The sequence below is a fragment of the Clostridium sp. D53t1_180928_C8 genome (genome assembly GCF_015667795.1).
Classification (GTDB): Bacteria; Bacillota; Clostridia; order Clostridiales; family Clostridiaceae; genus Clostridium.
Genome location: NZ_JADPEL010000011.1, coordinates 57672 through 115342, shown reverse-complemented (window position 1 = coordinate 115342; position 57671 = coordinate 57672). Strand labels below are relative to the sequence as shown.

At 27.4% G+C, this 57671-nt stretch carries 55 protein-coding genes and 2 riboswitches (2 of these 57 cut by a window edge); of the genes, 44 read left to right on the top strand and 11 right to left on the bottom strand.

All coding sequences use genetic code 11. The annotated features are described in order from the left end of the window. The 4 genes from rpe to I4V51_RS09745 all read left to right on the top strand — a co-directional run. Positions 1-244: the end of a ribulose-phosphate 3-epimerase gene (rpe, locus tag I4V51_RS09760; protein WP_195988250.1), read on the top strand. It extends 398 nt beyond the left edge of the window; only the last 244 of its 642 coding nucleotides appear in the window; the start codon falls outside the window, past its left edge; its stop codon occupies positions 242-244. Between the two features lie 183 nt (positions 245-427). After that, positions 428-1192 (top strand): MerR family transcriptional regulator, encoded by a 765-nt coding sequence (locus I4V51_RS09755; protein ID WP_195988249.1) that lies wholly within the window; start codon positions 428-430, stop codon positions 1190-1192. A 769-nt stretch (positions 1193-1961) separates the two neighbouring features. Next, the gene (locus I4V51_RS09750; protein WP_195988248.1) at positions 1962-2630 is read left to right on the top strand and encodes a response regulator transcription factor; all 669 of its coding nucleotides are present in this window, start codon (positions 1962-1964) and stop codon (positions 2628-2630) included. Next, the gene (locus tag I4V51_RS09745; RefSeq protein WP_195988247.1) at positions 2620-4134 is read left to right on the top strand and encodes a HAMP domain-containing sensor histidine kinase; all 1515 of its coding nucleotides are present in this window, start codon (positions 2620-2622) and stop codon (positions 4132-4134) included. Before I4V51_RS09750 ends, I4V51_RS09745 begins: the two co-directional genes overlap by 11 nt. A gap of 113 nt (positions 4135-4247) precedes the next feature. Here the strand turns inward: I4V51_RS09745 and I4V51_RS09740 are convergent, their stop codons facing one another. Next, entirely contained in the window at positions 4248-5393 is a 1146-nt protein-coding gene (locus tag I4V51_RS09740; RefSeq protein WP_195988246.1) for a DEAD/DEAH box helicase, read from the bottom strand. Between the two features lie 367 nt (positions 5394-5760). Between I4V51_RS09740 and I4V51_RS09735 the strand changes: the two genes are divergently transcribed. The 8 genes from I4V51_RS09735 (at position 5761) to I4V51_RS09700 (ending at position 15727) form a co-directional block, all read left to right on the top strand. Continuing rightward, positions 5761-7908, top strand: coding sequence for a YhgE/Pip domain-containing protein (locus I4V51_RS09735; protein ID WP_195988245.1), 2148 nt, complete (start codon positions 5761-5763; stop codon positions 7906-7908). 173 nt (positions 7909-8081) lie between these two features. Then, positions 8082-9173 carry an acyltransferase family protein gene (locus I4V51_RS09730; protein WP_195988244.1) on the top strand — a complete coding sequence of 364 codons (1092 nt, stop codon included), beginning with the start codon at positions 8082-8084 and terminating at the stop codon, positions 9171-9173. Between the two features lie 140 nt (positions 9174-9313). Next, complete coding sequence (locus I4V51_RS09725) at positions 9314-10213, top strand: 3'-5' exoribonuclease YhaM family protein (RefSeq protein WP_195988243.1); 900 nt, start codon at positions 9314-9316, stop codon at positions 10211-10213. Between the two features lie 529 nt (positions 10214-10742). Next, on the top strand, positions 10743-11000 hold the full coding sequence (locus I4V51_RS09720; protein WP_195988242.1) for a hypothetical protein: 258 nt from the start codon (positions 10743-10745) through the stop codon (positions 10998-11000). Positions 11001-11221: 221 nt separating this feature from the next. Beyond that, positions 11222-11359, top strand: coding sequence for a six-cysteine ranthipeptide SCIFF (gene scfA / locus I4V51_RS09715; protein WP_003371542.1), 138 nt, complete (start codon positions 11222-11224; stop codon positions 11357-11359). Between the two features lie 343 nt (positions 11360-11702). Next, positions 11703-13055 carry a thioether cross-link-forming SCIFF peptide maturase gene (scfB, locus tag I4V51_RS09710; protein ID WP_195988241.1) on the top strand — a complete coding sequence of 451 codons (1353 nt, stop codon included), beginning with the start codon at positions 11703-11705 and terminating at the stop codon, positions 13053-13055. Between the two features lie 213 nt (positions 13056-13268). Further along, positions 13269-14189 carry an IS1 family transposase gene (locus I4V51_RS09705; RefSeq protein WP_195988240.1) on the top strand — a complete coding sequence of 307 codons (921 nt, stop codon included), beginning with the start codon at positions 13269-13271 and terminating at the stop codon, positions 14187-14189. A gap of 323 nt (positions 14190-14512) precedes the next feature. Then, positions 14513-15727 (top strand): pitrilysin family protein, encoded by a 1215-nt coding sequence (locus I4V51_RS09700; RefSeq protein WP_195988239.1) that lies wholly within the window; start codon positions 14513-14515, stop codon positions 15725-15727. 68 nt (positions 15728-15795) lie between these two features. On the opposite strand, the gene I4V51_RS09695 is transcribed toward I4V51_RS09700, so the two are convergent. Beyond that, positions 15796-16026, bottom strand: a complete 231-nt coding sequence (locus tag I4V51_RS09695; protein ID WP_195988238.1) for a hypothetical protein — start codon at positions 16024-16026, stop codon at positions 15796-15798. Continuing rightward, positions 16013-16174, bottom strand: a complete 162-nt coding sequence (locus I4V51_RS09690) for a hypothetical protein (protein WP_195988237.1) — start codon at positions 16172-16174, stop codon at positions 16013-16015. Before I4V51_RS09690 ends, I4V51_RS09695 begins: the two co-directional genes overlap by 14 nt. Before the next feature lie 127 nt (positions 16175-16301). Between I4V51_RS09690 and I4V51_RS09685 the strand changes: the two genes are divergently transcribed. From I4V51_RS09685 to I4V51_RS09635, 12 genes are all read left to right on the top strand, one after another. Further along, a complete protein-coding gene (locus I4V51_RS09685; RefSeq protein ID WP_195988236.1) occupies positions 16302-17711 on the top strand; it encodes an aminotransferase class I/II-fold pyridoxal phosphate-dependent enzyme in 1410 nt (469 codons plus the stop codon). 81 nt (positions 17712-17792) lie between these two features. Next, complete coding sequence (locus I4V51_RS21395) at positions 17793-17915, top strand: hypothetical protein (RefSeq protein ID WP_260458183.1); 123 nt, start codon at positions 17793-17795, stop codon at positions 17913-17915. Positions 17916-18090: 175 nt separating this feature from the next. Next, positions 18091-19743 (top strand): N-acetylmuramoyl-L-alanine amidase, encoded by a 1653-nt coding sequence (locus tag I4V51_RS21390; RefSeq protein WP_195988235.1) that lies wholly within the window; start codon positions 18091-18093, stop codon positions 19741-19743. A 182-nt stretch (positions 19744-19925) separates the two neighbouring features. Beyond that, a complete protein-coding gene (locus tag I4V51_RS09675) occupies positions 19926-20750 on the top strand; it encodes an HAD family hydrolase (RefSeq protein WP_195988234.1) in 825 nt (274 codons plus the stop codon). A gap of 383 nt (positions 20751-21133) precedes the next feature. Further along, complete coding sequence (locus tag I4V51_RS09670; protein ID WP_195988233.1) at positions 21134-22651, top strand: sodium-dependent transporter; 1518 nt, start codon at positions 21134-21136, stop codon at positions 22649-22651. A 1-nt stretch (position 22652) separates the two neighbouring features. Beyond that, entirely contained in the window at positions 22653-22760 is a 108-nt protein-coding gene (locus I4V51_RS09665; RefSeq protein WP_195988232.1) for a MetS family NSS transporter small subunit, read from the top strand. 160 nt (positions 22761-22920) lie between these two features. Next, on the top strand, positions 22921-24762 hold the full coding sequence (asnB, locus tag I4V51_RS09660; RefSeq protein ID WP_195988231.1) for an asparagine synthase (glutamine-hydrolyzing): 1842 nt from the start codon (positions 22921-22923) through the stop codon (positions 24760-24762). 166 nt (positions 24763-24928) lie between these two features. Beyond that, positions 24929-26080: a BMP family ABC transporter substrate-binding protein gene (locus I4V51_RS09655; RefSeq protein WP_195988230.1), complete on the top strand. Its 1152-nt coding sequence runs from the start codon at positions 24929-24931 to the stop codon at positions 26078-26080. Between the two features lie 261 nt (positions 26081-26341). After that, a riboswitch (purine riboswitch) is annotated at positions 26342-26439 on the top strand. A gap of 109 nt (positions 26440-26548) precedes the next feature. Next, a complete protein-coding gene (locus I4V51_RS09650; protein WP_195988229.1) occupies positions 26549-27652 on the top strand; it encodes a BMP family protein in 1104 nt (367 codons plus the stop codon). Between the two features lie 385 nt (positions 27653-28037). After that, positions 28038-29558: an ABC transporter ATP-binding protein gene (locus tag I4V51_RS09645; RefSeq protein WP_195988228.1), complete on the top strand. Its 1521-nt coding sequence runs from the start codon at positions 28038-28040 to the stop codon at positions 29556-29558. Further along, positions 29558-30640 (top strand): ABC transporter permease, encoded by a 1083-nt coding sequence (locus I4V51_RS09640; RefSeq protein WP_195988227.1) that lies wholly within the window; start codon positions 29558-29560, stop codon positions 30638-30640. The genes I4V51_RS09645 and I4V51_RS09640 overlap by 1 nt, the downstream gene beginning before the upstream one ends. Further along, positions 30640-31590, top strand: coding sequence for an ABC transporter permease (locus tag I4V51_RS09635; protein WP_195988226.1), 951 nt, complete (start codon positions 30640-30642; stop codon positions 31588-31590). The genes I4V51_RS09640 and I4V51_RS09635 overlap by 1 nt, the downstream gene beginning before the upstream one ends. 350 nt (positions 31591-31940) lie before the next feature. Here the strand turns inward: I4V51_RS09635 and I4V51_RS09630 are convergent, their stop codons facing one another. After that, entirely contained in the window at positions 31941-32453 is a 513-nt protein-coding gene (locus tag I4V51_RS09630) for a YcxB family protein (RefSeq protein WP_195988225.1), read from the bottom strand. Positions 32454-32936: 483 nt separating this feature from the next. Between I4V51_RS09630 and I4V51_RS09625 the strand changes: the two genes are divergently transcribed. Then, positions 32937-33362: a hypothetical protein gene (locus I4V51_RS09625; protein ID WP_195988224.1), complete on the top strand. Its 426-nt coding sequence runs from the start codon at positions 32937-32939 to the stop codon at positions 33360-33362. A gap of 184 nt (positions 33363-33546) precedes the next feature. On the opposite strand, the gene I4V51_RS09620 is transcribed toward I4V51_RS09625, so the two are convergent. Continuing rightward, positions 33547-34407 carry a DegV family protein gene (locus tag I4V51_RS09620; RefSeq protein WP_195988223.1) on the bottom strand — a complete coding sequence of 287 codons (861 nt, stop codon included), beginning with the start codon at positions 34405-34407 and terminating at the stop codon, positions 33547-33549. 216 nt (positions 34408-34623) lie between these two features. Here I4V51_RS09620 and I4V51_RS09615 point away from each other — a divergent pair, with 216 nt between their 5' ends. Then, the gene (locus tag I4V51_RS09615) at positions 34624-35925 is read left to right on the top strand and encodes a homoserine dehydrogenase (RefSeq protein WP_195988222.1); all 1302 of its coding nucleotides are present in this window, start codon (positions 34624-34626) and stop codon (positions 35923-35925) included. A 262-nt stretch (positions 35926-36187) separates the two neighbouring features. Here I4V51_RS09615 and I4V51_RS09610 read toward each other — a convergent pair whose 3' ends face one another. Further along, positions 36188-36685 (bottom strand): ferritin family protein, encoded by a 498-nt coding sequence (locus I4V51_RS09610; RefSeq protein WP_195988221.1) that lies wholly within the window; start codon positions 36683-36685, stop codon positions 36188-36190. Positions 36686-36807: 122 nt separating this feature from the next. On the opposite strand from I4V51_RS09610, the gene I4V51_RS09605 reads away from it, so the two are divergent. After that, on the top strand, positions 36808-37902 hold the full coding sequence (locus I4V51_RS09605) for an iron-containing alcohol dehydrogenase family protein (protein ID WP_195988220.1): 1095 nt from the start codon (positions 36808-36810) through the stop codon (positions 37900-37902). A 41-nt stretch (positions 37903-37943) separates the two neighbouring features. Here the strand turns inward: I4V51_RS09605 and I4V51_RS09600 are convergent, their stop codons facing one another. Continuing rightward, the gene (locus I4V51_RS09600; RefSeq protein WP_207745937.1) at positions 37944-38543 is read right to left on the bottom strand and encodes a hypothetical protein; all 600 of its coding nucleotides are present in this window, start codon (positions 38541-38543) and stop codon (positions 37944-37946) included. Between the two features lie 187 nt (positions 38544-38730). Between I4V51_RS09600 and I4V51_RS09595 the strand changes: the two genes are divergently transcribed. Next, positions 38731-39147, top strand: coding sequence for a DUF3785 family protein (locus I4V51_RS09595; RefSeq protein ID WP_195988219.1), 417 nt, complete (start codon positions 38731-38733; stop codon positions 39145-39147). A 69-nt stretch (positions 39148-39216) separates the two neighbouring features. On the opposite strand, the gene I4V51_RS09590 is transcribed toward I4V51_RS09595, so the two are convergent. Further along, positions 39217-40581, bottom strand: coding sequence for an MATE family efflux transporter (locus I4V51_RS09590; protein ID WP_195988218.1), 1365 nt, complete (start codon positions 40579-40581; stop codon positions 39217-39219). A 123-nt stretch (positions 40582-40704) separates the two neighbouring features. Between I4V51_RS09590 and I4V51_RS21385 the strand changes: the two genes are divergently transcribed. Beyond that, positions 40705-40839, top strand: a complete 135-nt coding sequence (locus I4V51_RS21385) for a clostri-philic family protein (RefSeq protein ID WP_260458116.1) — start codon at positions 40705-40707, stop codon at positions 40837-40839. A gap of 111 nt (positions 40840-40950) precedes the next feature. Continuing rightward, positions 40951-41610, top strand: a complete 660-nt coding sequence (locus I4V51_RS09585) for a peptidylprolyl isomerase (protein ID WP_195988217.1) — start codon at positions 40951-40953, stop codon at positions 41608-41610. Positions 41611-41902: 292 nt separating this feature from the next. Here I4V51_RS09585 and I4V51_RS09580 read toward each other — a convergent pair whose 3' ends face one another. Then, entirely contained in the window at positions 41903-42415 is a 513-nt protein-coding gene (locus I4V51_RS09580) for a L,D-transpeptidase (protein WP_195988216.1), read from the bottom strand. Between the two features lie 97 nt (positions 42416-42512). Here I4V51_RS09580 and I4V51_RS09575 point away from each other — a divergent pair, with 97 nt between their 5' ends. The 4 genes from I4V51_RS09575 to yidA all read left to right on the top strand — a co-directional run bounded on the left by I4V51_RS09575 (position 42513) and on the right by yidA (position 44560). Then, positions 42513-42938 (top strand): hypothetical protein, encoded by a 426-nt coding sequence (locus I4V51_RS09575; protein ID WP_195988215.1) that lies wholly within the window; start codon positions 42513-42515, stop codon positions 42936-42938. Between the two features lie 56 nt (positions 42939-42994). After that, entirely contained in the window at positions 42995-43276 is a 282-nt protein-coding gene (locus tag I4V51_RS09570) for an ATP cone domain-containing protein (RefSeq protein ID WP_195988214.1), read from the top strand. 91 nt (positions 43277-43367) lie between these two features. Next, positions 43368-43637, top strand: a complete 270-nt coding sequence (locus tag I4V51_RS09565) for an ATP cone domain-containing protein (protein WP_195988213.1) — start codon at positions 43368-43370, stop codon at positions 43635-43637. A gap of 116 nt (positions 43638-43753) precedes the next feature. Then, positions 43754-44560: a sugar-phosphatase gene (gene yidA / locus I4V51_RS09560; RefSeq protein ID WP_195988212.1), complete on the top strand. Its 807-nt coding sequence runs from the start codon at positions 43754-43756 to the stop codon at positions 44558-44560. A gap of 52 nt (positions 44561-44612) precedes the next feature. Here yidA and I4V51_RS09555 read toward each other — a convergent pair whose 3' ends face one another. Further along, the gene (locus I4V51_RS09555; RefSeq protein ID WP_195988211.1) at positions 44613-45107 is read right to left on the bottom strand and encodes a VTT domain-containing protein; all 495 of its coding nucleotides are present in this window, start codon (positions 45105-45107) and stop codon (positions 44613-44615) included. Between the two features lie 45 nt (positions 45108-45152). Further along, the gene (gene ade / locus I4V51_RS09550) at positions 45153-46901 is read right to left on the bottom strand and encodes an adenine deaminase (RefSeq protein WP_195988210.1); all 1749 of its coding nucleotides are present in this window, start codon (positions 46899-46901) and stop codon (positions 45153-45155) included. Between the two features lie 39 nt (positions 46902-46940). Beyond that, positions 46941-47042, bottom strand: a riboswitch (purine riboswitch). 126 nt (positions 47043-47168) lie between these two features. Here ade and metA point away from each other — a divergent pair. From metA to cobA, 10 genes are all read left to right on the top strand, one after another. After that, positions 47169-48083 carry a homoserine O-succinyltransferase gene (metA, locus tag I4V51_RS09545; RefSeq protein WP_195988209.1) on the top strand — a complete coding sequence of 305 codons (915 nt, stop codon included), beginning with the start codon at positions 47169-47171 and terminating at the stop codon, positions 48081-48083. Between the two features lie 647 nt (positions 48084-48730). Then, positions 48731-50854, top strand: a complete 2124-nt coding sequence (nrdD, locus tag I4V51_RS09540; protein WP_195988208.1) for an anaerobic ribonucleoside-triphosphate reductase — start codon at positions 48731-48733, stop codon at positions 50852-50854. Positions 50855-50912: 58 nt separating this feature from the next. Continuing rightward, complete coding sequence (nrdG, locus tag I4V51_RS09535; protein ID WP_195988207.1) at positions 50913-51410, top strand: anaerobic ribonucleoside-triphosphate reductase activating protein; 498 nt, start codon at positions 50913-50915, stop codon at positions 51408-51410. Between the two features lie 199 nt (positions 51411-51609). Then, positions 51610-52371: a hypothetical protein gene (locus I4V51_RS09530; RefSeq protein WP_195988206.1), complete on the top strand. Its 762-nt coding sequence runs from the start codon at positions 51610-51612 to the stop codon at positions 52369-52371. Between the two features lie 117 nt (positions 52372-52488). Further along, entirely contained in the window at positions 52489-53358 is an 870-nt protein-coding gene (locus tag I4V51_RS09525; RefSeq protein ID WP_195988205.1) for a YitT family protein, read from the top strand. 312 nt (positions 53359-53670) lie between these two features. Beyond that, the gene (locus tag I4V51_RS09520; protein ID WP_195988204.1) at positions 53671-53943 is read left to right on the top strand and encodes a hypothetical protein; all 273 of its coding nucleotides are present in this window, start codon (positions 53671-53673) and stop codon (positions 53941-53943) included. Between the two features lie 205 nt (positions 53944-54148). Then, positions 54149-55351 (top strand): glutamyl-tRNA reductase, encoded by a 1203-nt coding sequence (gene hemA / locus I4V51_RS09515; RefSeq protein WP_195988203.1) that lies wholly within the window; start codon positions 54149-54151, stop codon positions 55349-55351. Then, entirely contained in the window at positions 55312-55992 is a 681-nt protein-coding gene (locus I4V51_RS09510) for an NAD(P)-dependent oxidoreductase (protein ID WP_195988202.1), read from the top strand. The genes hemA and I4V51_RS09510 overlap by 40 nt, the downstream gene beginning before the upstream one ends. Before the next feature lie 5 nt (positions 55993-55997). Further along, positions 55998-56870: a hydroxymethylbilane synthase gene (gene hemC, locus I4V51_RS09505; protein WP_195988201.1), complete on the top strand. Its 873-nt coding sequence runs from the start codon at positions 55998-56000 to the stop codon at positions 56868-56870. 44 nt (positions 56871-56914) lie between these two features. Next, positions 56915-57671: the 5' portion of a uroporphyrinogen-III C-methyltransferase gene (gene cobA, locus I4V51_RS09500; protein ID WP_195988200.1), read on the top strand. The gene runs 722 nt beyond the window's last position; 757 of the gene's 1479 nt are visible here — the first part of the coding sequence; the start codon lies at positions 56915-56917; the stop codon falls past the right edge of the window.

Sequence of the window (57671 nt, the reverse complement as noted above, 5' to 3'; positions counted from 1 at the left end):
ATTAGTTATGGGAGTTAATCCAGGGTTTGGTGGACAAGCATTTATTGAAAATACATTAAATAGAATAAAAGAGTTATCAGTAATTAAAAAGGAAAAGTCTTTTAATTTCGATATTAATGTAGATGGAGGAATTAAATCTTCTAATTATATGAGGGTATTAGAATGTGGAGCCAATAATATTATAATAGGTTCAGATTTATTTAAAGATAATGACATAACAAATAACATTAGTAAATTTAGATAAAATATATTTTTTATAAATAAAATATCATCTATTAAAAAATAGATGGTATTTTATTTTTTTTATTATTAAATATATTAACTTGAATAAATTATTTATAAATTTTATGGTAAATTAATAAATAAAAAAGTATTGACCTTCACGTTGCGTAAAGGTATATAGTTTAGATATAAGGAGGTTATTTCTATGGAATATACAGTGCAGAAGCTTAGTGAAATAGCTAAAATAAGTAAAAGAACATTAAGATACTATGATGAATTTGGACTTCTTAAGCCAGCAAGAGTTAATTCATCGGGATATAGAATTTATGGAGAAGAAGAAGTTAATAAATTGCAGCAAATACTTTTTTATAGAGAATTAGGGGTAAGCTTAGAACAAATAAAATTAATTTTAGAAAATCCATTATTTGATGAGATTGAAGCATTAAAAGAGCATAGAATAAAACTTCTTGAAAAGCAAAAACAAATTGATTTGCTTTTGAAAAACGTTAATAAAACAATTCAATTAAAAGAGGGAGAAGTAAAAATGTGTGATAGAGAGAAATTTGAAGGTTTTAAGAAAAAAATAATAGATACTAATGAAAAGAAGTATGGTTATGAGATAAGAGAGAAGTATGGAAGTGAAAGTATAGAAAAAAGCAATAAAAAATTTCAAAATATGACTGAAGAAGAGTATAAGGACTTTGTTAAATTAGGTAATGAAGTTAATGAAAAACTATTAAAAGCTTTTAATACAGGGAATCCAAAGGGAGAATTGGCTCAAGAAGTTGCAGCCATTCATAAAAAATGGCTTTTATATACTTGGTCAAGTTACACAAAGGAAGCCCATGCAGGATTGGCAGAAATGTATGTTTATGATGAGCGTTTTAAAGAGTATTATGATAAAGAACAAGATGGACTTGCAGAATTTTTAAGAGATTCTATACTGTTTTATACAGGTATTAGAAAGTAAAATAGTATATTTTAAATTATTAAGGGTTATGGTTTGATTACATAACCCTTAATAATTTATTTAAAGGAAAAAGCATGTCTTTTTAACATATAATCAAGAAATGAAGAAGTATCTTCAAAAAAATAACTAATCAAAATTTTAATATATAGCTTTAGAAATTTGAGCGATTTTTTCTTATGCATTATCAATATGGTAATTGTAAATTTAATCCTCATTAAAAAGAAACTTTAAACGCTCATCATAACTTAAAGATGAATAGTAATTTAAATTATTGGATGATAGAGTGGGTGTAGTTATTTCATTATATATATTAATTTGATTAATTAGTTTTTATGATACTGTAGAAGTATTTAAATTATTGTTTAAAGATTCAGAAGAAATGTTTCTAGAATTATCAGAAATATTTGATATTGTCTTTTCTGAATTATGAATAATAAGATATAAACTAATAAATAGTATAAATAAGAAAATGAAAGTATAAAATTTTAGTGCTTTAAAAAAAAATTTATCTTTAAATGTAATTTTCATTTTAATTTCTCATTAAGTAATAATATATAATCATTTTATAAATTGAACCTTAAAATAATCTGAAAAAATAAGTTTTAAAGAGAAGTTATTATATGAAATTTAAGCGAAAAGGGTTTAAACTTATATTATAAGTATTGTTAAATGTTATTAGAATAAAAAACTGAAGTTTAAATGAATTTAATCTTCAATAAAAAGTATTATGATAAAATTAAAAGATATAAGAAGAGATTTGGAGGAACATATGAGTTATAAAATTTTGGTAGTAGAAGATGATAATCAAATACAGGAATTAATAGTAGAGTTTCTAGCTTCACAAGATTATATAGTAGAGACAGCTAATGATGGAGTAGAAGGATATGAGAAATTTAAGGAAGGAGAATATGATTTAGTAATTTTAGATGTTATGATGCCGAGGCTTGATGGACATTCATTATGCAAAATGATAAAAAGTGTAGATAAAGAAGTTTCAGTAATATTTTTAACTGCTTTAGGAGATGAAGAGAATGAAATAAAGGGGTTTGACTTGAAGGCTGATGATTATATTAGTAAACCATTTTCATTTAATATATTAATCAAGAGAGTTGAAGCAGTTTTAAGAAGAAAGAGTAAGGAAAAAGTTGAAGAAGAAGTATTAAGGTTTGAGGGGTTAAAGCTTGAATTACAAACATTTAAATCTTATGTTGAGGGAGAAGAGATAGAATTAACTTTAAAGGAGTTTAATATATTGAAGTTAATGATATCAAGTTATCCAACAGTAGTTTCTAGAGAAAAGTTAATTGAAAAAATATGGGGATATGATTACTTTGGGGATACTAGGGTTATAGATGCTCATATGAAAAATATAAGAAAGAAAATAAAGAAGGATTATATTAAAACTATTAAAGGTGTAGGATATGTTCTTGAAAAATAAATGGAAGAACTTAAGTATAAAAAAGAAATTATTTATATGGAGTAGTTTAATAATAATTTTTGCATTTACATTATTATATATATGTATATATTTCTTTATGCCAAGAGTTTATGAAATATATAAGGTTAAAAGTGTGAGGTCAGGAATTGATGAATTAAAAACAAAATTAGAAGAAGAAAAAGATATAGACATAGATGATATATTAGATAATTTTTCTTATAATTATAATTTAGATATTATTTTAGTAAGTAAGGATAAAGATAATTTAATTGATAGTATATTATACTCTTCATTTAGAGAAGGTGCAAATTCTCCTAATAATATACCATTTTTATATAACCATAGAGAGTATCAAAGGTTTCAAAGGTTTCAAAAATATAATTTAAGGCTTGATGTAGATGAAAGTTTAAGTACTGCACAATTTGTATATCAATTAACCAACAAAAATGGTAGCTTAAATATAGATGAGGCTGTTTATATAAAAAGTTTAGATAAAATATATCATATGATAGTACATTTTCCTATAAGTCCTGAAAATGAGGCTGAAGATAGCATTGTTTTATTTTTCCCATTTGCTATTATAGCAATTATAATAATTTCTTTCACTATTTCTAGTTTTTACGCTATTTTGATAAGTAAACCTCTAATAAAGATAAATAAGGTTGCTAAGAAAATGGCTAAATTGGATTTTGATAATATTATAGAGATAAATGGTGAAGATGAAATAGGGGAATTATCGAATAGCTTAAATTTAATGAATAAAAATTTAAAAGAGTCTTTTGAAAAGTTAGAAAAGATGAATTCACAGCTTACAGAAGAAATAGAAATGGAAAGAAAGTTAGAAAAGGAAAGAAGAGAATTTGTTGCCACAATATCTCATGAGTTAAAATCTCCTATTACTATAATTAATGGGCAGTTAGAAGGGATGATTTATAATATAGGAAAATATAAGGACAGAGATAAATATTTAAAGGAATCTTATGATGTTACACAAAAGATGAGTGAATTAGTTCAAGAAATATTACATTTAAGTGAAAGACAAAATGGAGAATTTAAATATAATTTTGTAAATGTTAATATAAGCAAAGTTACTAATAGTGTTATAAGAGAATTAAAGTATTTTATAGATGAAAAGAATTTAGAGTTAAAAACATATGTTGATGAAGATGTTTTTGTGATTTCTGATGAAAAATTGATAAAAAAAGTAATTACTAATATAGTTAAGAATGCAATTACACATTCTCCTTTAAAGGAAAAAATAATTATTAAATTAACTGATAGTGAGTTGAGTGTTGAAAATACAGGAATAACTATTCCAAAGGATCAGGTTGGAGAAATATTTAATGCCTTTTATAGAGTTGATAAATCAAGAAATAGAAAAACAGGAGGAACTGGATTAGGTCTTTATATAGTAAGAACAATATTAGATAAGCATGAAAATATTAATTATAATATACTATCTAAAGAAAATTCAGTAGTGTTTGAAATGAGGTTTAGAAAATAAAAGTTAAGTACCTAGCAGTTAATTAAGGTGGCTAGTATAGCTTGTGCTAATTAGCCACCTTAATTGTGCGTAAGGCCCTTAACTATAAAATGTTTTGTAATTAAGTAATAATATTATTTAGAAGGTATTAAATTTCCACCATAAAGCTTCATTTCTATAAATCTAATCTTAAAAGCCTTTTGATATAACTTTATAGCTTCTAAATCACGTCTTGTTCCTATACATATTGAAGAACCAGAAAGAGTTCCACGTGCTGTTCTTCCAGCTCTATGTAAGTATTCATCAGGGTTTTGAGGGAAGTCCATGCTTATAATATGAGATACTTCAGGTATATCAAGCCCTCTAGCAGATACATCAGAAGATACTAATATATTAAACTTACCATTTCTAAATGCTTCGATAGATCTTTGTCTTTGTTCCTTTGAAGCATTTCCATATATAGCAGTAGATTTAACCTTATGATAATCAAGTTTTTCATTTATATTTTGAAGCTCCGTACTATTATTAACAAATACAATTGCTTTATCAGGATTTTCTGCAGCTAATAACTTTCTTAATGTTTCAAATCTATCTCTGAACTCACAAGTAATAAACATATGAGAAATATTAGGGTTTAAAACAGATTTAGCTTCTGATTTTACTACGTGAACCTCTTTAACTAATGATTTAGATATTTCTAAAGCAGTAGGGTTTATACTTGCAGAGAAGAACATAAGTTGTCTATCTCTCATAGTAGCTTTAATTATGTCTTTTATTATTGTAGATTTATTTTTTGCTAATAAGCTATCTGCTTCATCCATAACTATAGTCTTTATAGTATGAGCAGATATTTTTTTCTTTTTAATTAAATCAAGAACTCTTCCAGCTGAACCTACTATTATATGTGGTTTTACTTCTTTAAGTCTTTTTATTTGTTTTTCAATATTAGATTCACCCATTATAGTTAATGAAGTTACATTCATATTTGAATTTTTTGAAAGTAATTTTATTTGTGCATCAATTTGCATAACTAATTCATGAGTTGGAGCAAGAATAATAGCTTGCATTTCCTTCTTTTCAGTGTTTATTTTTTGAAAAATAGGACATAGGTAAGCTAAGGTTTTTCCACTACCAGTATGTGATTCTGCAATTATGTCTAAGTTTTCTAATGCTTTTGGAATAGTTAAGCTTTGTACTTCAGTTGGAGAAGTAATTCCTTGAAGTTTTAAGCCTTCTATTATATTTGAATTTAAATTAAGTTCTTTAAATGACATGTTCATTATTTTCTCCTCAGTAATTTATAGTTATCTATATTAGTATACACTAAAAATAATTTTAGTATAGAAGTTTCAATATTTAATTTTAAGTAATTATAAAATAGTTTAAATAAGATAGTATATTAATTTTAAAAAAGTAAAAAACAAAATAAGGGAGAAATAATAAAATAAAATGAATAAATTGTTAATAACATGTTTAAAAAATATTAAAAAAAATAAATTTTAAACTTAGAAAAAACGTTTAAATATTGAGAAAAATGATGATTAAGAGTATAAATAGTAGAAAAACCATAGAAAACTAAAACTTGAATTTTAGTACCAACGTGATAATATATATTTAAAAGTAAGGAAAGGTCAAAGGAGTAAAAAGATGAAGGGTGCATTTGAAATTTTTAAAAAAGATTTAAAAAACATCTTTACAAATTATGGGGCGCTTATTGTTGTAATAGCATTATGTATATTACCTTCTTTGTATGCTTGGTTTAATATTAAAGCATCATGGGATCCATATGCAGAGTCGGCAACGAGTGGAATAAAAGTTGGAGTAGTAAATAAAGACTTAGGAACTACTTTAAATGGAAATGATATAAATTTGGGTAATACTATTGTTGATGAATTGAAAGATAACAAACAGATGGGGTGGCAGTTTGTTAGTGAAGAAGAAGCAACTAAGATGGTTGAAGAGGGTAAATACTATGCAATGATTACAATACCAGAAAATTTTTCTCAAAATCTAACTTCAATCATAACAGAAGATGTACAAAAGGGAGACATAATATATACAGTTAATGAAAAAATAAATGCTATTGCACCTAAACTTACGGATAAAGGGGCAAGTGCTGTTCAAGAAAAAGTAAGTAAAGCAATAGTAGCAACTGTAAGTGATGCAATATTTGGATTAGGAAATGAAATAGGGATAGAACTTGAGAATCAAATTCCTAAAATAACTACAATTTATAATGCGTTAGTAGATGTACAAGGTCATTTTGGAAATATTAATGATACAGTTAATCTAGCTAGTCAGGGGGCAGAGCAGCTTAAAACATTAGTTGCAGGAATTCAAGAAGATATTCCAATGATAGAGCAAACAGTTAAAAATGCACAGACATTAAGTAGTGAGGTAAAGGATTTTTTAAGTACTTCAAAAACTAGCTTAAATAATATAGCTCCTATAATTAAAAATGATATTAAGATATTAAATGAAATATCTAATGATATATCAAAATATACAAGTGCAGTAATAGATGCAATAAATGCAGGTTCAGAAAATGCATTAGCTATGATAGATAGTTTACTTAATAAGTTAAATACCATAGATACAAGTGCAAATTCATTAATTAATATTCTTGAAACTCTGAATAAGTTTAGTCCAGGTAAGTTTGATGGCATAATAAGTAGATTACAAACTGTTACTAGTAAAATTGATTCTGCTATTACTGCTTTAAACACTGTTAAAGATAGCATAGCTAATGGACAACAACCTAATTTATCATTATTAAATAATGTAATAGCTTTTGCAAATGATATTAGTAGCATAACTAATGATATTTATAATGATTTTGATTCAAATATAGTAGGAAAAATAAATAGTATATTTGATGATGCATATACTGTAGCTGATAATGCTATAAATGTTTTAAGTGAAGCAGAATCAAAGCTGCCGCAAGTAAGTGAATTACTAAATACTGTATATCAAGGTGCTGATAAGGGAATAGAAGGAATAGAGTTTGTAAAAGAAAAACTTCCAGATGCTGAAAATATGATTAATGATTTAATTAGTAAGGTTAATGGAATAAAGGATAGTGCTGATTTACAAGAAATAGTAAACTTGCTAAAGAGTGATGTTCAAAAGAGAAGTGATTTCCTTTCAAATCCAGTAGAGATAATAACAAATAAATTATTCCCAATGGGAAATTACGGAACTGGAATGACTCCATTCTATACTGTATTATCATTATGGGTAGGATTATTGTTATTAGCTTCAATGTTAACAGTTGAGGCACATGGAGATTATTCATCTATAGCACAATATTTTGGAAAGTTGTTTTTATTCTTAACTATAGCTATAGTTCAGGCTTTAATAGTTTCTATAGGAGATTTGTATGTACTAAAAATTTATTGTGTAAATCCACTATTATTTGTATTAGGTAGTGTATTTACAAGTGTTATATTCACATTTATTTTATATTCAATGTGTTCTGTACTTGGAAATGTAGGTAAGGTTTTAGGAATTGTATTATTAGTATTACAAATAGGTGGATCAGGAGGAACATTCCCTATTCAATTAACTCCAAAGTTCTTCCAAGCAATAAATCCATTTTTACCTTTTACTTATGCAATTTCATTTGCCAGAGAGGCAATAGGTGGAGTTGTTCAAAGTGTTTTAGTTAAAGATATTATAGTGCTTTTAATATATGGAGCAATATTTATACTTATTTCATTATTCCTTAAAAAGCCAATTAATAAGCTTTCAGAAGGATTCGCAGAAAGTATAAGAAAGAGTGGAATAGGAGAATAAATAAAAAATGAGTTAGTTGTATTTTCAATTAACTCATTTTTTTTTTGCTTTATTGATAAGATTGTGCAAGAAATTAATATATCTATAATAAAAGTGTGGTAAATAACAATAAAGTATGATAAAAATAGATTAGGATATGTGTTTACAAAATATTAATAAAATAAGGAGAGATAATGAGAAGAAGAGAAATTGATTGGATAAGAAATATTTGTATATTAATGTTATTTGTTTATCATACATCGGCAATATTCACTGATTTTGGTGATTTTTATATTAAAACTGAAAAAGGAAATTTATTTTCTAATGGGTTTATATTACTAACATTTACCTGGTATATGCCATTATTATTCTTTTTAGCTGGAGCTTCAACCTACTTTGCACTACAAAGAAGAAGTGGATTAGAATATATAATGGAGAGAGTTAAAAAATTATTGATACCATTTATATTTGGAATTATAGTAATAGTTCCTCCGCAAACATATCTAGCAAGGCTTTGGAGAGGCGAAAGTAATATAAATTACTTTAGTCATATGAAAAAGTTTTTTACTCATATAAGCGATTTTATGGGGTTTGATGGGAACTTTAGTCCTGCACATCTTTGGTTTATATTATTTTTATTTATTATTTCTATAATGGGAGTTAGTGTAATAAAGGGATGTAAGGCTATAGGGGGGAAGAAGATTCTTTTAAATTTAAAAGGAATATTACTAAGTAAGACAGGTATAGTCTTAGTTATAGGGTTGACTGTTATTTCAGAGATGATACCAGGAGTTGGAGGGAAAGGACTATTTTTAAACTTGCTAATGTTTTTATTTGGATATGTTGCTTATGGTGATATTGACTATATAAATGCTATATCTAAATATAGAAGAACATTTGCAGTTATAAATGGAGTTATTATAATTTTAGGATTAGGTTACTTTATTAGCTTAAGAAACATGCAATTAGGTTATTTGCAAATTCTTATTGAGAATATGCTAAAATCTGCTTTAATAGTTGTTTCTATAATAACTATTGTTGGATATGGAATAAAATATTTAAATTCTGAGAATAAAGTTCTTATATATTTAAATAAGGCATCATTTCCTGTATATATAATGCATCAAACTATATTGTTAACATTAGCATTTTTTATATTACCATTAATGTTACCAGCGTGGATTACTATTATTACATTGATAGTATTATCATTTGCTATAACATTTGCTTTATATGAAATAATAAAAAGAACAAAATATATAGGTATACTAATTGGAATGAAATAGAAAAATCTTCTAAGATATTTAAAAGTATCTTAGAAGATTTTTTATTAAAATGAATATTTATAAAGTAATAGAAAAATATTTTAATATTTTTTAGGTTACACTAAAATATAAGGAAAGTTAGCAGTTGGAGGAAATAAGATATGAAAAAGGAAGTATTTTTATCTGATATAAAGAATGGAAGTGAACTAAAAACATCATTAATGGTTATGAGGGTGCTTTTTAGAGACACTACAAAAGTAGTATGTATTTTAGCAGATAAAAGTGGAGATATAAAAGCAACTATACAAAATAAATCTGGAAATATTGTTGAAGGTAGAGTTATTCAGATAGAGGGTAAAAAAGATACAAACTTAGAAGTGAAAAAGTATGAGTTTATAGATGAATATAATTCAATAGACTATTTACCTACAGTTAAAAGAGATATAGAAGATATTATGAATGAACTTGAATTATATACAGAGAAGTATATAACTTCAAGAGAAGGAAAAGCTTTAAATGATTACTTTTTTAAAAATGAAGAGTTTTTAGAAAAATTTAAAAGAGGAATCGGAGGAGTTTCGATGCACCATAACTATATAGGAGGATTAGCAGAACATACACTAGGAGTTATGTATTTAACTATTATGCTTTGTGAAAGATACAATTGCAGAAATAGGGAAATTGCAATTCTTGCGGCAAAGCTTCATGATATAGGGAAAATATATGAATTATATTATGATGGACCATTTAAGTATACACTTAGAGGAGAGATGGAGGGTCATATAGTGATTGGTACGGAGATGCTTGATAAAGCATTTAATGATAATCCAGATTTTTACTCTGATGATTTTATTATAAGAATGAAAGGATGCATAGTACAGCATCATGGAAAGCTTGAGTATGGATCACCAAGAGAAATGAGAATGGAAGAAGCATTTATTCTTAATTCTGCAGATTCAATAGATGCTACTATGAATAAAATAGAACAAATAAAAGAAAAAACAGAAGCAGGAAATTGGTCAGAGTATGATAGAAGAATAGAAACAAGGTTATACTTATAAGTGAATCTCCAAATTTTAATTTGGCAAGATGAACTTACTCATCCGAACGAAGAGAGGAGGAGTTTCATATTTAATCTCCAAATTTTAATTTGGCAAGATGAACTTACTCATCCGAACGAAGAGAGGAGGAGTTTCATATTTAATCTCCAAATTTTAATTTGGCAAGATGAACTTACTTATTAGAAGGAAGGAGAAGGAAAAAGGAGTATGAATAAATTTAAAGATAAATTAACTGAAGAAGATATTTTGTAGAAAGTGAAAGTAGCAATACTTCTATTATAAATGTGGGGAATATAGTTAAAGCTAATAATGAGAATGATTTCAATAATATAAAAGAAAGTATAGATGTAGAAAGAGAAAAAAATGGTCAAAATAGTAAGTAGTATTTTAAATAATATCAATAAAAGATATGTTGGCTACTAGAAAGATAAATTCTAAGTTTCAAATATGTAATAAAAATTTAACTATTTTGTAAATTGACTAAGATAGTTAATCTGTATATAATTTTTATAATAGTGAGGTGGAGAGTATGAGTATTAAAAACAATAAAAAATTAATTTTTGGTGCATTATCGGCAGTTGTTGCATCGGTTGCAGCAGGTGTGCTAGTAAAAAATAATTTGGATAAAAAAGCAAAAAATGAAAATGAGGAAAATAATAAAAAAGAAAAGAAAAATAAAAATGTTTATTATACAGTACATTTAAATGATATATATAGTTCTTATGATGATAAAACTTTATCAGAAGAAGATATGATAGAAGAAATAAAAAAAGAAACTTCTTTATAGAAAATAATAAAAAACAACATTTCATATTAATGGAAATGTTGTTTTATTATTTTATTAAAATCAAATAAGTTTTGAAATAAAGTAATAATATAAATTGATTTTTAATATATATTTTATTGTGGGTATGATATGGTACAGACTTAGGAAAATAAATACTTTATTACCATGAGAAACTGTGCTATAATTACCAATGTTATATTTGAAAATATGGAGGATTCGACATGAAACACATAAAAACAATCAACAAAACAAACATTAAAAATAGCTTATGCAAACCAGGATGTAAGGAATGTGCAAACTCATGCCAATCAGCTTGCAAAACTTCTTGCACAGTTGCTAACTTAGAGTGTGAAAACTAATTAAAGACAAGCAGTAACTTCAAGAAGGTTGCTGCTTAACTTTATTCTTTAGTTTAAGTTGATTTATCAAATTAACATTTGGATTAAATAAGATATTGTTTCAACATAAATGAGATTCTAAATCTTTGATTTAGTTAATCGAATTTACACCTACGACCTAAAGTGCGTAGTGTGTTTCATAAAACGATTCTAAATCTTTGATTTAGCTAATTGAATTTACACCTACGATCTAAAGAGAGTAGTGTGTTTCCTTAAAATAAATTTATTTTAAGGTTATATATATAGTTATAACATATCGTAAATTATATGATATGAGCAATAAATAGTGCTAGGAGGAATTGAAATGGCTTTAATACACAAATTTAAACAAGGAGATAATTTCTTTGTTTTAGATGTTAATACAGGAGCTGTACATATTGTAGATGAATTAGTTTATGATTTAGTTGATGATGATAAACTAAGAGATAAGGAAGAGCTTATAAAAGAGTTTGGAGCTAAATATGGTGAAGAGACTATAGCTGAAGCTTATGAAGAATTATTAGAACTTATAGATGAGGATATATTATATTCAAGAGATCAGTATGAAGATATAGCACATTCATCAATGGATGATAGAGATTATATAAAAGCTGTCTGTTTAAATATTATTCATGGATGTAATTTAAGATGTAAATATTGTTTTGCTGATGAAGGTGAGTACAATGGACATAAAGGAGTAATGTCTGTTGAAACTGCTAAAAAAGCAATAGATTATGTTGTTAAGAGAAGTGGTCCAAGAAGAAATATTGAAATTGATTTATTTGGTGGAGAACCAACAATGATCATGGACAAGGTTAAAGAAATAATAGCTTATGCTAGAGAGAATGAAAAGGCTTGGAAGAAAAACATTAGATTTACTATGACTACTAATGCAACTCTTTTAACTGAAGAGATGATGGAATTTATGGATAAAGAAATGGGCAATATTATCCTTTCATTAGATGGTAGAAAAGAAGTAAATGATAATGTTAGAATTAAGATTGACGGAAGTGGTTCTTATGATGATATACTTCCAAACATTAAGAGAATGATTGAAAAAAGAGATAAATCTAAACATTACTATGTAAGAGGAACATTTACAGGAGCAAATACTGATTTTTATGAAGATGTTAAGGCTATGGTTAATGAAGGATTTAGAGAAATTTCAATTGAACCAGTTGTACTTGAAAAAGGTCATTTCTTAGAATTAAAAGAAGAGCACTTACCAGAAATATTTGAAAACTATGATAAGTTATACAATGAAATGGCAAGAAGAAAGAAAGAAGGAGATGAGTTCAACTTCTATCACTTCAACATTGATTTAAATGGTGGACCATGTGTTTACAAGAGAATTTCAGGATGCGGTGCTGGATTTGAATATGTTGCAATAACTCCACAAGGTGAAGTTTATCCATGTCACCAATTTGTTGGTAGAGAAGAATTTAAACTTGGAACTATTTATGATGATAGTTATGATTCAGAATTAGGTAAGAAGTTTAAAAAGGCTCATATATATAACAAACCAAAATGTAAAGAATGTTGGGCAAGATTCTACTGTTCAGGTGGATGTCAAGCAAACAATGTTGCATTTAATGGAGATATGAATATTCCTTACGAAATTGGATGTAAAATGCAAAAGAAGAGAATTGAATGTGCAATAGCACTTAAAGCTGAATAAAATAAGAGTTTAATAACAAGAACAAGGTTATGCTTTGTTCTTGTTATTTTTTTGAAAAAATTTATATTTATCATATAATTATTTAAGAAAAAATATATCTAAAGTTAAAAAGATTAGAATAAGTTACAAAAATTATATAAATAAAGAAAAAGATAAAGTAAATATGTTTATTGATATAGATATGAGTTAATAATTAATTTTGGTGATGTAATTATGATTAATATCTATAAAACCTTAATGAATAAAAATAATGAAAACTACAAATCAATACCAGATAAAGTTAAGTCAAATAAAAAAAGTGATAATTCATGTCCGTATTGCCAAAGTAATAGTGTTATTAAGTTTGGGTTTTACAAAGGAGCTCAAAGATATAAATGTAAAGATGAAAGCTGTGGAAAAACATTTAGCAATGATATAAATAATCCATTTAGATATTCTAAAAAGCTTAAATATATGTGGGAAAAATATTTTCAAGTTTTTATTAAGGGGGTATCTTTAAGAGAGTGTGCAGCTAAGATGAATATTACATTGGTAACAGCGTTTTTCTGGAGACATAGATTTTTACATGATTTATGTGAAAAAAATTATATTGAAAAGATAGGATCATATGTTGAGTTAACAAAGTTGGTTTTGAATGAAAATTTTAAAGGGGATAGGAGACAACATTCAGAAGAAAGAGATAAAATTATAGTAGTTAATGCAATTAATAAATCTTTAGATATTATTCCGATATTTGCAGCAAGAAATTTTATTGGACTTTATGATATAAGAGATAATATTATTCCAAGATTAGATAGAAAGGCGTATGTAGCTGGATTTTTAGATGGTAGATTAAAGGTTTTTGCAAAGGGGTTTAATGAGATTAATAAGGTTAATATAAGTGATAATGAAATTTCAAATATAGATATAACATATTCTAATAAACTTAAGGTATGGCTTAAGAAGTTTAATGGTGTAGCTAGTAAATATTTAGATCATTATTTTGCTTGGAGAGCTTTTGAATATAAAAATGACATTGAAGATAAAAAGAATAAATCAGTAATAAATAAAATAAGATTTGAAATTAATTCAAAGGCAGAAATAAATTCTTATTTATCTTGGCAGAAGATAAAATCAAAAAGATTATCAATATAGTAAAAAGTAGATACATAAGAGGTTATGACTATTATCATTTGGGGTAATGGTCTATTTGGGGTTGGATAATTAAAAGTAAATAGTGATAACAATAAATTTTTTTAATAAATCTTATGAATTACATATTAAAAGATGAGGGAAGGTATATGTTAGTTTTATGATATATGAATGTGTTATACAAAAATGTTGTTAGCAACATTTTTGTATAACAGGCTTATATAGAGAGAAATAGGTTATATAAAAAGCATAGAATTAAAAGAAGAAAAGCAATCAAAAGAATTATGAAATTGATATGATATAATGAAAAAAAGAGGTGAGATTTAATGAAAGAATATATATTAGATAACGGATTAAAATTTATTTATAAAAAAGGTAATAGTGAGTTAACATCAATATGCATATCATTAGATGCAGGAGCAGGACGTGATGGAGAAAAATTAGGTATAGCTCATGTTACTGAACACATGGTATATAAGGGAACAGAAACAAGAAGCGAAAAGGAAATAAATGAAGAATTAAGCAGTATATTTGGTTTCCAAAATGCCATGACTAACTATCCTTATGTAGTATTCTATGGAACTTTATTAAGCGAAGATTTACAAAAGGGATTAGATTTATTTTCAGATATTCTTTTAGCACCAGTATTTACTGAAGAAGGTTTTAAAGAAGAGATGGAAGTAATAAAGCAAGAACTAAAAGAATGGGATGAGGAGTTAGAACAATATACAGAAGATAAGCTTTATTATAACTGTATGGAAAATAGAAGACTTAAGCATCCTATTATAGGTACTAAAGAATCATTAAATAATATGACAATAGATGATGCAATAGATTTCTTTAATAATTATTATTGTGCTAATAATGCAACTATTACTATAATCTCAAGTTTGGATTTTGAAGATGTAAAAGAGATGATAGAAGATTGTTTTATAGACTGGAGAAGTGAAAAGATACCTGAAAATGAAGAAAAGATTAGCATTCCTAAGAGTGGAATTTTTATTGATAGAAAAGAAGATATAAATAGCGCAAAGATTCAAATTATATTCCCTATTGATGAATTAAGCCATTGGGAGATAAAAGCATTAAGAGTTTTCAATCAATACTTTGGAGAAGGGGTAAATTCTATATTATTTGATACATTAAGAACAAAACATTCATTGGTTTATGATGTATTAACTAGAGTTGCTAATGAAGAATATATAAAGGTTTATAAAATTACTTATAGTACTGCTCATGAAAATGTAGATAAATCAATAGAAATCATACAAGAATTAATAAAAAATGTTGATGAGTATAGACATATATTAAAGAAAAATGATGTTGAGTCATTAATAAAAAGTTTTAGATTGAAAAGATTATTTGCTGATGAACAAAGTGTAAGATTAGCTATGCAAATAGCTACTTATGATACTATGTTTGGTGATGGATTATTATATCTTGACGAAAGTGAAGATTTAAATAAAATGCCTGTAAGCTTTATTATAGATACGGTAATTAAGGTTTTTAGTAAAATGACAATACAAGTTATTACTAAATAATAAAAATAGAAAAACTTACTACTATATATAATAGTAGTGAGTTTTTTATTTATATAATAGTACTCTAGCTAAGCAATACTTATTAAGTTTGTATCAATAACACTCCAAGTATTATTAATAACTTTAAGTGTGACTTTATATTGATAAGAACCAACAGGACTATGATATTTAGAGCCTTCAATTATTGTTTCACCAGCTTCGTTTGAACTAATATTAGTAATCATCAATAAATAACCATCAACTTTAATTGAACCAAAATTATTAGCTAATCCAATTTCCTTTAATTTAAATATCAACAAAATGATTATTATTATAATTATACATTTCATCATAAGCTAAAATTAATGCATCAATATTTCTAGGGTATTGATAATTAATTGATAAATCATCAGAATTACTATTAAAGAATAAACATGATGCAATAATTATATTTAAAAGTAAGTTCATAAACAAATCACCTCAAAATTAGCTTTCCATGTAAAATAAGTAATATGCAATAAAGTTTTTGTGGTTTTTATTTATAGTATTTATTAATATAGTATAAGAAGTATTAAGTAGATGGAGAAAAATATAGATGAGCAAAAGAATACCGTTATTAGAAGAAGTATTAAAATATAAAAAAGAAGATAATCTTATTCTTTCAATGCCAGGTAATAAAAGTGGAATTGGATTTTTAAGAGACGATATAGGAAGAGAATTTGTAAGTAATATGGGCTTTTTAGATATTACGGAAGTTGACCCATTAGATAATCTTCATTGTCCAGAGGGAGTAATTAAAGAGGCACAAGAGTTATTGGCTAAAACTTATGGAGTAAAAAAAGCATATTTTGTTGTTAATGGAAGTACAGCTGGAAATTTAGCAGCAATATTTGATGCATTTAATGAAGGAGATGAAGTATTAGTAGAAAGAAACTGTCATAAATCTGTTTATAATGGGCTAATTTTAAGAAAGTTAAAAGTAAAATATATTGAACCTGTTATTCATGAGGATAAAGGAATATTTTTACCTCCAACAGAAAAAGAAATATACAAAGCATTAGAAGAATGTAGTAATGCAAAGGGAATAATATTAACTTATCCAAATTATTTTGGTATAGGATATGATATATTTGATACATTAAAAGAGTTAAAGGAAAGAGGATTATCAATAATTATTGATGGAGCACATGGAGCACATTATGGAATAAGTGAAAAGCTACCTAAATCCATAGCTACATATGCTGATTATGTAGTATTAAGTGCTCATAAGACATTACCTAGTCTAACTCAAGGATCATATCTTTTAGTTAATAATGATAATAATGTAGATTTTTATTTAAAAGCATTTATGACTACATCGCCTTCATATCTAATAATGTCATCATTAGATTATTCAAGATATTATTTAGATAATTACGGAAAGAAAGATTATGATTACATAATAGAGTTAGCTGATAAATGGGCTGTAAAAATAAGTGAATTAAATAAAGTAAGTGTTTTACAAGTAAATGATTTGCCTAAGGGATATAACCTTGATTCAAGCAGATATATATTAATCTTGCCAAAAGGATATAGTGGACATAAATTATTAGACTATATGAGAACAATGCAAATACAATGTGAAATGAGTTTTGCAGGTGGAGTAGTATTAATTTTATCACCATTTAATGTAGAAGAAGATTTTGAAAAAATATATAATGCCATTTTAAAATTAGATTTATCATCAATTAAGGAAGAGTTATATCAAAATTATTATAGTGTGATTCCTAAAAAGATATTAGAACCATATGAAGTATTTAATAAGAAGTTTGAATATATAGATATTAGTAAAAGTATAGGGGGAATTTCTAAAGAATCATTAATTCCATACCCACCAGGAATTCCATTGATTTGTGGTGGTGAAGTAATATCTAAGGAAGCTATAGAAATTATAGAAGGCTATATTAGAAATAATAGAAGTGTAATTGGGATAGAAGGAACATTAGTTAAAATAATAAAAGAATAAAAAATATAGTAATCAATTTAAATGAATATACATAGACAAAGTATCAGAAACTATAATATATCATTTAAAGGAGATGAATTTATGGATTATAAAGTTGCACAGGTTAGCAAAGAGGAAGTAGAAGCTATAAAAAAAGCTGAAAATTTAATTAAGTCTGAAACAGGAAAAGATTTTGTTATGATTGCATGGGAAAAAGTTAAATAAGTTTTTAGATGAAATTACAATATAAGCAACCTTATATTGTAATTTTATTTTTTATATGAACAAGAAAAAAGTAAAAGTATAAATAAAAACTAAAATATTCCAAATTTTTCATTAAAAGTTGGTTTATTTTAGCAGAAAAATATGTATAATGTATTATATGCAGGTAGAAAGTAAGGTGATTAATATTAATAAGTTAAAGATATTAAGTTTATTAATACTTTCAGGGATATTAATAACTCCTTCTGATATTGTAAAAGCAGAAGGAATTTATAATGTGTCAGAAAGTGAATTAATTAAATTATTAGAAAAATATAAAGACGAAGAGGTTAAGCTAGAAGATGGATTAGTCTTAACTGTTGGTGAAGCTATTGATTTACCAGTAGATGATGGATGGACTATTTATAATGAAAATGTAGCCGAAATAGTCAATGGAGAATTAGTAGGAAAAGCCGTAGGAAGCACATTTGTATCACAACAAACTGATGATACAGTACATATTTTAGAAGTGTGCATATCAGAAAGTGGAGTAGCTACTAACACATATGTTAAAACTTTAAGTAATAATAAAGTTAAAAATATAGATAGAGATTACTATAAAGTATTTATTGATCCAGGACATGGAGGCTATGATAATGGAGCAGTTCAAAATGGAGTTCTTGAAGATGAAATAAGTCTACAAATATCTCAAAAGATAGAAGCCAAATTAAAAGCAAAAGGTGTACAAGTTAAGATGAGTAGATATGATGATACATATGTATCATTGACTGATAGAACTAGAATGGCAAATAATTGGGGATCAGATTTATTTGTATCTATACATCAAAATTCTGCGACAGCATCAAGTGCAAATGGAATAGAAACCTATCATTATCCATCTAGACAAGATAGTAAAGAATTAGCAACTGAAATACAATCAGATTTAATACAGTCTACTAATGCAGTTAATAGAGGTGTTAAATCTGCTAATTATGCTGTAATTAGAACAGCTAATATGTCATCAAGTTTGGTTGAATGCGGATTTGTATCAAACCCAACAGAAGCAAGAAACTTAAGTTCTAGTAGCTATCAAGATAAAATTGCAGAGGGAATTGCTAATGGTATAATGGATTATTTAGCAAATAATGTAATAATAAATAATTCAGGAGGCAATGGAAACAATAATAGTAATAATGGAAATAATAATCCATCAATAGCGACGCAAAGCGGAACAATAAAAGTAAATGGAGCTTTAAATGTAAGAAGTGGAGCAGGAACAAGCTATTCAGTAGTAGGATCATTAAGCAATGGATCAAAAGTAGAAATTGTTGAAACAACTGGAACTTGGTATAAGATAAAATACGGAAGTGGATATGGATACGTAAGTAAAGATTATGTAACAGTATCGACAGATTCAGGAAATAATGGCTCATCAACAGACACACAAAGCGGAACAATAAAGGTAAATGGAGCTTTAAATGTAAGAAGTGGAGCAGGGACAAGCTATTCAGTAGTAGGATCATTAAGTAATGGATCAAAAGTAGAAATTGTTGAAACAAGTGGAACTTGGTATAAGATAAAATACGGAAATGGAACTGGATATGTATCTAAGGATTATGTTGTATTAAATACAAGAATTATAGCTGAAAATACAGTATTAAGAGAAGGAACTTCAGTTACTTTATCATTAAAAGTTAGAGATGAATCAAATTATGATTCAAATGTAATTGGATCAATTGCTATGGGCAAAAAAATTGCAGTATTAGAACATATGGGTGAATGGAGTAAAATACAATATAAGAATAATATAGGATATATATTAAATGAATATGTAGATTTTAATATAGTTTAATTTAAGTATTGATATTTGATAGAAGTTAATAAGTTATGTTAATTTGATTTATGGATATAATAAATATATGCATAAAAATCAGATTAACATAACTCTTTTAATTTTTATGTAGCATAAATTAAGTTTATGTGGTAAACTAAATAACCCTACATAAGTAAGATACAAAAGAGGAGAGTGAAAATATGGAACTGTTTGTAACTGATTTAGATGGAACATTAATTAATAATAAGAGAGAAGTTCCTCAAAAATCTTTAGAAATTTTAAATAAATTAATTGAAGAGGGAGTTAACTTTACAGTAGCTACAGCTAGAACTCCGGCAACAGCAGTTGAAATATTACAGAATTTAAATTTAAAATTACCAGTTGCTTTAATGAATGGTGTATTAATATATGACACTAAAGAATTGAAGTATATAGATATTAAAGGAATAGAAAAAGGTGCTGCTAATAAAGTGTTAGATATTTTTAAGGCATATAATAAAAATCCATTAGTATATGGAGTTAAAGAAAATCATTTATGGGTATATCATAAAGAATTTGAAAATGTATATGAATATAACTTTTATAAAGAAAGAGCTGATAAAAAGCTAAAAACCTTTGTTAAAGTTGAGGATTACAATGAATCAATATTAAATTCTAATATAATTAATTTTGTGGCATTTGATAATTATGAAAAAATAAAGACAATTGCTAAAGAGATTGAATGTATAGACGGAATAACGGTAAATTATTATCAGGATGTATATGAAGATTGCTACTTCTTAGAAGCATATAGCAGTGAAGCGTCTAAAGCTAATGGTATAAAATATTTATCAAAATATATAAATTATAGTAAAGTTATTTGTTTTGGTGACAATTTAAATGATATACCTATGTTTGAATTAGCGGATGAAGCCTATGCAACTTCAAATGCCGCAGAAGAGATAAAGAAAATTGCAACAGCAGTTATAGGTAGTTGTGAAGAAGACGGAGTAGCCGAGTTTTTAGAAGATAGATTTGAAAAATAAATAATAAATTGAAACAGAAAGCGTTATATTATTGATAAAATAATAAAATGATTTCTGTTTTATTTATTATTTGCTAAAAAATTTTAGAAAGATAATTAAAGAGAGTAAATGAAAACGTTTATAAAGATAAAATATGAAGATTTTACCTATTTAATTAATAAACTGTGAATGACATTAAAGCGAGATAAATCAATAGTTTGATGTGGATAAATAATATAAATATAAAAATAAAAGCAATATTATTGATAAATTGATAAGGAAAACTTATATATAGTTAATAGATTGAAATAAAATACTTGAAAAAAATATTAATATAATATATCATAATATCAAGAGTTAAGTGGAAATACATAGAAAGATAAATTGTAGAAGGGGGAATAACAATGGATAATAAAAGAGACCAGTGGGGGACAAAGCTTGGTTTTATATTAGCAGCTGTTGGATCGGCAGTAGGTTTAGGAAATATATGGAGATTTCCTTACTTGGTATATGAAAATGGAGGAGGAGCATTTTTAGTTCCATATTTCTTTGCTATATTTACTGCGGGTATACCGTTACTAATTTTAGAGTATGGAATGGGTCACAAATTTAAAGGGTCTACTCCGTTAGCTATGGCAAGAGGAAATAAAAAGTGGGAGTGGCTTGGATGGTGGCCAAGCATTACTGCATTCTTTATATTAGGATATTACTCAATGATTTTAAGTTGGGCTATGAAATATTTTACATTAAGTTTTTCAAAGGGTTGGGGAAGTGATCCAAATGCATATTTTTATAATGACTTTTTAAAACTTACAGAATCACCATTTCAATTTGGTAGTGTTATTTGGCCTGTATTAATTGGAATAGTTTTAGTTTGGGCAATTAGTTGGTTTATATGTTATAAGGGTGTAAAAGGCGGTATAGAAAAATTAAACAAAGTATTATTACCAACATTAGTTGCAATAATGGTAATAATAGTTATAAGAGGTGTTACTTTAGAAGGTGCTAGTTTAGGTTTAAATAAATTATTTACACCAGATTGGAGTAAAGTAATGGAACCAAAAGTTTGGATTGCTGCATATGGACAAGTATTTTATTCTTTAAGCTTAGCGATGGGAATAATGATGACTTATTCAAGCTACTTACCTAAAAAGACTGATATAAACAATAGTGCATTTATGACTGGATTTGCAAACTGTGGATTTGAGTTTTTATGTGCAATTGGAGTATTTGCAATTTTAGGATTTATGGCAACAAGCCAAGGTGTTGGAATTGAAGAAGTTGTTTCAAGTGGTATTGGATTAGCGTTTATAGTTTTCCCTAAAGTATTCTCTGTTATGGGTGTATGGGGAACTATACTTGGATGTTTATTCTTTGCTTGTTTAGTATTTGCAGGATTAACTTCTTGTGTATCTTTAGTTGAAGCTGTATCATCAGCTATAATTGATAAAACGGGTTGGGAACGTAAAAAAGTTGTTTCAGGTATTGCTTTAATAGGTGTTATCATAAGTGGAACATTTGCATCAGGAGCAGGACTATATATATTAGATATAATGGATAACTTCATTAATTGTTATGGAATTGTAGTTGTAGGATTACTAGAAGCTATCGTTATTGGATGGATAATTAAACCAGCAACTATTAGAGAGCATACAAATAAAACTTCATATTTCAAAATAGGAAAGTGGTGGGATTTTACTGTTAAGTTTATAACACCAACAATGTTAGCAATAATGCTAATTAGCAATTTTGTAACAGAAATTAAAACTCCTTACGCGGGATATAACTTACCAGAATTATTTGCATATGGATGGTCTGTTATTGGTTTAGGAATAATAGGAGCATTATTATTCTCAAGAAGACCTTGGAAAAATAAAGAAATAGAAAATTTTGAAGATGAAATTGAAGAGGAGGTAGTTTAATATGACAGCAACAGCGTTAACTTATTTTGCAGTTGGTGCAGTAGTTTTATGGGGTGGCCTAATAACTACTTTAGCTATATCAATTAAAAAAGAAAAAGCAATGAATTAGTAAAATCCAAAATTAACAATATAAAACATTTAGTATGATAAAAGGGAGTTGCAGTAGCGACTCCCTTTTGCTAAATTACGAAGCAATTTAGTTTGAAGGTTTCACTAAAAAACGGGTTTTGTCATATTTTATAGTATGAATTTAATGAGAAGGTGAAATTATGTGTGGAATAGCTGGAATGGTAGACTTTAATGCAAATTTAAGAGGGAAAAGAAAGATACTTTGCGATATGGTGAAGACTTTGGAGAGAAGAGGCCCAGATAGTGAGGGATTATATGAATCTACCAATGTCTTATTAGGACATAGAAGGTTGATAGTTGTTGATCCTGAGGGTGGTAAGCAACCAATGATTAAAAGTGTAAGAGGAAAAAAATACGTTATAGTTTATAATGGAGAATTATATAATACTGAGGATTTAAGAAAAGAGTTATTAGATGAAAACTTTACTTTTGATTCTTATTCGGACACCGAGGTATTATTAACATCGTATATTGCTTGGGGAATAGATGCTATAAAAAAATTAAATGGAATATTTGCATTTGCTATATACGATGAGGATAAGCAACAAGTATTTTTAGCTAGAGATCCTATGGGGGTTAAACCGTTATTTTATTCTAAAAAGGGAAGTACACTAGTTTTTGGATCAGAAATTAAGACAATACTTGCACATCCTGCAGTAAAAGCAGAAATTGATAGAGATGGATTAACAGAGCTTTTTGCGTTAGGTCCAGCAGTATCACCAGGAAGTGCAGTATATAAAGGAATAAATGAAATAGCTCCAGCAAATTGTATGTTAATAACAAATGATAATATGAAGATATGGGAGTATTGGAAGGTTGAAGCTAGAGAATTAAATGAGACAACTGATGAATCAGTAAGTCATGTTAGACAATTATTGATTGATGCTATAAGAAGGCAATTGGTAGGGGATGTTCCTGTTTGCACTTTCTTATCAGGTGGATTAGATTCATCAGCAATATCAGCAATAGCAGCTGAAGATTTTAAGGAAAAAGGAAAAAGGCTAACAACTTATTCAATAGACTATGAAGGTAATGATAAGTATTTTAAAGCTTCATTATTTCAACCAACTTCAGATCAATATTTTGCAGAGAGAATGGCTAAATTTATAGATAGTGATCATAGAACTGTTTTATTAAAGCAAGAAGATTTAGCTCATGCGTTAAGAGAAGCTACATTTAGCAGAGATTTACCTGGTATGGCTGATGTAGATTCATCACTTTTGTTATTCTGTAAGGAAATTAGAAAAGATTTTGTTGTTGGGTTATCAGGAGAGTGTGCGGATGAATTATTTGCTGGTTATCCATGGTTTACTCATGAGGAAATGATAAATGCTAATACTTTTCCATGGTCAAGATCTGTTGGTGAGAGAAAGACAATTCTAAATGATAATCTTAAAAATATTAAAGTTGAGGAGCTTACAAATGAAGAGTACTTGAAAACTTTAAAAGAAGTTCCACATTTGGATAACGAAGATAAGAAGACTTATAGAATGAGAGAATTATTTTATCTAAATTTGAAGTGGTTTATGGTTAATTTATTAAATAGAAAAGATAGATCAAGTATGTATAATAGCTTGGAAGTTAGAGTTCCTTTTGCAGATTATAGAATTGTAGATTATGCTTTTAATTTACCTGTAGATGTAAAACTTTTAGATGGAAGAGAAAAGGGATTATTAAGAAAAGCATTAGTAGGTATACTTCCTGATGAAATAGTATATAGAAAGAAGAGTCCATATCCTAAGACTCATAATCCTATTTATACTAAAATTGTTTGTAGTATAATGAATGAAATATTAAATGATAAAACATCACCTATACTTCAAATAATAAACAAGGATAAGGTTCAAGAAATAGTGGATACTAAAGGAGAGGCGTATAAAACACCTTGGTTTGGACAACTTATGACTGGACCACAAATGATTGCATATTTAATTCAAGTTGATATTTGGTTAAGAGAATATAATGTAGATATATTGCTATAGTTAATATGTAGTAGGTTGAAATAAAGTATAACTGTTATTTAAAGGCAGTTATATTTTATTTTTATTAGCATAAAATTTAGTGAATACAGTTATTGAGATACATTAATAAAAGTATGTATAAAAATATTATTAACATAATTATTTTTTTAATATAGGGGGAGAGAAAATGAAGAAAAAAATTGTTTCATTAATACTTTCAATGTTAATGTTATGTACATTAGCTGGGTGTGGCAATAAAACTGATGGAGATACTTCAGCTGGGGATTCGACTTCAGAAAATGTAGAAGAGAGTAAAGAGAAAGAAAGTGCAAAAGAGCTTGCAGTTGGAATGGTAACTGATGCTGGAACAATAGATGATAAATCTTTTAATCAAGGAACTTGGGAAGGTATAAAGAGAGCAGAATCAGAACTAGGTGTTACAGCTAAATATTTAAAGCCGGCAGGAACAACTGAAGCAGACTATTTAACAGAGATAACCAATCTTATAGAAGGGGACTATCAAATGATAGTAACTCCAGGATATAAATTTGAGACAGCAATAATGAAAGCACAAGATCAGTATCCAGATATTAAATTTGTACTAATAGATGGTTCTCCTAATAATGGTAAAGAGGGAGATGATTATGAAACTAAGGTTGGAAATAATACAATTGCAATATTCTTTGCAGAGCATGAATCAGGATTTTTAGCTGGTGTTGCAGCCTCATTAGAGTTAAGAGAAGGAGAATTAGGGTTTATAGGTGGCATGGAAATTCCAGCAGTACAAAAATTTAATTGGGGTTTCCAACAAGGTGTTAAGTATGCTAATGAAAATTTAGGAACTAATATGACATTAAATAAAGAAAATGTAGTTTATGAGGGATCATTTGATAATGTTGCAGGTGGACAACAAATTGCAGCACAAATGTATGAAAGAGGAGTAAAAGCAATATTTACAGCAGCAGGTGGGGTTGGTGTTGGAGCAATAAATGAAGCTAAAACAAGGGCAAACTCAGGTGAAGAAGTTTGGGTAATAGGCGTTGACGTTGACCAATATGATGATGGTATATATGATGAAGCAAATAACAAATCAATTATTTTAACATCAGCAGTTAAAAAAGTTGATCAAGCATCATATGATATGGTAAAGGATGAGTTAGATGGAAATTTTCAAGGTGGAAAAACATTAACTTTTGATGCTAAAAATGATGGTATTGGTTTACCAGAAGAGAATCCAAATCTTAGTGAGGAAACTTCTAAGAAGGTTTCAGAAGTTTTTGAAATGATAAAAAATGGTGAGATTGTAGTTAAGGATGAACAAGGGGACTTGATAAAATAAAGTAAAATATAATTAAAATTAAGAGTTGTTTACAGTAAAGGTCTAAAGTTGAAAGCGCTCGTGACCTATACTTAAGCAGCTCTTAGTAGTTTGAGAGAACTACAAAGTAAATAACTTTTAAAAGAAAATAACCAAAATAAGGTAAATCGAACTATCGGGGCTATAAAAACGAAAAAAATTCGGGAAATTTTAAATAAAGTGTTGAAAAAACGAAAAATATAGTTTATTATATGAGTATAGTTCGAGGGGAACTTATAAAAGCATAAAAACGTAAAAATAACTCATATAGGTCTCCAATAAGGGGAGACGTTTCTACCGAAAGCCTTAAATTTTCGACTATGAGTGGACTTGATATATGAATCTGTAATTTTAAGATTTAAAGCATATTAATTTCACTTATGAGATTAATATGCTTTTTTTAAAAGAATCATATAGAAAGTTAGAAGTACAATATGGGAGGAAATAAGAATGAAAAAGAAAGTAATTGCATTAGCACTTTCAGCATTAATGCTAACAGGGTTAGTTGGATGTGGAAATAGTGCAGACAGTGGGTCAGGTGATGGAGAGAAACTAGCAGTAGGTATGGTTACTGATGCTGGTACTATTGATGACAAATCATTCAATCAAGGGACTTGGGAAGGAATTAAAAAAGCTGAATCAGAATTAGATGTTACAGCTAAATACTTAAAACCAGGTGGAACAACAGAGTCAGACTATTTAACAGAAATAGCCAACCTTTATGAAGGAGATTATAAGATGATTATAACTCCAGGATATAAATTTGAAACAGCTTTAATGAAAGCTCAAGATCAATATACAGATGCTAAATTTGTAATATTAGATGGATCACCTAACAATGGTAAAGAAGGAGATGCCTTCGAAGCTAAAGTAGGAGATAATACAGTAGCAATTTACTTTGCAGAACAAGAATCAGGATTCTTAGCAGGTGTTGCTACAGCTTTAGAATTAAAAGACGGTGAGCTAGGATTCATCGGTGGTATGGAAATTCCTGCAGTTCAAAAATTCAACTGGGGATTCCAACAAGGTGTAGCATATGCTAACGAAAACTTAGGTACAAGCATGAACATAGCTAAAGAAAACGTAGTTTATGAAGGATCATTTGATAACGTTGCAGGTGGACAACAAATTGCTGCACAAATGTATGAAAGAGGAGTAAAAGCAATATTTACTGCTGCAGGTGGTGTTGGAGCTGGAGCTATAAACGAAGCTAAAACAAGAGCTGCTAATGGTGAAAATGTTTGGGTTATCGGTGTTGACGTTGACCAATATGCAGATGGTATATATGATGAAGCAAACAACAAATCAATTATCTTAACTTCTGCTGTTAAGAAAATAGACCAAGCTGCTTATGATATGATTAAAGCTAATTTAGATGGAACTTTCCCAGGTGGAGAAACATTAACTTTCGATGCTAAGAATGATGGTGTTGGTCTTCCAGCAGAAAATCCAAACTTAAGCGATGAAACAATTAAAACAGTTAATGATATTTTTGGAAAAATTAAAAGTGGAGATATAGTTGTTAGTAGTGAACAAGGGGATTTAATAAAGTAATTTATTAAAAGTTAATATTACAACTAAAAAAAGGTGGGTTATTCCACCTTTTTTGCGTACAAAAATAAAAAAAATCATCAATATAAAACGATGTGGGAAAAAATACTTGTCGTAAAATGTTGAAAATACGAAAGATTTAAATTATAATTATTAATATAGTTCGAGGTTTGTAGATATATTGTATCTTCAAATTTTAATATCATATTTTGCGGTTTAATAATGTACGAATTTTAAGGTATAATTATTATATAGAAAGATAAAGTGAAATATTTTTTAAAATTTAATTAAAAAATCATATAATAAACAAGTTATGTAAAATTTGCAATTTAAATCCTGTTGGGATAAATTGCATAAAATAAAAGAATGAAATTTAGGAGGATATGCCGTGGGATATGTAGTAGAAATGCTTAATATTCGTAAAGAGTTTCCAGGAATTGTTGCTAATGATAATATTACGTTACAATTAGAGCAAGGAGAGATTCATGCTCTATTAGGAGAAAATGGTGCTGGTAAATCAACATTAATGGGAATGCTTTTTGGAATGTATAGACCAGATAAAGGATGTATAAAAGTAAAGGGAAAAGAAGTTAAAATTTCAAATCCTAATATAGCTAATGAATTAGGAATTGGAATGGTTCACCAACACTTTAAATTAGTTGAGAACTTTACGGTAACAGAAAATATTATCTTAGGATGCGAACCTAAAAAACTATTTGGGATAGATATAAAGGGTGCAGCAAAAAGAATAGAGGACTTATCTAAACAATATGGTTTGAATGTTGATCCATATGCCAAAATCGAAGATATATCTGTTGGTATGCAACAAAGAGTTGAAATCTTAAAGATGCTTTATAGAAATGCAGATGTTTTAATATTTGATGAACCTACAGCTGTATTAACTCCTCAAGAAATAGAAGACTTAATTGAAATTATGAGGAATCTTACTAAAGAAGGTAAGTCTATAATTCTAATTACTCATAAATTAAAAGAAATAAAGTCTGCTGCAAATCGTTGTACTGTTATAAGAAGAGGAAAATACATTGGTACAGTTAATGTTAGTGAAACTAGTGAAGCAGAAATGGCTAAGATGATGGTTGGTAGAGAAGTATCATTTAGCGTTGAAAAGGAAGAAGCTAAGCCAAAAGAAGTTGTTTTAAAAATGGACAATCTTTGCGTTAAAAATAATAAAAAGGTTTTAGGACTTAAAAACTTCTCATTAGAAGTAAAAGCAGGTGAAATAGTTGGTATTGCTGGAGTTGAAGGTAATGGACAAACTGAAATAGTGGAAGCTTTAACAGGAATGAGACCGGTTGAGTCTGGAACAATTACATTTAAAAATAAAGATATAACTAAAGAATCTATAAGACAAAGAATAGATGATGGAATGGCTCATATTCCAGAAGATAGACATAAGAGAGGTCTTATTTTAGATTATACTATGGAAGATAATATGGTTCTTAAGGTTTACAAGAATAAGCCATTTTCTAAAAATGGTTTAATAAACAAAAAAGAAATAACAAAGTATGCTAATCATATTATTGAAACTTTTGATGTTAGATCTGGGGAAGGTGGAAAATCTATAGCAAGATCTTTATCAGGAGGGAATCAACAAAAGGGGATAATAGGGCGTGAAGTTGAATCTAATCCAGATTTACTTATAGCTGTACAACCTACTAGAGGTCTTGATGTTGGTTCTATAGAGTATATTCACAAGAGATTAGTAGAACAAAGGGATAGTGGTAAAGCTGTTTTATTAGTATCTCTTGAATTAGATGAAGTATTAAATGTATCTGATAGAATTGCTATAGTAAATAATGGTGAACTTATTGGTATAGTTAATGCTAATGAAACTGATGAAAATGAAGTAGGTCTAATGATGGCTGGAATAAAGAAGGGGGAAAAATAGTGGAAAAGAATCAAGCATTAAAATCTGTTATGGCGGTAGTTTTAGGATTACTTGCAGGTGCTGTCTTAATGTTAGTAATGGGATTTGACCCTCTTGTAGCTTATGATAGTCTTTTTAAAGGTGGATTAAAAAATATTACTAAAATAGGTGATACTATTGCATCAGCAACTCCTTTAATACTTACAGGACTTTCTGTTGCGTTTGCATTTAAGACTGGGTTATTTAATATAGGAACACCAGGTCAAATGTTAATAGGGGGATTTACATCACTAGTTGTTGGATTAACTGTTAATTTACCAAGTATTATATTATTACCTTTAATGGTTTTAGCTGGAATGCTTGCAGGAGCTTTATGTGGAGCAATTCCAGGATTATTAAAAGCAAAGTTTAATGTACATGAAGTTGTTTCTTCAATTATGATGAACTGGATTGTACTTTATTTTACACAATATACAATTCAAAATCATTTTAAGGGAGCAACTGAAGATACATCAAGGGCATTAGCTGTAGGTAATACATTAAAAGCTGAATGGTTAACTAAACTTTTTGGAAATAGTAATGCATTAAATTTAGGTATATTTTTAGCTCTAATAGCTGCATTTGTTGTATGGTTCATATTAAATAAAACTGTATTAGGATATGAATTAAAAGCAGTTGGATTTAATAGATTTGGTGCTGAATATGCAGGTATGTCAGTTAATAGAAATATTATTGTATCAATGATGATAGCAGGTGCTTTAGCAGGTCTTGCTGGGGTAACTCAATATGCTGGATATGCAGATTGTATTCAAACAGGTATTATGCCATCACAAGGATTTAATGGTATAGCAGTTGCTCTTTTAGGTGCTAACTCACCATTAGGAGTTGTATTATCAGCTTTATTCTTTGGTATATTAAATGTTGGTAAGGGTGCTATGTCAATAAAAGCTAACGTTCCAACAGAACTTGCTGATACAATAATGGCAACAATTATTTACTTCTCAGCAACAAGCTTAATAATGGAAAACTTAATTAAGAGATTTAAAAATATTAAGAAAAACAAAACAGTGGTTAACAATAATGAAAGGGCGGTGGAAAAATAATGTGGGATACAATAGTACAAATTTTTCCTTATGCAATTACTTATACAATTCCATTATTAATAACAGCACTTGGAGGTCTGTATTCAGAGCGTAGTGGTGTTGTAAATATTGGATTAGACGGACTTATGATTGTAGGGTCTTTTGCAGGAGCTCTTACAGTATATAAATTACAAGGTTCTGGAGTACCAGGAGCAGTTTGGATTGGACTTTTAGTAGCAGCAATTGCTGGTATGTTATTCTCATTATTACATGCTTTTGCAAGTATAAACTTAAAAGCAGACCAAACTATTAGTGGTACAGCTATTAACTTAATGGCTGGTTCATTAACAATATACTTATGTAATGTTATTGGTAACGGAAGTGGTAGATTACAATTAACTACTATATTCCAAAGAGGAAATGTTCCAGTATTATCAAAGATTCCGGTAATAGGACCATTATTCTTTACAAATACTTATGCAACAACTTGGGTAGTATTATTAATATTAATAATATTCTCAGTATTATTATACAAGACAAGCTTTGGTTTAAGACTAAGAGCATGTGGTGAGCATCCACAAGCAGCTGCAGCAGCAGGTATTAGTGTTGTTAAAATGAGATATATAGGGGTTATGCTTTCGGGTGCCTTTGCAGGTATGGGTGGAGCTATAATTACTATGACTTACTCAAGTGAATTTAATGGAAGTGTTTCAGGAATAGGATTCTTGGCATTAGCAGCATTAATTTTTGGGCAATGGAAGCCGCTAGGAATATTAGGAGCAACGATGTTCTTTGGATTTGCAACTACAGTAGCTAACGTATCACAAGTTATACCAAGCTTAGCAACAATTCCACCAATGTATTTGAAGATGTTCCCTTATGTGGTAACTTTAATTGCATTAGTAATATTCTCTAAATCATCTCAAGCACCGAAGGCTGCGGGAGAACCATTTGATGCAGGAAAGAGATAAATTTATTGGAAACCTACGGGTTTCCTTTTTTTATAAAAAGAGTTAATAATGTTATTCAACAAGTTTAACGTCAGAATCCAAAGTGTAAAAAACTTTTAATATGCTAATTAAATACATTTTATATGTTTAATAAAAAATTTTCAAAATAGAATACTAATATATTAAAAAGGTAATATTATTTTAATTTTACTATTTTTGGAATAAAATAAATGTAATGATTGATGAAGAAGTGTATTATATTACGAACTAAAGAGCAGTGAAATTTTCACTGCTCTTTTAAATTTATGATATATTATCGACATCAGTTTAAAACAAAGCCAAAATTTAAATATTATTATTCTGAGAAGTTTTTATTTTTTTGAAAGTAATTCTATAAATTCTTTTTTAGATTCTTCATTTTCAAACACGCTATTAGGAATTATAGGAGTATATATTAAAGAGTTATTATCACTTCTAAAAATATATATACAATCTTCAAATTCTAAAATATTTTTTATATTATTAAATGAAAATTTATCTATATGATTATTGGAAAATTTATAGATTATTTCATTTTCACATATTTCTAATTCTTTTTCTGGTAGAACCTTATATGATAATATTAATCTTTTAATTATTTTACTTGAAATTGAAAAATATATTTCAGGAATATATATAAAGAATATAGCAGGAATTAAAGTTTCAAATGAAACTAATATTATTTGTATATTTGTTATTTTATGATTAAACCAAAAAAAACACGCTATTAAAAAAATTATTAAAAAAATTATTGGAAATATTTTTTTTAATATTTTAAGTTTCAATTTTTCTGCTTTTAAGCAATTAGTATATTGATCAATAGTATTAGTATAAATAAATTTCATAATTATCCTCCTATCTATGGTCTAATATGATAGTAAATTAAATTATACCATAATTTTTTAATTATAATTAATCTTTATTTAGTTTAAGGAGTTGTATATATGAAAAAAATTTTAACTTTTTTCATAAAAATAATAATATTCTTAATAATGCTTTTTATTATTATAGCTTGGATTTATTTATTTTATTATTTGAATAAAGTAACCTCTAAATAATATAGAGAACTAACACGATAACCAGATACAAATGACACTATTCTTACTAAAGGGAAGTTTAAAAAGAATTTACCAATAGAGCAACTGCTATTTAAGTATAATGAATTTATGTGGAAAAATAGATATACTAAATAGATTCTATTAATAAAACGTTTAATTATGTTGAAATGTTAAATAGAGTATATTTAATGAATAACTTTAAATTAAGACGGCTAATGTAATTGAAGATAATAATGTAGAAAAAGAAACATTATTATTTATGGAGAGAAAATGAATAAAGTGTATTTAGATATGACAAAGAGAACAAATTGTTTAGCTATATGTATAGAAGATGCGGAAGTCATTGCATCAGGTACTACTGTTTACTATATGGATTCAAATGATAAAAATGAAACTTATCAACAATATGCTGATGAGTATGATATACATTTTATTTTTGATGATGATATTGTTGAATTATCATTTTATACAGTTCCTCAAGTAGATGTTTTCGCAAGAGATAGGCAAGGTGGTTTAATTGGAACTGTTGGTTCATTTACAGATTTACAAAGTGATTTACCAATATGCTATGTCAATAAAAATAAGGAGTGTTTTCTAATGGCAAATAGTGGGAAAGAGTTTTTGGAAAGATGTAAAAGTTGGAAAAATAACGGATTTAAATTTATGTTCTCTTATAAATTTCAATTTAGAGATTAGAATTAGGGGAACAATTTTAATATATTGAGATTTAAAGGGATATCCAATTGGATATCCCTTTATGTTATATATTTTTTAAAAACAAAGTTAAATTAATATCAAGTAATGATGCTGTATCAGAATTCTATTCTACATACTTTGTAAAATAAATATTTTATTTTTCGGTCATACTGGTATGCGCAATTTATTTAGTTAGTTCTGATTCCTTTAACACTGCAACAGCAAGTAGTCTAGGACCAGAATGTATTCCTACGGCTGGAGTAATAGTACCAGAATACATAAAGGTAGTATTTTTATGTTTTGAAAGAATATCTTCTAGTTTTTTAGCTTCGTCTTCCATAGTTCCTGTCATAATGATTACTTTACCCTTACCTTGATCCAATATGTTTGTAGCTAAATCAAGTAATGTATTAAAAGCTTTCTTTGAACCTCTAACCTTTGAGTGATTAGTATATTTACCATCATCATCCATAGTAATAATAGGTTTTAAATTTAAAAGTTGCCCAACACTTCCAGTAACTTTTCCAATTCTTCCACCCTTAATTAAATATTCTAAAGTGTCTACGGTAAAGTACATTGAAGTATCTTCTCTTAATTTAGGAATAGCAGTGCAAATATATTCAAAATCTTTGCCGCTTTCAATCATTTTACCAATTTCAATAACAGATAAACCTACGGCCATAGATAAGATTTTAGTATCAAATACAAAGCTAGTAATTTTATCTTCATATTCAGAAGCAGCTATTCTAAAACTATTTATTGTTCCAGAAAGTCCAGATGAAATAGGCATAGCTATAACATGTGTATAACCTTCATTTGATAGAGTTTCATATATATCACAAATATCTTGAACAGAAGGCATTGAAGTAGTAGGTAACTCTTCATTTAACCTAGAATAAACTTCATTTGCTGTTATTGTAATTCCATCTATATATTCTTCAGCTTTATATATTATTTTTAATCTAGCCACATGAATGTTATACTTTTCTATATATTCTAAAGGTAAGCCACAAGTACTATCAGTAATTAAAGCTATTTTTTCCATTATATCTCTCCTTATCAAATCATAATAAAAATATTTGAAAATCAAACTATATAAATATAATACCATCCATTTTATCATAATGCAAGATGTAGTTTTAAAAACTATGTGATATTTTTTAGTTAATTTAATAAAATAATATATGGAAAATTGAAGAAATATATTATAATGAAATATATATTAATTTTGGGGATATAAAACAAAAAGGGGGATCATTTAATGAAAAAAATAAAAATTGCATTGTTAGGACTAGGAAATGTAGGGAGAGGTGTATATAAAATATTACACCAAAATAAAGAAGAGATTATTAAAAGATCAGGTTATGAAATTGAAATTTCTAAGATTTTAGTAAGAGATTTAAAAAAAGGTAGAGGTGTAGATGTCTCAGAAGATATTTTAACTACAAATTTTGAAGAAATATTAAATGATGATTCTATAAAGATTGTAGTTGAAGTAATGGGAGGAATAGAGCCAGCAAGAGAATATATGTTAAAAGCTATGGAGGCTAAAAAACATATAGTTACTGCAAATAAGATGTTACTTGCAACTGAAGGTAATGAAGTATTTGAAAAGGCTGAAGAAATGGGAGTTATGTTCCAATATGAAGCTAGTGTTGCAGGAGGAATACCAATAATTAATGGTATTAATGAAAATTTAACTGCAAATAAGATAAATGAGTTATATGGAATAGTTAATGGAACAACTAACTATATATTAAGCAAAATGGAGCTTGAACAATTAGAGTTTGATTATGTATTACAAGAAGCTAAGGAAAAGGGGTATGCAGAAGCAGATCCAACATCAGATATTGAAGGATATGATGCTCAATATAAGCTTGCAATACTTGCTTCATTAGCATTTGGAACAAAAGTAGATATTAAGGATGTATATAGAGAAGGAATAACTAAGATAAAACCAATAGACATGAAATATGCAAGCGATTTTGGAATGTCAATTAAGCTATTAGCTATTGCTAAAGATAAAGATGGAAAAATTGAGTTAAGAGTTCATCCAACTATGATTCCAGAAACACATCCACTTGCTAATGTTTATGATTCTTTTAATGCAATATTTATAAATGGAAATGCTGTTGGAGATTTAATGTTCTATGGTAGAGGAGCAGGTGATATGCCAACAGGAAGTGCTGTTGTAAGTGATATAATTGCTATTTTAAGAAGAAATATAGATATTAAAAATGAAAACCCAATTATTAGAAATAACTTGTGGGAAAAAGAAGTTAAAGATATTAATGATGTAGAAAGCAGATATTATATAAGAGTAACAGTTGAAGATAAGCCAGGTGTATTAGGGCAAATAACTACTATTTTTGGTTCAAATAGAGTAAGCTTAAAATCTCTTATTCAAAAGGGAAGAAAGCATGATGAAAATCTAGAAGTTACTTTAGTTTTAATAACACATAGAACTAAGGAAGCTTTAATAAATGATTCTATAGAGAAATTATATGATTTAAGAACTGTAAAAGAAGTAGAAAATATAATAAGAATAGAAGAGTTTAACTAAACTGCGAAATAAAGATTAAGTCTGCAATTTAAGCTAGCCCTTCTAAAGTTAACGACTTCTCAAACAAATTTGTAGCAGGAGTCGTTAAATATAAGTCGTCTAACTAAGAAAACAGTCAAGAGAAAAAATGAAATATTAACTTAGAGGAAAGTATTGAAATTAACATCTAGAATCAATTATATAAATTCAAAGTAAAAATTTCACCGATTCCGGGAAAAGTAATATTCCATTTTTCGTTCTCACTGTAGTTTGCAGTTTATTTCTATTTTACATATTTAGAGTAGAGACTAACTAGAAGTTGAATGTGGAATTCTTCATCAAGGATAATTCTTTTAAGTACAGCATTTATATCTTCATCATAAATTTTAGTTATAGTTTCTTTATATTGTTTAATAGCAGCCTTTTCATCTTGAATATCTATAGTGAGAATATCTTTAATTGATGAAGTATTATAATCTACTAATTTACCAGACCAATAATTTTTCTTTTTATTGTTAATCCAATAACCAGGTTCACCACCTAATAGAAGTATTATTTCTCCAAGTAATTCTAGATGATGCATTTCAACGATAGAAATACCTCTTATAGTTTCAGAGATTTCTTTATTTTTATAAGTTAATGCTATTTGATGATAAGTATATTGTGCTATAGCATCAAATTCAGAAACATTACTAGCATAATTAAGTAATATTAAATCAATATAATTAGGATTTTTTTCTTTAACTTTAACTTCAGGATAAGGAAGATTAACTGAATACATTTGTAAGCTCCTTAAAATTAATAGTAGTATATTATTATATATTATGAATTAAAGGATATAAGTGCTAAGTAAATAGATAAATTAATAAATAACAAATTTTTTAGTAGGAAGGAAAATAAAATATGAATATAAATTTTTATATGCCAACTAAAGTATTAATGGGAAAAAATATAGTTGTTGATAGTTCAGATATATTAAAAGAATATGGAAATAAAGCATTAATAGTTACAGGAAGACATTCATCTAAGGCTAATGGTTCTTTAGATGATGTAAAGAAATCATTAGAGTTATCAAATATAGATTATATAGTTTTTGATGAAATAGAAGAAAATCCATCATTAGAGACTATTGAAGAAGGAGCATTATTAGGTAAAAAAAATGATGTTAATTTTGTAATTGGAATTGGTGGTGGATCACCTCTAGATGCATCTAAAGCTATAGCTGTCATGATAAAGAATCCTGACTTAACTAAGGATACAGTGTTAACAGATAAAGCCTTAGAAGCTATAGATGTGATTGCAGTTCCAACTACTGCTGGAACAGGAAGTGAAACAACTCAATACTCTATTGTAACTGTACATAGAGAAAAGACAAAGAGGAATTTAGGGCAAAGTGTATTTCCTAAATTAGCTTTATTAGATGCAAGTTATATGAGAAATATGAATTTAGAAACAACTATAAATACTGCGATTGATGCTTTATCACATTTAGTAGAGGGATATTTAAATGTAAATGCAAATTTCTTTACTGATGCTTTAGTTGAAAAGGCATTAAAGTTATGGGGAGAATGTATAGATTCTTTATTAAGTAAAAGTTTCACTTTTGAAGTAAGAGAAAAATTTATGATTGCGTCTACTATAGCTGGGATGGTAATTGCACAAACAGGAACTAGTTTACCACATGGCATGGGATATAGTTTAACTTATTTTAAGGGGCTACCTCATGGAATTGCAAATGGATGTTTATATAGAGAGTATTTAAAGGTTTTTAAGGATAAAGAAAAAGTAAATAATATATGGAAATACTTAGGATTATCTTCTTGGGAAGAATTAGATAATATATTAGAAAAATTGATAAAAGTAGATATAAAAATATCTAATGAAGAAATAAAAGAATATACTGATGGTATGTGGAATAATAAAGCTAAATTAAAAAATCATACAGAAGAAATAACATATGAAGAAATATATAATATTTATAAAAATAGCCTTTCTTAGTAAATAAAATAAAAAAACCTCTTAAATAGAGGTTTTTTTATTTAAGGTATTAATCTAGATATTACTTTATATAATCTTTGATAGCTAAATAAGTTAAAGCTGTTTTCAAGAGCATTTTCCTCATTTATAAGACCTTCATAAACAAAAGTTTTATTTTCTATTTCTAATAAATCCATAGGTTTAATTACTTCAGGACGCTTGTCCGTTTTATAGATACCACTATTTATTAATAGTTCAGCTACAAATTGAGAACAGAAATAATAATATTCTCTTTTATGAGGTTTATTGAAATATGCTGTCACGGTTCCAAGAACACTATATTTATAGTCATCTTTATTTTCAAAAAATTTATTAATTTCGTTTTGTAAAAATTGAAATTGTTCTTCAGTAATATTAATTTTATATACTAAGCACCTGCTATTTGGATACATAGCGAACACTCCATCATATAAATTTTCTTCAACAAGACCAGCCGGTAAAACTTTACTTGGAATTTTGCGACCGAATGAAAACATTTGAGTGAAGGAACTATCAAGAGATAAAGATACATGAGAGTATTCTTTTTGTGTAAAAAGTGCAATTATGTTAGAAAACATAGTTCCAGTTCTAGATAAAACTATGTATATATCTCTATTATTCAAATTTAAATCCCCACCTTTTATTTTATACTCCTTATTTTACACTAAATTTATGTAACTGTTAATAATTTTTTAACAAAATTCAAATAAAGTTTTAATTAAATAACTTTATTTATTAATAGTCGTGTGTTATTATGTACAATAAAGCAATAAAAGAAAATTTTGCAAAATGGAAAGGAAGATAATTTAAATGGAATTTAAATTTACTTTTGCTGATAAAGAATATATTTTAAATGAAGATAATCTTGATTATTTTGTTAATGATGAAGAAAATCCAATTAAAGGTATAGATGAGAAGAGAATAATAGAAATATTACATAATAGTGAAAATGTTGAATTTATAAAGGCATTTTTTGATTTTCCATGTGAAAACTGCAATGAAGGTGTGGAAGAAAAGAAAAAGTTTTTTGATTTTTTAGGATTTAATTTTTACATATATACTAAAAATCAAGAATATGTAGTAAGTACTTTAGATAAAGAGTATGAAGGTCTATCTTTTAAAAGATTAATGAAAAGTAGAAAAATAGATAATAGTTATATTGTAATGATAAATGTTTGTAAGCACTGTGGAAGTTATTCTATAGAAATTGAAGAATTTGAAGTTTAGTAAAAAAAGGCTAGTTATATATTATTAATAATATATAACTAGCCTTAAGTTTTTATGAAAAAAATACTATTATATGATATTTTCTTTATTTATGGTACAGTCTATATTAGTATTTAATATTGAATTAAATGATTTTCTTGTACATAAAAAAGAAATAAATAAACATCCAATTTCGCAGATAAGAGGGGATATCCAAATTCCTTTTCCTCCCAATAATAATATACAAAGAACCAATGAAATAATTATTAATATGAAGCCTCTTGATAAAGATATTATAGTTGCAAATAGTGGTTTTTCAATTGAAACACAAAAGCCAGAGCATAAAATATTAAAGCCTAATAATAGAAATGATGTAGAATATAATCTAAAGGCTAATATAGAATCTCTTATTAATTTAGAACTTCCATCAGTAATAAATAAGCTAACTATTTTTGGAGAAAATATTAAACATAATATAAAAATAGTTAAAGAAATTAAGGTAATTATTTTAAATGAAAGTTTAAGTAAATATTTAATTGAATTTATATCTTTTTTTCCGTAATAATAACTACATAAAGGTTGAACACCTTGAGTGGAACCTATCATAGTCATAAGAACTAAGGTAGATACATAGCAAATTATGCTATATGTAATAATACCATTTTCACCTATAACTAGTAATATACATTGATTAAAAATTAAAATCACTATTCCAGATGTTAATTCTGTTACTCCATCTGGAAAACCTATCTTAATAATTCTTTTTAGAATATTAAATGTTGGCTTGAATTTTACTAATTTTAATGTTGATTTTTTTCGTAAAAAATGACTAGCAAAAAATAAGAAAGATGCTATTTGTGAGATTCCAGTGGCAATAGCAGCTCCTTTTACGCCAAGTCCTAACTTTATTACAAAAATATAATCTAATATTATATTTGTAATAGCAGAAATAATAACGCCTATAATTGCAAGATGAGGAAAGCCATCAGCCTTAGTTAAAACTTCTAAACAATAGGAAACTATAAAAAATACATTGAATAATACAATTATACTTAAATAATCTCTTACTATTGTAAAGGTATTTTCAGTAGCACCAAGAAAATATGCTATATTGTCCATAAATAATAATGTAAAAATTAAAAGAATAAACGAAAAGACGAGCATAATTAGTAGATTATAAGAAAATATTTCTCGAGCTTTTTTTAGTTCTTTTTTGCCTAAATGAATAGATACTAATGTAGAAGTACCAGTTGCAAAAAATATTGAAGAGGCAAATATAAGATTAATAAATGGCATTGATAAATTTACACCAGCTAAAGCAGTAGCACCAACACCTCTTCCCACAAAGATACCATCAATAATGGTATAAATTGAATAAACCCACATAGCAGTAATAGATGGAATTAAATTTTTAAAATAACTTCTTTTTAATAGTTTGTCTTTAGAATTTTTCATAATAATCACTCCTATGTAAAAATATAACCGATATTAAAAGGTTTATCAAATAAAGAATTTATTTTTAAGAATTATATATAGAGGTTTGGTAGAAAATAATATAGAAGGGAGCGTGTCTTATATATGAGTACTGATAAATTAAAGGATAAAAAATATCAAAAAGGAGAGAGAAGACAAAAACTTCATCAAAATCAAGATAATGTAGGGAATGACAAAAATCCTAGTCAATATAAAAGTTTTGATGGAGAACCTCTTTAAATCAAATTCTCCTACAATACTACATAAATTTATATTTAAAGAGCTTAACTTGAGAGTTAGGCTCTTTTTTGATATCATAATAATGATAAAGTTTACAGGGAGGAAATATTCATGAAAAGAATTTTTAAAAAAGGGGTTATATTAATTGGAATAAGTGCTATGATTATTGGAATTGTAGGGTGCACAGATAAGAAAACTACAAATAATGATAATAATGAGGTTGTAGGTACAACTGTAGAATCACCAGGAGAATTACCAATAGCAACAATTGTAGTTAAAGATTTTGGAACTATAAAAGCAGAATTATATCCAGATAAAGCTCCAAATACAGTTAATAATTTTATATCTCTAGCTAATTCAGGTTTTTATGATGGATTAATATTTCATAGAGTAATTAAAGGGTTTATGAATCAAGGCGGAGATCCGGATGGAATAGGAACAGGTGGTCCAGGATATTCAATTAAAGGTGAATTTAGCAAAAATGGTTATACAAACAATGATTTAAAACATACAGCTGGTGTTTTATCAATGGCAAGATCAGGAGATCCAGATTCAGCAGGAAGTCAATTTTTCATAATGGCAGATACTGCAAAACATCTTGATGGTGAATACGCTGCTTTTGGAAAGGTAACTGAAGGTATGGATGTAGTAGAAGCTATTAATTCAGCTGAAACAGATAGAAATGATAAGCCTTTAAATGATGTAGTAATTGAAAGCATTACAGTTGATACAAAAGGTGTAAACTATAAAGAACCAGAAAAGGTAAACTAAATAAACTGCGAACTACAGTGAGAATGAAAAATGGAATATTACTTTTCCGGTAAGTGGTGAAATTTTCGCTTTGAATTTATATAATTAATTCCGTAAAATTTACTAAAGATTTTAAACTAGCTAGCGCGTCAAACAGTAAAATCTTCTTCACTATTTTTCTTATTTCCCCGACTTAAAGTTAACGACTCCTGCTATAAATTTGTAGCAGGAGTCGTTAACTTTAGAAAAATTCGGCTTAAATTGCAGACTTAAGCTTTAATTCGCACTTTTATTCAAGTATACTGAAAAGTATCTAGCTTATAAATATAGTGCTTCCAGAAGGGACATTATAATAAATCCATTTTGCATGCTTTGTAGCAAGTCTTACACAACCATCAGTTAATCTCATACCTAAACGAGAATCTCTTATACTACCATCTAAATTATAAGGAATTGAATGAAATAAATAATTATCTTTTATTTGTGTATAATATAGACATCTAAAACCACGAGCTTCTCCAAAAGAATACCCTTTAGGTCCTGCATAAAAAATACCTTTTATAGTAGGAGAACTAGGTCTTCCTACAGTACAAATAAAGCTATTTTCTAAATCCCAATAATGAGTAGTACCTTTAAATATATTTGTTTTAAAGTTTTCAGTATCAACCCATATAAAATATTTAGTTTTACTGGAAAAATCACTTTTGTTTATTTTCTCTAAAACATCATTAGTATAAGAACTAGGGGTTTTTAATGTATCTGATACAATTGTTAGATTTTGACGTGATGAGTGATATAAATTTCTAACTTTAGATATAAACTTCATAAAATATACTCCCAAAAAAGTTTTATAGTATATTTTACGGTTATAAAAAATAAATGTTAAATGTAATAATATTTATTTAAGGAGGGATTAGTTTTTTATGAACAATAGAAAAAGTCAAAAAGATAATAATTGGAGAATAGTTACAAGTACCTTTAGTGCAATAGTTTCAATTTTAATAATTATTTCGATAGTAGTTTCAATGGGAAACAAATTAATTATAAAGGACGAAAAAATAAAAATAATTGGAATGTCTTCAATGACAATATATAGGTATGAAGTACTAGAAATTGAATTGTTAGATGATATGCCTAAAAGTATAAAAAAATTAAAAGGTGGATTAGAATGTTATATTGGTTTATATAAACTTGATAATGGAGAAGACGCATATGTGTATAAAGAAAATCTGGAAGGGCCTTTTATAAAAATTAGTTGCAAGGATAAAAAAATATATATGTCCTTTAGTAAAGATGAGACGATAAAAACATATAATAAATTAATAGAATTTATTGTGAATAAATCGTGAAATCGTTTAAAAAAATTCTATGATAGTGTATAATTTTTTTATATGGGGGTGTGTTTATGAAAGTAATAAAAAAGGATGGTAGAATAGAAAATTTAGAAATTATTAAAATAAGAAGTAGTATATTAGGTGCATCCATAGATAGCGATACAATAATAAATGAATCTGATTTAAAGGTAATTAGTAATAGCGTGGTAAAAGTATTACAAGGAATAAGAGGTAATGATGGGATTACATCAACGTATGAAATTTTTGCAATAATCATAGAAACTCTTAATAAGGATGGATTTAATGATATCGCAATGTCTTATCTAGGAAATAAGAGCAAGAATGTCAGATAAAAATAGTTTGTAGCTTATAATATTAATTTTTAATTTCTATTATGAGTTACAATCTATTTTTTTGATAATAATATTATAGGAGGTGTAATAAATGAAAGTAATAAAAAAAGACGGAAGATTACAGGAATTAGATCCAAAAAAAATTGAAGTCAGCATATTAAACTCAACAAGAGATCAAAAGTCATTATTAAATGAGTCAGATGTAAAAATAATAGTAGAAGATGTGGTGAGTTGTATTAAGAGAATTAGAGGAGAAGAGTACAATACATCAAGTTATGAAATTACAGGAATAGTTATAAGTATATTAGCTAGAGATGGATTTGATGATGTAATTAGTTCATTTGTTGGATATAAAAAATAAATTTATACTTATATATCCTCATCGTACAATAGAAAGTTAGTATTTTTATGATGATATAATTCAATTATATGTTATAATAAAACAGAATTTTATTGTAAGGAATGGTGGAGGAGTTTATGTATAAATTAATAGCAATTGATATGGATGGAACACTTCTTAAAAGCGATAAGTCAGTTTCGGAAAGAACAAAAAAAGCTATAAAAGCTGCGAAAGATAAAGGTGTTCATGTTGTAATTGCAACAGGTAGACCAATTGATGGAGTAACAAGATATTTAGAAGAGCTTGACATGTTTGGAGAAAATGATTGCGTATTAAGCTATAATGGTGGACTAGTTTTAAAAACTAAAAGTAGAGAAGTGATTTCTAAAGTAGTATTAACAGGAACAGATTTACATTATTTACATAATCTAAGTAAGGAATTAGGTGTTAATATTCATGCCTTTTCAGAAGTACATGGATTAATAACTCCTAAAAATAGTAAGTACACAGAAGTGGAAGCAAACATAAATGGTATAAATATAGGAATAAATGATTATTCAGAAATAGAGGATGATCATTCTATAGTTAAGGTTATGATGATTGATGAGCCAGAAGTTTTACAAAAAGCTGTAGATAATTTACCAAAAGAGGTTTATGAAAAATATACTGTTGTTAGAAGTACACCATACTTTTTAGAGTTTTTAAATAAGGCTGTAAATAAGGGAACTGGTGTTGAATTATTAGCAAAGCATTTAGGAATAAAGCAAGAAGAAATAATGACTTTTGGTGATGCTGGAAATGATCTTGATATGATAGTATATGCTGGTATGGGTGTTGCAATGGCTAATGCATTTGATGAAGTAAAAGAAGCTGCAAATTATATTACGGATTCGAATGATGAAGATGGAGTTGCAACAGCAATAGAAAAGTTTGTACTTAAATAAAATATTAATTATAAAATAAAAGTCTGCTATAAAGCAGACTTTTATTTTATAATTAATATGGAATTGGTATTAAGTAGCCTACAAGTATAAGAATTAAATCCCACATAAAAATTCCTATAGAAGAATAAAAAAAGAATTCCTTAAATTTTATCTTAAATATTCCAGCTATAAGAGAAATAAAACTTCTTACAGGAGGAATAAATCTTCCTATTAAACAAGCTTTATTCCCATATTTCTGAGATATTTCCATTGTCTTATTAAAAGCTTTTTGAAGCTTAGGAAATTTATTGTAAAGATAATCATACAGTTTACTTCCGAACTTATAAGCTATTAAGTAGAAAAGAATATTACCTAAAATTGAAGCAGAAATAGTTAATAAAAATACATTAAAAAAGTTAAGGTCATTTATAGTTATAAAAATACCTATAGATGGTAATAGAATAGTAGAGGGAATACCACTTAAATTTAATGATTCTAAAAACATTATTATAAAAATAATAAATATACTATGATTACTTAGTATGGACAGTACTTCTTCTATATTCATTAGTTTTCTCCTTCAAGTAAAATTTAAGAATATTATATCATATAACTACTCACATACATTTATAAAACTGAAACTTTTGACATTAAATAGGCCCTTATCTGTAATTTTGATATCTGGTATTACAGGTAATGATAAAAATGATAATGATAAAAATGGATTAAATGTAATATCAGGAGCTATAATCTTTAAGGCGTAATGTAATTTGTTTAAGTCAGAAATAACCTCATTAGATTTTCTAGAAGTTATTATTCCACCTATTTCTAAAGAGATAGAGGCTAAAATAATTCCATCCTTAACAATAATTATTCCACCATTAATATTTTTTAATTCCTCAATTGCAAATAACATATCACTATCATTAGTACCACAAACAATTAAGTTATGAGAATCATGGGCTATAGTTGTTGCAATAGCTCCAGATTTAATATCCAATCCCTTTAAAACTCCAAGACCTACATTTCCAGTATTTTTATGACGTTCTATAACAGCTATTTTTAATAAATTATCACTTGTTGTACCGCTAACAAATTCTTCGTTAAGGTTTAATTTCTTTATATCAAGTCTTAAATGGTTACTTTCTAATTTATTTGGTATTAGCTCTATAACATTTAATATTGATTTGTTTTTTATATCTATTTTAAGAAGATCTTTTGTAAGCTTAGGTAATTTAATAGAATTATTTAAAGACTTAAGTGATGTAGAATTATTAGAGTTACTTACAGCATCTATAAGTTTATTATTAGATACTACTAATTTACCATTTTTATATACAGAGTTAATTTTAAATTCTTCAAGATTATCAAGAATAATAAAATCTGCGATATATGAAGGAGCTATAGCACCCTTATTATTTAATTTATAACATTCAGCAGTATTTAAGGTTGCCATTTGAATTGCAATTTCAGGAGCAAGTCCATTTTCTATGCACATTTTAATAGAAGTATCTATACTACCGTTTTTAGCTAAATCATCAATATGCTTATCATCAGTACATAAGCAAAGACGTCTACTATTAAATATGGAAGCACCTTTAATTAAATTATTTAAATTTTTTGCAACTGTTCCTTCTCTCATTAATACATATATTCCACGACGAACTCTGTCAACTAAATCAGTATAGGTTGTACATTCATGATCGGTTTTAATATTTGCTGTTGAATATACATTAACTTTATGCTCTGTTAATCCAGCACCATGTCCATCTATTATACAATTATTTGATATTGCATCGTAAAGTTTATTTATCATGTCATCATTGCAGTTTGCAACAGAAGGATAGTCCATAACTTCAGCAAGACCTAACACATTTGAGTTTGAGTAGAATGGTTTTAAATCATTACTATTTAGTATTGCACCTGAATTTTCAAATGATGTAGATGGGACACAAGAAGGAAGCATAAAATAAAAATCAAATGGAAGATTTTTAGAGGAATTTATCATAAATTCAATTCCAGCTTGTCCCATAACATTTGCTATTTCATGTGGATCTGTAATTAACGATGTAACACCATGTAATAATGCAGTTTTATAATACTCATTAGGAGTAAGCATAGATGATTCTATATGAGCATGAGAATCAATTAAACCTGGACAGATAAACTTACCGGTACCATCAATTTCTATTTTTCCAGTATATTCGCCAAGACCAACGATGAATCCATTTTTTACAGCTACATCGCATATAAAAGAATTGCATTGAAATACATCAATTACAGAAATGTTTTTAACAACTAAATCACAAGGAATATTTTTATTAGCTGCTTTAATATTATCAATAAGAACCTCTTTATTCATTTAATTAATCCACCTTTACAAACAATAATACAATTAACCTTCGTGGATTTTTTTCTTCATAGTTATATCATTTACGGTGATATAGTAGAGACGCTCAAACCATATTTTCGAGCTTATACGAAGGTTATTTTTATCATTATATGATTATTAGTTTTTAGTGTCAAAGAGAATTTGTGGAAATTAAAAATCTACAAAGATTAATATTAATAATAAATATTCTAAATTTGTAAAAAATATGATTTAATATGTATGTAAGGGGGGGATGCTATGCCAATAAAAATTCCAAGAGATTTACCTGCATTTAAGGTTTTATCTGATGAGAATATATTTGTAATGAATAATGAAAGAGCAGGGAAACAAGATATAAGACCATTAAAAATTGCAATATTAAATTTAATGCCCAAAAAAATTCAAACTGAAAATCAATTACTTAGGTATTTATCTAATACACCACTTCAAGTGGAAATAAAACTGCTACAAACTGAAAGTTATAGATCCACACATACATCTTTTGAACATATGGAAAGGTTTTATAGCTTTTTTAATGATATAAAGGAAGATAGATTTGATGGATTAGTAATTACAGGGGCACCAGTTGAGCAGTTAGAGTTTGAAGATGTTATGTATTGGAATGAGTTAAAAGAAATAATGGAGTGGAGTAAGAGCAATGTATTTTCTACTTTGCATATTTGTTGGGGAGCACAGGCTGGATTAAATTATCATTATGGAATTCCTAAATACCAATTAGATAAAAAAATGTTTGGTGTATTTAAGCATTATATAAATGATACAACGGCTGATCTTACGAGGGGGTTAGATGATGTGTTTTATGCTCCACATTCTAGACATACTGAAGTAAGAAGAGAAGATATAGAAAAGGTTTCTGAACTTGATATTTTATCAGAATCCGAAGAAGCCGGAGTATTTATAGTAGCCAATAAAAATAGAAGACAAATTTTTGTTAGTGGCCATTTAGAATATGAAAGAAATACATTAAGTGATGAGTATTTTAGGGATGTTAATAAAGGGTTAGGAATAGACATGCCTAAAAATTATTTTCCTGATAATGATTCAAATAGAGAACCCATGGTTACATGGAGAGGAAGTGCTAATGTAGTTTTTAGTAATTGGTTAAATTATTGTGTATATCAAAATACTCCGTATGACTTAGGTAAATTGTAGTTATAAATAGTATTTTAAGAGAAATACATGAAATTAAATTACTGAAAATGAAGAGGTTTTTTCTTATTAGTATTTGGTGAAAGGTGAGGTTAACCCCACCTTTTTATTATTTTATAAATAAAATAATAATTTGTACTACTAATATATTTAAGTATTAAAAGCATATATTAAGATAAATTTCAAGTCGTGTTTTTTTAGTTTTTATGTAGTATAATGAAAAAAGTTGCTAAGGTTTATGAATAAAAAAGCAAAAAAGGATAATATAGGAAAAACTATAAAATCTAAAGATATTTAAAGTGCTTGTAAGAAAAAATACAATAAATCCTTAAAAATAAGAAAAACAATATATTGTGTTTAAATTGAAAAGGTAGTACAATATGTTGTGTATTTAAGAGGATAGTATTAATATAAGCACTATTTTTTTGTGTAAATTATCAGAAAATTTAATTGCATAATATAAATTAAATTAAGCATTAATTTAAAGAAAAATAGTAAAAAAACATAAATTTTAAAGATTATTTAATATAATCACCTTCGGTATGTTATGAAAATAAATATCGATTAGTGTATAATTAGCCTTTAAATTAATGACTTATTTAATTGATAGTGAGTATTTAAAATATACTGAAGTTTAGGGAGTGGTATTATTGAAAGTTATTAAAAGGGATGGAAGTACAGTAGAATTTGATAAGAGTAAGATAAGGGAAGCGATTACCAAGTCTATGAAGAATGGAAGTGGAATATTATTGCCGGATATAGCAAGACTAATAGCTAATGATGCAGAAAAATATTTTAGTAAACAAGACGACATTGCGACTATTTATAAAATTGAAAGCTACGTATATGATAGATTAGTTCATTACGGACAAGCTGAAACGGCAAGAGCATACGAAGGTTATAGAGCTGTACAAGAGTTTAAGAGAAATACTAACACTACAGATGATAGTATATTAGAATTACTAAGTAAAAAGAATGAAGATGTAATGAAGGAAAATTCAAATAAAAATCCTGTTGTATCTGCAACTCAAAGAGACTTAATTGCAGGGGAAGTATCTAAAGATATTGCAAGAAGAAAGCTTATTCCTGCTCACATAGTTCAAGCACATGATGAAGGGGCAATTCATTGGCATGACATGGATTATACTATATCACCAATGTTTAACTGTTGCTTGATAAACTTAGAAGATATGTTTGTTAATGGAACTGTTATAAATGAAAAATTGGTTGAAGAGCCAAAAAGCTTTGGAACAGCTTGTACAGTAGCTACACAAATTATAGCTCAAGTTTCATCTAATCAATATGGTGGGCAAAGTATTACTATTAAGCATTTAGCAAAGTATCTTAAAGTAACTGAAGAAAAAGCATTTAAACACTATATGGAAATGCTTAATGATGAAGAACTTGCTAATAAGTTAGCCAAAGATATGAAGATGAAGGAGCTTAGAGATGGCGTTCAAACTATAAGATATCAATTATCTACATTGCAAACGACTAATGGTCAGGCACCTTTTTCTACAATTTATCTAGAAATAGAGGAAGGTCATCCTTATGAAGAAGAAATGGCCATGATTTGTGAGGAAATGATAAGACAAAGACTTGAAGGGATGAAAAACTACAAAGGTCAAGAAATTGGAGAAGCATTCCCAAAATTAGTTTATGTTTTAGATGAACATAATTGTCTTGAAGGTGGCAGATATGATTATATAACTAAGCTTGCAGCTAAATGTACAGCTAAGAGATTAGTTCCAGATTATCAAAGTGCTAAGATAATGAGAGAAAATTATGAAGGAAATACTTTCCCACCAATGGGATGTAGATCACACTTAAGCCCATGGAAAGATGGAGAAGGAAATTATAAGTGGTATGGTAGATTTAACCAGGGTGTGGTTAGCCTTAATTTACCACAAATTGCTATAATAGCAGATAGAGATATGGAAATGTTTTGGGAGATGCTAGATCAAAGATTAGAACTTTGTAAAAATGCATTATTAACTAGACACAAAATGTTGCTAGGAGTAACTTCAGATTCAAGTCCAATACATTGGCAACATGGTGCTATAGCAAGACTTGAAAAAGGTGAAAAGATAGATAAGTTATTAAAAGACGGATATTCTACTCTTTCACTTGGATATGTTGGTATAGCGGAAATGGTTCAGGCTATGCTTGGAGTGACTCATACTTCAGAAGATGGAGAAAAATTTGCTGTAGAAGTTATGAATCATATGAAAGAAAAATGTGATGAATGGAAAAAAGAAACTGGATTAGGATTTGGGCTATATGGTACTCCAGCTGAATCACTTATATATAGATTCTGTAGAATAGATAAAGCAAGATTTGGAGAAATACCAAATGTAACTGATAGATTATATTATACAAACTCATATCATGTTCATGTATGTGAAGAAATTGATGCATTCAGAAAGCTTAAATTTGAATCACAATTCCATAGCATAAGTAGTGGTGGTTGTATTTCTTATATAGAAGTACCAGATATGAATAAAAATGTTGAAGCTGTTGAAGATATAATTAACTTTATTTATCACAATATTCAATATGCAGAAATAAATACTAAATCTGACCTTTGTTATAAGTGTGGATTTAATGGAGAAATGAAATTAGATAAAGAAAGCTTAACTTGGCACTGTCCATCATGTGGGAATGATGATGAATCAGAATTACAAGTTATGCGTAGAACTTGTGGATATATAGGTTCTAGCTATTGGAATAAGGGAAGAACAGCAGAAATTGGAGACAGAGTTCTTCATTTATAAAATGTTTTAAGAAGTTAAGAGAAATCTTAACTTCTTAATTTTAAATGGGGTGTTTAAAATGAATTATGCTAAAATTAGAAAATTAGATGTTACAAACGGACCAGGGGTACGTACAACACTTTTTGTAAGTGGATGTACTCATAATTGTGAAGGATGCTTTAATAAAGAACAACAAGATTTTAATTATGGAAATGAGTTTACTAAAGAAACAGAAGATGAATTCATAGAGTATACTAAATCACGTCAAATTAAAGGCGTAAATATATTAGGTGGAGAGCCTATGCAGCAAATAATGGATAATACCTTATTAAATCTTTTAAAAAGAATAAAATCAGAAACTAATAAGCCTATATGGTTATGGTCTGGATATAAATATGAAGAAATTATAGAAAACCCTAAAAGGTTAGAAATTTTAAAAGAAATAGATGTTTTAATAGATGGCAAGTTTGAAAGTGATAAAAAGGATATAATGCTTAAATATAGAGGATCAGCTAATCAAAGAGTTATAGATGTGAAAAAAACATTAGAACAAGGAAATATAGTTGAAATATTATAATATAAAATTAATTGATTAAATCAGCCATAGTAAATAGTATTTTATTAAATACTATTTACTATGGCTGATTTAATTTCATCTTTAGCTGACTTAAGGATATAAGTAATTATACTTTAAATTTATTATAGATATAATCATCTACAAAAATAGAGAAAAGTGATAAAATAGAATGTGAAAAAATGGAAAGAAGGGCTTAGAAATGAAGAGATTAAAAAAATATATATTAATTTTAATCATGAGTTTAATTACTATTTTTATGTTAATAGGATGTGATAATGTAAAAATAAGTAGCAGTACGGATGTTAACATAGATGGTACTACTAGTACAACTTTAAGATTATATTATGATAATAATATTAACAAATTAGTTGAAAATAATTTATTATCTTATGCAATTGAAGAAGTTAATAAAACATCACAAGATAATATAGAATTTGGAGAAATAACAAAATCAAAAGATGGAGAGTTAAATGTTGAAGAAGTTGTAGTAACAACTACTAACAAAGTTAAAATAAATGATTTATCAGCAATGAGTAATGAGTATGTAAATGTTGAGGCTAATAAAGATAAGGGATTGTTTCTAGATACTTATAAAATAACAATTAGTTTAAAAAAGGATTTAGTAAATGAAATTAGTAATGCTATTAATAATAATATTAACAGCTATTTAGGTACTAGTTTAGCTTCTTTAATTGGTAAGAATGTAGCAAATATTGTTGGAGAAATACCAATTGATTTATCAATAACTATGCCCGTAAAAATAATAGAGAGTAATGCATCTAAAATAATTAATAAAAAAACTATTGATTATTCATATACAATAAGTAAATTAAATCAAAATAATAATATGATGTTAAGTTTTAAAGTGCCAAATTTTATTAATATAAGTATAGCAGTAATTTTTGCAATAATATTAATAATAGTGACAATATTATATTTTAAAAATAGAAAAAAGATATAAGTAAAAGTTAATTTACTAATAATTATGTAATAAAATCTATAAATACTATATGGAAATAATCTCTAGTTTGTTATAAACTATTTATGGATATTTTTAGACATAATTGGGGGATTAAATATGGAGAAGCAAGAAGTTAAGAAGGTTAAGGAGTATGGGGTAATAATTATAGGAGCATTATTATTTTGCTTTGGAATAAATACATTTATATCACCTTTAGGGTTATATAATGGTGGAGTGGTAGGTGTAGCTCAAATAATAAGAACTATTGTTGTTGAGTATATTCCAGCACTTAAAAATTTTGAAATAGCAGGTGTAATTAATTTTATTATAAACATACCATTATTACTTATAGCTTATAAAAGTATATCTAAAAAGTTTTTTATAAGAACTGTAGTAAGCGTAATTGCTCAAACTATATTCTTTACTGTAATTAAAATTCCTACATTACCAATAATAGATGATCAGCTTGCAGCATGTCTTATTGGAGGAATAATAACAGGAGCAGGAATAGGAATAACATTAAAAGCTGGAGGATCTGGTGGAGGAATAGATATATTAGGGGTATATTTTACACAAAAATATAAGAACTTTAGTGTAGGAAAGTTAGGAATAATAATAAATGCTATAATTTATGGAGTTTGTGCAATTTTATTTGAATTACCTACTGCAATATATTCAGTTATTTATACAACATTCTTTTCATTAATAGTAGATAAAATTCATTATCAGAATATAAATACTACTGCTATGATTTTTACTAAGAAGAAAAATATTGAGCTTAGAATAATGAATGAGATGGCAAGGGGGGTAACTTGCTGGAAGGGTGAAGGCGCTTATACTGGTGAAGAAACTAAGATATTAGTAACTGTAATTTCTAAATATGAAATAAATCAATTAAAAAGAATAGTTTTAGAAAAAGATCCTAAAGCATTTATTATATTTAATGAAGGATTAAATGTTACAGGAAATTTTGAGAAAAGGCTTTAAAGAATTATAAAGGTATTTATGTAGTAGTACATAAATGCCTTTTTTTATAGTGTTAATTAATAAGTATTTTAATTAAAAGTATACATAACTAATTATAATGTTGAATATAGTATAATATCCTAATATAATAATGAAAATTTAATTTATATAGATAAATAAAAAAATATATAAGTAATCTAAAAGTGCTAATAATAAGGTTGACTTATAAAATCTATATAATTTATTTTTTATTAAAGCGGGATGATTCAAAATTAAATAAGGTTAATTAATATAAATACTGTAATTTAAAAATCAGGTTTAGGAGGGATCATTGTGAAAGGTGTAGAAGAAGTAATAAGGTATGGTTCTTTAAAAGAAGGAAAAATTTATAGAAGAGATTTGCTTGAAGATTATATAGAAAAGTATAGATGTATGTTAATAGAAGCGGGTGCTAAGAGAGGAATTTTATCAAGTGAATGTACTGATAGCTTTAAAATAAAGAGCATTATAGAAAATGCAAATTCAAATTTTCGAGTGGGACGAACTATAGTAAGTAATAAATTTTTTGGAGAAGTTATAATAGTTGAAAAGGTAAGCAATATATAAAAATTTTTAAACGTTTACAGAGGCGGGAAGATGGTTTATTATAAAAAGTAATAAGATTCATTAAAAAGATTAATGGAATAAAATAGTGAATAAAAGTTAAATTAGTATTATAATAAAAAAGTTAAGGGGCTAAGCTTCCTTAACTTTTTTATTAAAAAATTTTGTGATATTATAATGAAATATAGCTTAGAAATGTGGTGATTAGGTGTTAGGTCTTATAGGGATAAGAAAAAATGTTGATATAAAGATAAGAGAGAGATTTGCTATTACGTTAAGTAGGCAGTCTAAGGCAATAGAAGAATTAAATAAAATATATGAAGAAGTAGTAATAATAAGTACATGTAATAGAACCGAAATTTATATTTCAGGTTGTTTAGGAACTGAAAGTGAAATAAGAAATATATTTGAAATATTGGATTGGGATATTTCGCTTATAGAGTATACTTTTTATCTTGGAGGTATAGCTGTAGCTAAACACTTATTAGAAGTTGTTTGTGGATTTCATTCTAAAATATTAGGTGAGGATCAGATATTAGGTCAAGTAAAATCAGCTTATGAATTAAGTTTAGAGCATAAAGCTATACATACCAAGCTTTTACGGTTATTTGAAGAGGCAATAAGCTGTGGAAAAAGGTTTAGGACAGAAAGTAAGTTATATGAGATACCAGTTTCAGCATCATCTATTGCAGTAAATGAAGCCGAAAGCTTTGGGGCAAACAGTATTATGGTATTAGGATATGGTACAATAGGAAGTTTAGTTGTTAAATATGCATTGGGCAGTAAATTTAAAAAAATATTTATTGTCGTAAGAAATAAGAGTAAAGTTCCAGATTTAAATGATAATAGAGTAGAAATATTAGATTTTAATGAATATAAAGAAGTTATTAATGATATAGATGCAGTTATAAGCTGTACTGCAGCTCCACATGTTGTTATTAAAGATGAATATATAAGTAAATATGGAAAAGAAATTATGTTAATAGATTTAGCTCTTCCAAGAGATATTGAAGAATCTTTAGCTGAAAATAAAAGAACAACTTTACTAGATATAGATACAATAAGTAAATTAGATGGAAATAATAGAAAGCTAAGAAATGAAAAGATGAATGAATATAAGTTTCTAATTGATAGGTATCTAAATGAATATAAAGATTGGTTAAATATTAGAGAAGTTACATATTATATACATGAAATGAAAACTACAGGAAATAGCGTTGTAGAAAGTAGAGTTAAGTCTTTTGAACATAAATGTAAGGATGATAGAGATATTGATTTGGCTACAACTTTAATAAAAAGCACATCGGATTATTATATAAATAGAGCTATAAAACTGTTAAAGGAAGAAAAGTTAAAAGGACGTGAAAATGAATGTCTGAATATTTTAAAGAAAATATTCATGGAGAGTTAAATTATGCACCTATAACGCTTTTTGGAGAAAAGATTAGAATTGGAGTAATAGGGGCAGGAAGAGGCGCATTAATTAAAGTAAGGAACTTTTATAATAAAGGTAGTAATATAGAAGTTTTATCCTTAGACTTTTTAGCGGATTTTTATAAATTTAATGAAAATAAAGTAAAACTTATAAAGGGAAGTTATAATAAAGACTTTATATTAGATAAACATTTAATAATAATTGCCATTGATGATGAAAGTGTAATTAATAGAATAAAGGCGGATTGTGAAGAGTTATTTAAAATATATATAAATTCATCAAAATTTAAAGAAGGTATGGGGGTAATACCTGTTACTAGAGAAAGTGAATTTATTACGGTAGCAGTTAATACTAAAGTAGGAAACCCAAGAGGGTCGGTTATGGTAGCAGATTCAATTACTGAATCTCTTCAAGAATTTGATGAGTATATAAATCTAACAGGTAAAATAAGAAATTATTTAACATTAGATAAAGAAATAAAAGATGATTTATTAAAATTTATAAACTCTAGTGATTGTAAATTTTTTTATAGCAAAAATAAAATTTTAGAAGTATTTAGGTTATTTTATAATGATGATATAGTAAGTAAGATAAAGTCACTAGGAAAGGAAGAATAAAATTTATGGAATTAATTTTAGCAACTAGAAAAAGTTTGTTAGCTCAAACTCAAACTGAAACAGTTATGAAGCTATTAAGGGATAAAGTTAATATAGATACTAAGAAACTTCTTGTAGTAACTGAAGGCGATAAGAGATTAGATGTAACGTTAGATAAGATAGGTGGTAAAGGCTTATTTACAAAGGAGATTGAAATAGCATTATTAGATGGAAGAGCGCATGCGGCAGTACATTCTATGAAAGACGTTCCATATGAAATGGGAGTAGATTTTGAATTAACAGCAATGCCAGAGAGAGAAGATGTAAGAGATGTTTTAGTCTGTCAAAATGGTGAAACATTAAAGGAGTTAAGAAAGGGTGCAATAATAGGAACTAGTAGCATAAGAAGATCAGCTCAATTAAAGGCATTAAGAGAAGATATAAATATTGTTCCTATTAGAGGAAATGTTGGTACAAGGCTTGATAAGATGAAAAGTGAAGGTATGGATGGAATTATATTAGCGGCTGCTGGGTTAAAGAGACTAGGGATGGATGAAATAATTAGTGATTATCTGAATCCAGAAATTTTTGTACCAGCTGTATCTCAAGGAGCTTTGGGAATAGAGTGCTTAAAAAATGGTGATTATAATGATTATTTTAGAAAATTAGATAATATAGACGTAAGAATTACGGTAGGGGCAGAGAGAAGCTTTATGAGAGAATTAAATGGTGGATGTCATAGTTTAATTGGTGCATATGCAAGGCTTCAAGGAAATGATATATATATAATAGGAACATATGAAGTTAATGGTATAATAGTTAAAAAAGATATTTTAGGAAATAAAGAAGAATACGTTGAGTTAGGTAAAAAGTTAGCTCAAAAGATATTGAGGGCATAATAGTAAAATTATACAAAATAGTCTGAGGAAAGTAGGCGTTAATTATGAATGGAAAAGCATATATAATAGGAACTGGACCTGGAGATGAAGAGTTATTAACAGTTAAAGCTGTTAAAGTGTTAGAAAAATGTACAGCTGTACTTTATGATAGATTGGTTTCAAATAATATTTTAAATTATTTAAATGAAGAGTGTTTAGTGTATTATTGTGGAAAAGAGCCTGGAGCTCACTACAAAACACAAGAAGAGATAAATGATATGCTTGTTAAACTTGTTAAAGAAGGACATATAGTTGGGAGAGTAAAGGGTGGAGATCCTTATGTGTTTGGAAGAGGTGGAGAAGAAGTATTATCACTTGTTAAAGAAAGCTTAGATTTTGAAGTAATACCAGGTGTAACTTCACCAATTTCTGTTTTGAATTATGCAGGAATTCCAATAACTCAAAGGGCTATAGCACAAAGTTTTCATATTGTAACAGGAATGACTAGTGCGAGTGAAAAAATAAATTGGGAGGCTTTAGCAAAGGAAAATGGAACTCTTGTTTTCATGATGGGACTTGAAAATATAGAGAGAATAGTAGAAAATTTGATTTCTAACGGGAAGGAAAAGGATACGGCAGCAGCTGTAGTAATGAGAGGTACTTCATCTAAACAAAGAAAAGTGATTGGTACTTTAGATAATATTACAGAAAAAGCAAGAGAAGCTGGACTTAAATCACCATGTATAATCGTTGTTGGTGAAGTTGTAGAACTAAATGAAAAATTATCTTGGTATGAAAATAAACCTTTATTTGGAACTAATA

Excerpts from the sequence above, each read along its gene's own strand:
- I4V51_RS09635 (WP_195988226.1), top strand. The coding sequence starts at position 30,640 with ATGTGGGATACAATAGTACAAATTTTTCCTTATGCAATTACTTATACA.
- I4V51_RS09665 (WP_195988232.1), top strand. The coding sequence starts at position 22,653 with ATGACAGCAACAGCGTTAACTTATTTTGCAGTTGGTGCAGTAGTTTTA.
- I4V51_RS09525 (WP_195988205.1), top strand. The coding sequence starts at position 52,489 with ATGGAGAAGCAAGAAGTTAAGAAGGTTAAGGAGTATGGGGTAATAATT.
- I4V51_RS09615 (WP_195988222.1), top strand. The coding sequence starts at position 34,624 with ATGAAAAAAATAAAAATTGCATTGTTAGGACTAGGAAATGTAGGGAGA.
- I4V51_RS09575 (WP_195988215.1), top strand. The coding sequence starts at position 42,513 with ATGAACAATAGAAAAAGTCAAAAAGATAATAATTGGAGAATAGTTACA.
- I4V51_RS09750 (WP_195988248.1), top strand. The coding sequence starts at position 1,962 with ATGAGTTATAAAATTTTGGTAGTAGAAGATGATAATCAAATACAGGAA.
- I4V51_RS09625 (WP_195988224.1), top strand. The coding sequence starts at position 32,937 with ATGAATAAAGTGTATTTAGATATGACAAAGAGAACAAATTGTTTAGCT.
- metA (WP_195988209.1), top strand. The coding sequence starts at position 47,169 with ATGCCAATAAAAATTCCAAGAGATTTACCTGCATTTAAGGTTTTATCT.
- I4V51_RS09590 (WP_195988218.1), bottom strand. The coding sequence starts at position 40,581 with ATGAAAAATTCTAAAGACAAACTATTAAAAAGAAGTTATTTTAAAAAT.
- I4V51_RS09720 (WP_195988242.1), top strand. The coding sequence starts at position 10,743 with ATGAGTATTAAAAACAATAAAAAATTAATTTTTGGTGCATTATCGGCA.
- I4V51_RS09630 (WP_195988225.1), bottom strand. The coding sequence starts at position 32,453 with ATGAAATTTATTTATACTAATACTATTGATCAATATACTAATTGCTTA.
- I4V51_RS09740 (WP_195988246.1), bottom strand. The coding sequence starts at position 5,393 with ATGAACATGTCATTTAAAGAACTTAATTTAAATTCAAATATAATAGAA.
- I4V51_RS09730 (WP_195988244.1), top strand. The coding sequence starts at position 8,082 with ATGAGAAGAAGAGAAATTGATTGGATAAGAAATATTTGTATATTAATG.
- I4V51_RS09510 (WP_195988202.1), top strand. The coding sequence starts at position 55,312 with ATGTCTGAATATTTTAAAGAAAATATTCATGGAGAGTTAAATTATGCA.
- I4V51_RS09725 (WP_195988243.1), top strand. The coding sequence starts at position 9,314 with ATGAAAAAGGAAGTATTTTTATCTGATATAAAGAATGGAAGTGAACTA.
- I4V51_RS09610 (WP_195988221.1), bottom strand. The coding sequence starts at position 36,685 with ATGTATTCAGTTAATCTTCCTTATCCTGAAGTTAAAGTTAAAGAAAAA.
- I4V51_RS09670 (WP_195988233.1), top strand. The coding sequence starts at position 21,134 with ATGGATAATAAAAGAGACCAGTGGGGGACAAAGCTTGGTTTTATATTA.
- I4V51_RS09700 (WP_195988239.1), top strand. The coding sequence starts at position 14,513 with ATGAAAGAATATATATTAGATAACGGATTAAAATTTATTTATAAAAAA.
- asnB (WP_195988231.1), top strand. The coding sequence starts at position 22,921 with ATGTGTGGAATAGCTGGAATGGTAGACTTTAATGCAAATTTAAGAGGG.
- I4V51_RS09705 (WP_195988240.1), top strand. The coding sequence starts at position 13,269 with ATGATTAATATCTATAAAACCTTAATGAATAAAAATAATGAAAACTAC.
- I4V51_RS21395 (WP_260458183.1), top strand. The coding sequence starts at position 17,793 with ATGGATTATAAAGTTGCACAGGTTAGCAAAGAGGAAGTAGAAGCTATA.
- I4V51_RS09580 (WP_195988216.1), bottom strand. The coding sequence starts at position 42,415 with ATGAAGTTTATATCTAAAGTTAGAAATTTATATCACTCATCACGTCAA.
- I4V51_RS09690 (WP_195988237.1), bottom strand. The coding sequence starts at position 16,174 with ATGAACTTACTTTTAAATATAATTATTGCATCATGTTTATTCTTTAAT.
- I4V51_RS09555 (WP_195988211.1), bottom strand. The coding sequence starts at position 45,107 with ATGAATATAGAAGAAGTACTGTCCATACTAAGTAATCATAGTATATTT.
- I4V51_RS09675 (WP_195988234.1), top strand. The coding sequence starts at position 19,926 with ATGGAACTGTTTGTAACTGATTTAGATGGAACATTAATTAATAATAAG.
- I4V51_RS09530 (WP_195988206.1), top strand. The coding sequence starts at position 51,610 with ATGAAGAGATTAAAAAAATATATATTAATTTTAATCATGAGTTTAATT.
- scfA (WP_003371542.1), top strand. The coding sequence starts at position 11,222 with ATGAAACACATAAAAACAATCAACAAAACAAACATTAAAAATAGCTTA.
- hemC (WP_195988201.1), top strand. The coding sequence starts at position 55,998 with ATGGAATTAATTTTAGCAACTAGAAAAAGTTTGTTAGCTCAAACTCAA.
- I4V51_RS09755 (WP_195988249.1), top strand. The coding sequence starts at position 428 with ATGGAATATACAGTGCAGAAGCTTAGTGAAATAGCTAAAATAAGTAAA.
- I4V51_RS09585 (WP_195988217.1), top strand. The coding sequence starts at position 40,951 with ATGAAAAGAATTTTTAAAAAAGGGGTTATATTAATTGGAATAAGTGCT.
- I4V51_RS09605 (WP_195988220.1), top strand. The coding sequence starts at position 36,808 with ATGAATATAAATTTTTATATGCCAACTAAAGTATTAATGGGAAAAAAT.
- I4V51_RS21385 (WP_260458116.1), top strand. The coding sequence starts at position 40,705 with ATGAGTACTGATAAATTAAAGGATAAAAAATATCAAAAAGGAGAGAGA.
- yidA (WP_195988212.1), top strand. The coding sequence starts at position 43,754 with ATGTATAAATTAATAGCAATTGATATGGATGGAACACTTCTTAAAAGC.
- nrdG (WP_195988207.1), top strand. The coding sequence starts at position 50,913 with ATGAATTATGCTAAAATTAGAAAATTAGATGTTACAAACGGACCAGGG.
- I4V51_RS09620 (WP_195988223.1), bottom strand. The coding sequence starts at position 34,407 with ATGGAAAAAATAGCTTTAATTACTGATAGTACTTGTGGCTTACCTTTA.
- I4V51_RS09570 (WP_195988214.1), top strand. The coding sequence starts at position 42,995 with ATGAAAGTAATAAAAAAGGATGGTAGAATAGAAAATTTAGAAATTATT.
- I4V51_RS09565 (WP_195988213.1), top strand. The coding sequence starts at position 43,368 with ATGAAAGTAATAAAAAAAGACGGAAGATTACAGGAATTAGATCCAAAA.
- ade (WP_195988210.1), bottom strand. The coding sequence starts at position 46,901 with ATGAATAAAGAGGTTCTTATTGATAATATTAAAGCAGCTAATAAAAAT.
- scfB (WP_195988241.1), top strand. The coding sequence starts at position 11,703 with ATGGCTTTAATACACAAATTTAAACAAGGAGATAATTTCTTTGTTTTA.
- I4V51_RS09650 (WP_195988229.1), top strand. The coding sequence starts at position 26,549 with ATGAAAAAGAAAGTAATTGCATTAGCACTTTCAGCATTAATGCTAACA.
- I4V51_RS09595 (WP_195988219.1), top strand. The coding sequence starts at position 38,731 with ATGGAATTTAAATTTACTTTTGCTGATAAAGAATATATTTTAAATGAA.
- I4V51_RS09735 (WP_195988245.1), top strand. The coding sequence starts at position 5,761 with ATGAAGGGTGCATTTGAAATTTTTAAAAAAGATTTAAAAAACATCTTT.
- I4V51_RS09655 (WP_195988230.1), top strand. The coding sequence starts at position 24,929 with ATGAAGAAAAAAATTGTTTCATTAATACTTTCAATGTTAATGTTATGT.
- I4V51_RS09685 (WP_195988236.1), top strand. The coding sequence starts at position 16,302 with ATGAGCAAAAGAATACCGTTATTAGAAGAAGTATTAAAATATAAAAAA.